The following is a 56,578-nucleotide window of genomic DNA, read 5'->3' on the forward strand; positions in this document are numbered from 1 at the left end:
CTCACGCGTTGCCCACAGGGTCCACGGCCTCAACAACAACAGACCAGAACGAAACCCGAATTGTGTTACCTATGTCGCCGGTCTAAACTGTTACCTATGTCGCCGGTTGCGCAGCGCCGGGCGGGGGTTGCGCACGGCAGTGCGCGAACGAAGCACTTTGCCTCACCCAGCCCGAAGCAGCATCGCCGATCGATTCCATTTCTCGCGCACTGCCGTGCGCGTAACCCCGCCCAGCGCTTCGCGCCACCCGGCCCACAAGGGGGGCGGGATAGAAACAAACATCGCGAATTCATTAACCCCCCGGTAACCATCCTCCTCCACCAATGGGACAGACCTCTGCCCATTGGGGACATCCATGATCTCCCGCGAAGAACGCACGCCGCTGTCTGAATGGTGGTGGACCGTCGACAAGCCGCTCTTGGCCGCGATCATCGCGTTGATGTTGACCGGGGTCATCCTGTCGCTGGCGGCGAGCCCGCCGGTGGCGACTCGCATCGGACTTGATCCCTTCCACTTCTTCAGCCGGCACGTGATGTTCCTGGCCCCGGCGCTGATCGTGCTGATCGGCGTCTCCTTCCTCCCGCCGCGGCAGATCCGCCGCGCGGCGCTCTTGGTGTTTGTGCTCAGTATCATCCTGATCGTGGCGACGCTGCTGTTCGGACCCGAGGTAAAAGGCTCGCGGCGCTGGATCACGATCATTGGCGTCAATATCCAGGCCTCGGAATCGGCAAAGCCTGCCTTCGTCGTGATGGCGGCATGGCTGTTTGCGGAATCCACCAAGCGCCCCGAGATGCCCGCGACCACGATGGCGCTGACCATGCTGCTGATGCTGGTCGCGCTATTGGTGATGGAGCCGGATTTCGGCCAGACCATGCTGATCCTGATGGTGTGGGGCGCGCTGTTCTTCATCGCCGGCATGCGGATGATCTGGGTACTGGGCCTGGCGGGCGCCGCCGCGGCCGGCCTGTTCAGCGCCTATCTGTTCGTGCCGCATGTCGCCGGCCGCATCAAACGCTTCATGAACCCGGCCTCCGGCGACACCTTTCAGGTCGACATGGCGATGGAAGCCTTTTCCAACGGCGGCTGGTTCGGGCTCGGGCCGGGCGAGGGCATCGCCAAGCGCAGCCTGCCGGACAGCCACACCGATTTCGTGTTCGCGGTGGCCGCGGAAGAATTCGGCATTATCCTGTGCCTGATGCTGTTGGCGCTCTATGCCTTCATCGTGATCCGCACGCTGAGCCGCGCTTATGCCAATGAGGACATGTTCGCGCGCTTTGCCGCCTCGGGCCTTGCGATCCTGTTCGGCGTGCAGGGCGCCATCAACATGGCGGTCAATTTGCAGCTCATCCCCGCCAAGGGCATGACGCTGCCGTTCATTTCCTACGGTGGCTCCTCCATCATCTCGCTCGCCTACGGCGTCGGCATGATGCTGGCGCTGACCCGGCTGCGGCCGCGCACCGAGGTGGAGTCGAGCAACGACGCCGTGGCGGCGCGCGGGTATGCGTGAGGCTCGACAGCCTCTCCTCGTCATTGCGAGGAGCGAAGCGACGAAGCAATCCATTCTTTCCCCGTGCGGTTAAATGGATTGCTTCGCTTCGCTCGCAATGACGGGTATAAGCTGGTCGGCATGGCTGAAAAACCCCTCATCCTCCTCGCCGCGGGCGGCACCGGCGGTCATCTGTTTCCCGCCGAAGCGCTTGGTGTCGAATTGATCAAGCGCGGATTTCGCGTGCGGCTGGCGACCGACTCGCGCGCGGTGCGCTACAGCGGATTGTTTTCCCGCGACATGATCGACGTGGTGCCGAGCGAGACCGTGCGCAGCCGCAATCCAATTTCATTGGCGCGCACCGCTGTCATGCTCGGCTATGGCGGCCTGGTCGCGTTCAACCTTGTACGCCGCCTGAAACCCGCGGCCGTGGTCGGTTTTGGCGGCTATCCGACGCTGCCGCCGCTGATGGCCGCAAAACTGCTCGGCGTGCCCGGCATCATCCACGACGCCAACGCGGTGCTCGGCCGCGCCAATCGTTTCCTGTCGACGCGCGTCAATGCGATCGCGACATCGCTGCCCGGCGTGCTCGACCGCGATCCTGCGCTGGCGGGCAAGGCAACGACCGTCGGCACGCCGATGCGGCCAGCGATCCTCGAAGCCGCCGCGGTGAATTACGCCTCGCCCGAGCCGAATGGCGAGTTGCGGCTGCTGGTCGTCGGCGGCAGCCAGGGCGCGCGCGTGATGAGCGACATCGTGCCGCCGGCGGTCGAGAAGCTCGATTCCGCGCTGTGGGGCCGCCTCGCGCTGACGCAGCAGGTACGCGAAGAGGACATGGCGCGCGTGCGCGCGATCTATGACCGGCTCAAGATCAAGGCCGAGCTCGCGCCGTTCTTTTCGGATCTGCCGGCGCGGTTGGCATCGACCCATCTGGTGATCTCGCGCTCCGGCGCGGGCACCGTTGCCGAGCTCGCCGCGATCGGCCGACCCTCGATCCTGGTGCCGCTGCCGGGCGCGATCGATCAGGACCAGTTCGCCAATGCCGGCGTGCTCTCGCAGGCCAATGGCGCGGTGCGGATCCGGCAGGCGGAATTCACCCCGGACTGGCTGGCCGGCGAAATCGCGGCCTTTGCCGCCGAGCCGGCACGGTTGACCGCGATGGCCGCCAATGCGCGAAAAGTCGGCCGGCTCGATGCCGCCGAGCGGCTGGCCGATCTGGTAACGAAAGTCGCCGGAATCTGACGCCTACGTCATTCCGGGGCGATGCGAAGCATCGAACCCGGAATCTCGAGATTCCGGGTTCGCACTTCGTGCGCCCCGGAATGACGAAAAGTCGGCGTTTTTCATCGTTCTGCCGTCATGGCCGGGCTTGTCCCGGCCATCCACGTCTTTCATAAGTCGGTCGGAAGACGTGGATGCCCGGGACAAGCCCGGGCATGACGGAAGGTAAATTCAGCATGCGACTGCCGCGCGAGATCGGACCCATTCATTTCATCGGGATCGGCGGCATCGGCATGAGCGGCATCGCCGAAGTCCTCAACAATCTCGGCTACACCGTGCAGGGCTCGGATGCTGCGGACGGCTACAACCTCGATCGGCTGCGCAAGAATGGCGTGGCGGTCAGCGTCGGCCACAAGGCCGAGAACATCGCGGGCGCCGCCGTCGTCGTCGTCTCGACTGCCATCAAGCGCGACAATCCGGAACTGACGGCAGCGCGTGAGCAGCGCATTCCGGTGGTGCGCCGCGCTGAGATGCTGGCTGAGTTGATGCGGCTGAAAAGCTGCGTCGCCATTGCCGGCACCCATGGCAAGACCACGACCACCACGATGGTCGCAACGCTGCTCGATGCCGGCGGTCTCGACCCCACCGTGGTCAATGGCGGCATCATCAACGCCTATGGTTCCAATGCCCGCATGGGCGCCGGCGACTGGATGGTGGTGGAGGCCGACGAGAGCGACGGCACGTTCCTGAAACTGCCGTCCGATGTCGTCATCGTCACCAATATCGACCCGGAACATCTCGATCACTTCAAGACGTTCGAGGCGATCCAGGACGCCTTCCGCCATTTCGTCGAGAGCGTGCCGTTCTACGGCTTTGCCGTGATGTGCACCGATCATCCGGTGGTCCAAAACCTCGTCGGCAAGGTCGAGGATCGCCGCATCGTCACTTATGGCCAGAATCCGCAGGCTGACGTGCAACTGACGGATCTGGTGCCGATGGGCGGCGGCTCGAAATTCAAGGTTATGATCCGCGACCGCAAGAGCGGTGCTGTCAGCGAGATTTCGGACATCATGCTGCCGATGCCGGGACGGCACAATGCGTCGAATGCGACGGCGGCGATCGCGGTAGCGCACGAACTCGGCGTGTCCGATGATGTGATCCGCAAGGCGCTTGCAGGTTTTGGCGGAGTGAAGCGGCGCTTCACCCGCACCGGCGAATGGAACGGCGTCACCGTGATCGACGATTATGGCCACCATCCGGTGGAGATATCAGCGGTGCTGAGGGCAGGGCGGGAATCCACCGACGGCCGGATCATCGCCGTGGTGCAACCGCATCGTTATACGCGGCTGCAATCGCTGTTCGAGGAATTTTGCACCTGCTTCAACGACGCCGACGCGGTCGTGGTCGCGGACGTCTATCCCGCGGGCGAGACGCCGATCCCGGGCATCGACCGCGATCATTTCGTCGCCGGCCTGCGCGCCCATGGCCATCGCGAGGTTGTTCCGTTGCCCAATGCCGGAGAGCTGGCCAGGATCGTGCGCGATCTCGCGAAGAGCGGCGACCTCGTCGTCTGCCTCGGCGCCGGCAACATCACGCAATGGGCCTACGCGCTGCCCGGCGAACTGAAGGCATTGGGGTGAGCGTGCCGACATTTCCCGATATCACTCCGGACCTCAAGGCCGCCATGCCGCAACTGCGCGGGCGGCTGCTGGCAAACCAGTCGCTGGCGGAACTGACCTGGTTTCGCGTCGGCGGTCCGGCGCAAGTGCTGTTCACGCCGGCGGATGAAGACGATCTCGCCGATTTCTTAAAGCACCTTCCGAAGGAGCTTTCGGTCTACGTCGTCGGCGTCGGCTCCAATCTGATCGTGCGCGATGGCGGCATGCCTGGCGTGGTGATCCGCCTTGCGCCACGTGCGTTCGGCGAGGCGACGGCCGATGGCGACGTCGTCAGCGCCGGTGCTGCCGCGCTCGACAAGCGGGTGGCGGAGACGGCGGCGGCAGCGAACATCGGTGGGCTGGAATTCTTCTTCGGCATTCCCGGCACCATCGGCGGCGCGCTGCGGATGAATGCGGGCGCCAATGGCAGCGAGACCAAGGATGTGCTCATCGAGGCGACCGGCATCGGCCGCGACGGCACGAAGCATGCCTTCACCAATACCGACATGAAATTCGTCTATCGCAATTCCGGCGTCGATCCTTCCATCATCTTCACCTCGGCGCGGTTTCGCGGCGCGATCAAATCGCCTGAAGCCATTCGCGCGCGGATGAACGAGGTGCAGACTCACCGCGAAACCGCTCAACCGATTCGCGAAAAGACCGGCGGCTCGACCTTCAAGAATCCGCCCGGCAACAGCGCCTGGAAACTGATCGATGCCGCCGGCTGCCGGGGCCTGCGCGTCGGCGGCGCGCAGGTGTCGGAAATGCACTGCAACTTTTTGATCAACACCGGCAATGCTACCGGGCATGATATTGAAACGCTGGGTGAAACCGTGCGCGAGCGAGTTAAAGCAAATTCCGGAATCGAGCTACACTGGGAGATCAAGCGGATCGGGATTCCATTGTAGTCATTCCGGGGCGCGCGCAGCGCGAACCCGGAATCTCGAGGTTGTTGAGCGATGGATTCCGGGTCTGGTCCTTCGGACCATCCCGGAATGACGAAAGCGAGCTATTTGATGCGCAATACCATCTTCTTCGGCGGCACCAACAAGGAGCGGCTGGTCTCCGTCGCCTCGGCGCAAGCGCTGTGCGAGGCGCTGCCGGACGCCGACCTCTGGTTCTGGGACATCGCTGACACCGTGCATGAGGTGAAGCAGGCAGCACTGCTCGGACATCAGCGTCCATTCGAAGATGAGTTCAAGCCGGAAAGCCGCGGTGTGCCGCTGGCGCAGGCGCTCGATCGCGCCAAGGCTGAGAGCCGCGTGCTCGTGCTCGGACTGCACGGGGGCAGGGCGGAGAATGGCGAGTTGCAGGTGATGTGCGAGATCCGCGGCATCCCTTTCACCGGATCGGGTGCTGCTTCTTCGCATCTTGCGTTCGACAAGTCCGCGGCCAAACGCTTTGCCGCCATCGGCGGCGTGGCATCGCCATCGGGCATCGATCTCGACAATCTGGATGAAGCGTTTGCGGAATACGGCAAGCTGATCGCAAAGCCGGTCAAGGACGGATCGAGCTACGGCCTGATCTACGTCGTCGCCAAGCAGGACCTCGTCGCCGTCCGCAATGCGGCGAAGACGGAAGAATATCTGATCGAGCCCTTCATCTCAGGCACCGAGGCGACCTGCGGCGTGCTGGAGCAGTCGGACGGCAAGATGTTTTCGCTGCCGCCGATCGAGATCGTCGCGGCCGAAGGGCGGTTTGACTACACCGCAAAATATCTTTTGAAGTCGACGCAGGAGATTTGCCCCGGCCGCTTCACGCCGGAAGTGACGGCGCAATTGCAGGACCTCGCCGTGAAGGCGCATCGCGCGCTGTCATGCTCCGGCTATACGCGGTCGGACTTCATCATTTCAGAGAAGGGGCCGATTTATCTGGAAACCAACACCCTGCCGGGCCTGACCAAAGCCTCGCTCATTCCAAAGATGCTGAAGGCCCAGGGCATCGAATTTACCGATTTCCTGCACGACCAGATCGCGCTGGCCGTCAAGCGCACGCAGAAATAGCGGAAGCCCGCACCGGACCCGCAGCCCTGCGGGTTCCACGGAACGCGACGTTAATGCGGCAAACCCCTCACACAACGCATCAAATCGGCGTCTGCACCTAACCGATTTACCTTTTGTTTACCTCGAAGACCGAAGGTTAACGCTGGCGGCGCATGTGGTGTTTGGGCTGCCGGGGCGTGAGCTGTTGCGGATTTCCGCCTCTAGCGACCGCATCGAGGGGAAGCTTCATCTGCGTGAGGCCATTCTTCAGCCCGGCATGACCGAGACGTCATTTGTGCCAGAACCCGCAAGACGTTGCGGGCAACATTTGACGAGTTCGTGCCATGGATGGTGCCGGACGCCTCGCCCGATCGCTGAGGCCCCAAGCTGACCTGAAGGCGGCCGCCATTGGCGCGGTCGTGCTGCTGCGCGAGTATCTGGGCCTGCGCACCTCGCGCGTGAAGAAAAACACCATCGAGCGTGAGGCGCCGAATCGCATCGTCGCCTGGATCGAGCGCCATCTGCCGCGCCGTTTCGGCCTCACCGCCACCGTCCTGATCCTGCTCGGCAGCGCCGGTCTCGGCGTGGTCAAGGGCGGTCATATCGAGGAATTTTCGGCGTTCCTCAGCGATACCCGCAACGCGTTCGCCAATTCGGCCGGCTTCCGAATCGCCTCGGTCGCCATCAACGGCCGCAAGCAGTTGAGCCAGGACGAGGTGCTCGGCATCGGCGGCATCAGCGGCCGCTCGTCGCTGCTGTTCCTCGATGCCGTCGCGGTGCGCGACAAGCTGAAGGCCAATCCGTGGATTGCGGACGCCACGGTGCTGAAATTCTATCCCGGCCATCTCCAGATCGACATCGTGGAGCGCACGGCATTTGCGCTGTGGCAGCAGGGCGGCCGGCTCGCGGTGATTGCCGACGACGGCGCGGTGCTGGAGCCCTATGTATCGCGCCGCTTCGTCACGCTGCCGCTGGTGGTCGGCAAGGGCGCCGAGACCCGCGCTCGCGATTTCCTCGCGCTGCTGGCGCGCTATCCGCAGGTGCACTCGGTGACGAAAGCCGCGATCTTCGTCGGCGAGCGGCGCTGGAATCTGCGGCTGAAGGACGGCCTCGATATCCGCCTGCCGGAGAACGACGTCGGCAACGCGCTCGCCGCCCTCAGCAAGCTGGACAAGGAAGACAGGCTGTTCTCGCGCGACATCGTCGCGATCGACATGCGCCTGCCGGACCGGTTGACGGTGCAATTGTCCGAGGACGCCGCCAAGGCGCGCGAAGAGCTGTTCAAGGACAAGAAGAAGAAAAAGGCCGGTGACTCAGCATGAGCGGCCTCGATCGCACCCAGACCCCGAAGACGCGGCCGATGCCCAAGCGCACCGCGCTGGTGGCTTCGCTCGACATCGGCACCAGCAAGATCGCCTGCATGATCGCGCGGCTCAAGCCTTGCCCGCCCAACGAGGCACTGCGCGGCCGAACCCATGCCGTCGAGCTGATCGGCTACAGCCAGATCCAGTCGCGCGGCATGAAGGCCGGCGCGGTGGTCGACCTTGCCGAATGCGAGCAGGCGGTTCGCCAGGCCGTCGCGCTGGCCGAGAAGATGGCGAAGGTTCGCGTCGAATCCGTTTTGCTGTCGGTGGCGGGCGGCCGCCTTCAGGGCCAGCTCGTTGAAGCCGCCGCCGACATCAGGGGCGGCTCGGTCACAGCAGCCGACGTCACCCGGGTGACCTCGACCGGCATGCGCCACGCCACCGGCGAGGGCCGCACCGTGCTGCATGCGCTGCCGGTCGGCTATTCCGTCGATGGCGTGAAAGGCGTTCGCGACCCGCGGGGCATGGTGGCCCGGCAGTTCGGTATCGACATGCACGTCGTCACGTCGGATGCCGCGGTGGCGCGCAACCTGATGCTGGTGGTCGAGCGCTGCCATCTCAACGTCGAGGCCATGGCGGCGAGTCCTTATGTCGCAGGGCTTTCGGTTTTGACCGATGACGAGGCCGATCTTGGCGCCGCTGTGGTCGAAATGGGGGCGGGCTCGACCACGATTGCGACTTATTCGGGTGGACGCTTTGTCCATGCCAGTGGTTTTGCGGTAGGCGGGCAACACATCACGATGGATTTGGCCCGTGGAATCTCGGCCTGCATTGCAGATGCCGAGCGAATCAAGACGTTATATGGCACGGTGCTGACCGGCGGGTCTGACGCGCGCGAGTTGATGTCTGTACCGACTGCGGGTGAAGAACGGGACGCTCCGCAGATCGTATCCCGCGCCACGATCGCGAATATCGTCCGGCATCGTGCCGAGGAGATTTTTGAGATGGTGAGGGACCGCTTGGCGGATTCCCCCTTTGCAGCGGAACCGAGGGCGCGAGTCGTCCTGAGCGGTGGGGCTGCGCAACTGACCGGTTTTCCCGAACTCGCCACCCGCATCCTGAACCGGCCGGTGCGCATCGGCCGCCCGCTCGGCTTCGGCCGGTTGCCCAACGAAGCCAAGAGCGCCTCCTTCGCCGTGCCGACGGGACTCTTGGTCTATCCGCAATACGCTCATCTCGAACATGTCGAACCGCGGCATACGCGGCAGATCAAGACAGGGACTGACGGTTACTTCGGAAAGGTCGGACGATGGCTTCGCGAGGGCTTCTGATGACCGATGTTCAATTTATTTCACCAAATCCCGCGGCCGCCGGCCCCGGCGAACCAACGCGCGCGTAGCTACGAGAGGCAACCATGGCACTCAACATCACTCCTCCTGACATCAGCGAGCTGAAACCGCGGATTACCGTCTTCGGCGTCGGCGGAGCGGGCGGCAACGCCGTCAACAACATGATCACCGCCGGGTTGCAGGGCGTCGACTTCGTCGTCGCCAACACCGACGCGCAGGCGCTGACGATGTCGAAGTCGCAGCGGATCATCCAGATGGGCACGCAGGTCACCCAGGGCCTCGGCGCAGGCTCGCAGCCGGATGTCGGTGCGGCCGCCGCGGAAGAGGTGATCGACGAGATCCGCGACCATCTCTCCGGCGCCAACATGGTGTTCGTCACCGCCGGCATGGGCGGCGGCACCGGCACCGGCGCAGCCCCCGTGATCGCCAAGGCCGCGCGCGACATGAACATCCTCACCGTCGGCGTGGTGACCAAGCCCTTCCACTTCGAGGGCCAGCGCCGCATGCGCACTGCGGAATCCGGCATCTCCGAGCTGCACAAGGTGGTCGACACGCTGCTGATCATCCCAAACCAGAACCTGTTCCGGGTCGCCAACGAGAAGACCACCTTCGCCGACGCTTTCGCGATGGCTGACCAGGTGCTCTATTCGGGCGTTGCCTGCATCACCGACCTGATGGTGAAGGAAGGCCTGATCAATCTCGACTTCGCCGACGTCCGCGCCGTGATGCGTGAGATGGGCAAGGCGATGATGGGCACCGGCGAAGCCACCGGCGAGAAGCGCGCGCTGACCGCGGCGGAAGCCGCGATCGCCAACCCGCTGATCGACGATTCCTCGATGAAGGGTGCGCGCGGCCTCTTGATCTCGATCACCGGCGGCAAGGATCTGACGCTGTTCGAGGTCGACGAAGCCGCAACGCGGATTCGCGAAGAGGTCGATCAGGACGCCAATATCATCGTCGGCGCCACTTTCGACGAAAGTCTCGACGGCGTGATTCGCGTCTCCGTCGTCGCCACCGGCATCGAGCAGGCCGCCGTTGCCCGCTCGCTGAGCGGGGCCGCGACCGCAGCGGCGCCTGCACCGGCGCCCGCCGCTCCGTCGCCGGAGAATCGTCTGGCCGACCTGACCGCCCGGCTGCGTGCTGACAACGCCCGTCTCGCCGAGCGCGCCCAGAAGCTCGAAGCCGCCCCGGCGCAATCTGCCGCTGCACCCGCCGCCGCGCCGGCACCTCAGCGCGCGCCGAACACGGTCGAGCGCGCGGCGCTGGCGGCAATTGCTGCCGCCGTTGCCCCTGAAGCGCCGGCGCCCGCCGCTCCCTTGCAGCCGGCCTCCTATGGCGACGTCACCGTCCGCCCGATCGCGCAAAAGCCGTCGCTGTTCCCGGATCCCAAGGAAACCACCCGGGTCGAAACCGCCGAGGCCCCGCCGGCCGAAACCTTCATCCCGCAGGCTGCGGAGCGTCCGCCGTCCCGCGCCCCGCGCATGCCGAAGTTCGAGGACCTGCCGATGCCGGCCCAGGCCGAGATTCGCCAAGCCCGTGGCGAATCGGCGGAGGAGGAACCGCCTCACAAGAAGCTGTCGCTGCTCCAGCGCCTCGCCAATGTCGGCCTCGGCCGCCGCGATGAGGAAACCGAGCCGCCGATCGCGGCGCGGGCTTCCGGTCCGGCGATGGCCCCGCTGCCGCCGCTGCCCGAACGCAAGCCGGCCCGCACGGTGGCCCAGCAAATGGCGGCCAATGAGCCGGTATCGGAATATGCCCGTCGGCCTGCGCCGCAGGGATTGGACGTCCATGGCCGCCCGGCACCTGTTGCGCCGGCGCCACAGGGCGACGACCATCTTGATATCCCCGCCTTCCTGCGCCGTCAGGCCAACTGACTTTTGTTACAATCCGCGGACGGAATAAGGCCCCGGCTGGACCCGCCGGGGCCTTTTTCTTGGGCGTCGGGCTCAGCCGCGGCCGGTGACGCAACCGTCTGATTCTAAATGATTAATTATTCATTCCGTGCTCAAATAAGTACGCCGGAGAGGGCTTCGGCATTGCCGCAATTTGGTTAAGACTTGGCACGAATGCGGCACAGATGGGGTAACAATCGGTAAAAAAGCGTGAGTTGGCGCGCTTTGGGGCAGTGACTATGGTTTGCCTCGACTTGGGGATGCTTGAAGAGCGAATCGGCCGTTTCGGGGTTTGGCCAGTTCCATCTTTGAGTTAAGTCGGGTAGTGGGCAGTTCCGATGAAATTCAACCGTCAATCTACGCTTCGGTCGCAAGCCACCGTGACGGGCGTTGGTGTGCATTCCGGCCAGCCGGTCAGCCTTACGGTGGGACCTGCACCTGTCGATGCAGGTTTTATTTTTGTCCGCACCGGACTTGAGGGCGCTGACCGTGAGGTCCAGGCGACGGTCGAATCGGTGATTGCGACCGAATTTGCAACTGTCCTCGGCGATAGCGACGGACCGCTGGTTTCCACGGCGGAACATGTGCTGGCGGCCCTGCGCGGCATGGGCGTCGACAATGCCACCATCGAAATCGATGGCCCCGAAGTTCCGATCATGGACGGCAGTGCGGCGGCCTTCGTCGCGGCAATCGATCAGGCCGGTATCGTGAGCCAGCCGGCGCTTCGCCGCTTTATCCAGGTTTTGAAGCCTGTGCGCGTTGCAGTCGGCGACTCCTTCGGCGAGTTCCGGCCCTATGCCGGTGGCTTCCGCGCCGAGGTCGAGATCGATTTCGTCAATCCCGTCATCGGCAAGCAGCGCTATGCGCTGGAGCTCAGCCCTGAGCGCTTCCGTCGCGAGGTCAGCCGCGCCCGCACCTTCGGCTTCCTGAACGAGTTTGCGCGCCTCTCCAGCGCCGGCTTCGCGCTCGGCTCCTCCTTCGAGAATACCGTGGTGTTCGATGACGAGCGCCTGCTCAACACCGAGGGCCTGCGCTACGCCGATGAATGCGCCCGCCACAAGGTGTTGGACGTCATCGGCGATCTGGCGCTGGCCGGCCTGCCGCTGCTTGGCAGCTTCCGCTCGGTGCGCGGCGGCCACAAGCTCAACCACTCGGTGCTCACCGCGCTGATCTCCGACCGCAGCGCCTGGCGTGTGGTCGAGGGAGAGGCGGTACGCCGTGGCCGCGTTCCCGTCGAGGCGGGCAGCGGGATGGTCGCCGGCATGATCGCGCCCGCTTACGGTCCGGACGTGTCCTGAAAGCGCGATATCGCGCTGCCTGGAGCCATTTTCCCTAGTAACCACAACCGGTAACGATCGTGACTGGCCGCCTTAATCCGGGCGGATTGGCTTCCTATTCGGTTGGTGAGGTAAGCTTTTTCGGTTAGAACGGGCTCGCGGTCGCGCGGGTTAAGAGCGCTACGGACAGGGCGATCATTGCGACCATGACGGGGTCATGGCGTGGGCACCGCATCACAGGCGTCAGGTCTTAATTTCATGTCGGCACAGCGTATGGCGCTTCGTAAATATCAGGCTCGCCTCTCCGGGTTTCGGCGGCCGCTGCGGCTGGCTGCCGGTCTGATCGTGCTTGCCGTCCCCATGGGCGGATGCAGCTCCGGCTCGTTGTGGGACAAGTTCACCCAGAAGGACGAGACCTTCGTCGAGGAGCCCGCGGACAAGCTCTACAATGAGGGCTTGTACCTGATGAACCAGCGCAAGGACATGAAGGCGGCCTCGAAGAAGTTCGAGGAGGTCGATCGTCAGCATCCCTATTCCGACTGGGCCCGCAAATCGCTGCTGATGTCGGCCTATTCCTTCTATCAGGCCGGCGACTACGACAGCTGCATTGGCGCGGCCACCCGCTACGTCACGCTGCATCCCGGCAGCCCCGATGCGGCCTACGCGCAATACCTGATCGCGGCTTCGCATTACGACCAGATCCCGGATACCACGCGCGACCAGGGTCGCACCGAGAAGGCGATCAACTCGCTGGAAGAGGTGATTCGCAAATATCCGACCTCGGAATACGCCAACGCCGCCAAGGCCAAGCTCGAGGGCGCGCGCGACCAGCTCGCCGGCCGCGAGATGAATGTCGGCCGCTACTACCTGGAAAAGCGCGACTTCACCCCCGCGATCAACCGCTTCAAGACCGTGGTGACGCAGTATCAGACCACGCGCCATGTCGAGGAGGCGCTGTACCGCCTGACCGAGTCCTATATGGCGATCGGCATCGTCGGCGAGGCGCAGACGGCGGCAGCCGTGCTTGGCCACAATTTTCCTGACAGCCGCTGGTACAAGGACGCCTATAATCTTGTAAAGTCCGGCGGTCTCGAGCCGAGCGAGAACAAGGGCTCCTATATTTCCAGGGCCTTTCAGAAGATCGGTCTCGGTTCCCTGGGCTCGAGTCGCGGTTAGGAATCATCTTCGCATGCTGGCGCGTCTGTCGATCCGTGACATCGTCCTGATCGAACGGCTCGATATCGAATTCTCCCGTGGACTTGCGGTGCTGACCGGCGAAACCGGTGCGGGCAAATCCATCCTGCTCGATGCGTTCGCGCTGGCGCTCGGCGGCCGCGGCGATTCCGGCTTGGTGCGCAATGGCGCCGAACAGGGGCAGGTGACCGCGGTATTCGATGTGCCCAAGGGCCATCCGGCTGCGGCGATTCTTTCCGACAACGGCCTCGAAGACACCGGTGAAATGATCCTGCGCCGCGTTCAGCTTGCCGACGGCCGCACCCGCGCTTTCATCAACGATCAGGCAATCAGCGTGCAGACGCTGAAGGCGGTCGGTTCGGCGCTGGTCGAAATCCACGGCCAGCATGACGAGCGTGCTCTGGTGGATGCTTCCACGCACCGGCGGCTGCTCGATGCGTTCGGCGGGCTGGAAAAGGAGGTCGCCGCGCTCGAGCTGCTCTGGGAATCGCGGCGCACCGCCACCGCTGCGCTGGAGGAGCACCGCGCCGGCATGGAACGGGCGGCGCGCGAGGCGGATTATCTGCGCCATGCCTCCGATGAATTGAAAAAGCTAGCGCCAAAGGACGGCGAGGAGACCGCGCTCGCGGAGCGCCGTACCACCATGATGCAGGGTGAAAAGATCGCAACCGATCTGCGCGAGGCGCAGGAGGCGATCGGCGGCGCGCATTCCCCGGTGCCGGCGCTCTCAGCCGCCGTGCGCCGCCTGGAGCGCCGTGCCGCCAACTCACCGGCGTTGGTCGAGCCGGCCGTGAAGGCGATCGACGCCGCGATCAACGCGCTGGAAGAGGCCGACCAGTATCTCAACGCCGCGCTTCGCGCGACCGATTTCGACCCGGCGGAGCTGGAGCAGATCGAGGAGCGGCTGTTCGCACTGCGCGCGGCCTCGCGAAAATATTCGACGCCGGTCGACAGGCTGGCGGCGCTCGCGACGCAATATGCCTCCGATGTCGCGCTGATCGATGCCGGCGCCGAACAATTGAAGAAACTGGAGGCTGCCGCAGCGGAGGCCGACAAGCGCTATGCAGCGGCCGCTGCGAAGCTGTCGGCGGCGCGCTCAAAAGCCGCGACGAAGCTCGATAAGGCTGTGAATGCTGAATTGCCGCCGCTGAAGCTCGAACGCGCCACCTTCACCACGCAACTTGAAGCCGACGAAACCTCACCCGGGCAGCAGGGCATCGACCGCATCGAGTTCTGGGTGCAGACCAATCCGGGCACGCGGCCGGGACCGCTGATGAAGGTCGCTTCCGGCGGCGAGCTGTCGCGCTTCCTGCTGGCCTTGAAAGTTGTCCTCGCCGACCGCGGCTCGGCGCCGACGCTCGTTTTCGACGAAATCGACACCGGCGTCGGTGGCGCGGTGGCGGACGCCATCGGCACGCGCCTTTCGCGCCTTGCCGGCAAGGTGCAGGTGATGGCGGTGACGCACGCGCCGCAGGTCGCCGCCCGCGCCGGCACGCATCTCCTGATTTCCAAGGACGCGCTCGACAAGGGCAAGCGCGTCGCCACCCGCGTCAACGCACTCGCCGCCGACCACCGTCGCGAGGAAATCGCGCGCATGCTGGCCGGCGCCGAGATCACCGCCGAGGCGAGGGCGGCCGCGGAACGCCTGCTAAGGGCGGCGAGTTAGCTTCTCGTATCCCGGACGCGGTGCAGCGCTCTTGGGCGCTCTCCGCAGAGCCGGGACCCACCTCGCAGAAGCGATGGACTCCGGCTCTGCCGCGCATCACTTTGCGCGGCGCCCGGGGAACACCCGGACTGCCCATCTTTTCTCCGGATCGACTTCATCGTATTCAACGTCCATGGCCAGGTCCGCAAAATCAAAAGCGCTTCCCGACGTCGCCAAACTCACCAAGCCTCAGGCCAAGGTCGAGCACATGCGCCTTGCGCTGGAGCTCGAAGGCCACGACAAGCGCTACTACCAGGAAGATGCACCCAGCATTTCCGATGCCGAATACGATGCGCTGCGCCAGCGCTTCAACGCCATTGAAAAGCGCTTTCCCGAATTCGTCACCTCCGAATCGCCGTCGCAAAAAATCGGCGCCGCGCCGTCGGGGCGTTTCAGGAAGGTCCGCCATTCGCTGCCGATGCTCTCGCTCGACAACGCCTTTGCCGAACAGGACGTGCTCGACTTCGTCGGCCGCATCGAGCGGTTCCTGAAACTGCCGGACAACAAGATCGATTTTTCCGCCGAGCCGAAGATCGATGGCCTGTCGATGTCGCTGCGCTATGAGGGCGGCGAACTGGTCACGGCGGCAACCCGCGGCGACGGCGCGGAGGGCGAGGACGTCACCGCCAACATCCGCACGCTGGAAGACGTGCCGCAGACGCTGAAGGGCCGCAACATTCCCGATATCTGCGAGGTGCGCGGCGAAGTCTACATGACCAAGAAGGCCTTTCTTGCGCTGAACGAACGCCAGAAGGCCGCGGGCGACACGATCTTCGCCAATCCCCGTAACTCGGCGGCCGGCTCGCTGCGCCAGAAGGACCCGACCATCACCGCCTCGCGCCCGCTCGGCTTCTTTGCCTATGCCTGGGGCGAGATGAGCGCGATGCCGGAAGCGACGCAAACCGGCATGATTCACTGGTTCGAGCGCTGCGGCTTCAAGACCAATCCGCTGACAAAACTGTGCCACTCCACGGACGAGCTGATCGCCTTCCACCGCAAGATCGAGGAGCAGCGCTCGCACCTCGACTACGACATCGACGGCGTCGTCTACAAGGTCGACCGCATCGACTGGCAGGAGCGGCTGGGCTTCGTCTCGCGCACGCCGCGCTGGGGCATCGCGCACAAGTTTCCGGCCGAACGCGCTATGACCGTGTTGCGCGACATCGAGATCCAGGTCGGGCGCACCGGCTCCTTCACGCCGGTCGGCAAGCTGGAGCCGGTCGGCGTCGGCGGCGTCATCGTGCAGAACGTTACGCTGCACAATGAGGATTACATCAGGGGCGTCGGCAACAAGGGCGAAGAGCTGCGCGAGGGCCGCGATATCAGGATCGGCGACACCGTCGTGATCCAGCGCGCCGGCGACGTGATCCCGCAGGTCGTCGACGTCGTCATCGACAAGCGCCCGAAGGGTGCGAAGGAATATCACTTCCCGAAGAAATGCCCGTGCCCGCTGCACACCGATGTGGTGCGCGAGGAGACCGCGACGGGCGAAGAGGGGTCGCGCGCCCGCTGCACCGGCGAGTTCGCCTGTCCGTTCCAGAAGATCGAGCATCTGAAACTGTTCGTCTCTCGCCGCGCCTTCGACATCGACGGCCTCGGCGAAAAACAGCTTCAGTATTTCGTCGATGAAGGATGGGTGAAAGACCCCGCCGATATCTTCACGCTCCAGAAGCGCAACAACAAACTGAAACTTGAGGAGATCGAGGGCTACGGCGAAACGTCTGTCCGCAACCTGTTTGGCGCGATCGAGAGCCGGCGCAACATCGCACTGGAGCGCTTCATCTATGCGCTCGGCATGCGCCATGTCGGCGAGACCACGGCGCTGGCGCTGGCGCGCGGCTACGGCTCATGGGATGCATTCCATGAGGCGAGCCTCAAGGTCGCCAAGGGCGACGAGGAGGCGATCGCGGAAATGGATGCGCTCGACCAGATCGGCGATACCGTGATCCAGAGCGTCGCCGCCTATTTCGGCGAGAGCCACAACAAGGACATCGTCGAGCGGTTGACCCGTGAAGTCACGATCATCGATGCCGAGAAGCCGAAGAAAAATTCAGCGATCTCAGGAAAGACCGTCGTTTTTTCAGGCTCGCTGGAGAAGATGACGCGGGATGAGGCCAAAGCCAATGCGGAACGTCTTGGAGCCAAGGCGGCGAGTTCGGTGTCGAAGAAGACTGACTATCTCATCGCCGGGCCGGGCGCTGGCTCCAAGCTGGCGGACGCCAAGAAGCACGGCGTCACCGTGCTCACCGAAGATGAGTGGCTGAAGCTGATCGGGGGGTGAGATTCGCCCTGCCGGCATCCCAGGATTTGCCTGCGACCAATGGCAGCAATGCGGTTTCCGGCCCGCCTCGGATTCTCCATTTGGGCGTTGTTGCCCGATCAAACCGCATGTGAGGAGAAACGATGACCGCTCGTCCCACCATTGCACGCATCTGGCGCGGCCGCGTCGAGCGCCGGCGCGCCGATGAATACGAGGTCTATCTGAACGAGGTCGGGATCACGCCGTTGATCGAGAAGGCGATGGGGGTGCAAAGCCTGCGCGAGGATCGTGACAATGAGAGCGAGTTCATCACGATCTCCTACTGGGAAAGCGTCGAGGCGATGTCGCGGTTCACCGGCGGCGATCCGACCCGCATCCATCATCTGCCGCGAGACAAGGAGTTCTTGATTGAGCTGCCGGAGCGGGTGCAAATCCTCAATATCCGGACGGCACACGGGAACACCGCTGGCGACGTGATCTGACATCAGAGTTGAACGCTTCGTGCTATTGAAGCACAGTGTCGGACGACAACGACAACTTAAGTTCAAACCGGGAGGAAGCGATGATCAAGGTAAGCGTGATGTACCCCAACAAGGATGGCGCGCGGTTCGACCATGACTACTACAAGAACAAGCACATGCCGCTGGTGAAGGCCCGCATGGGCGATGCCTGCAAGTACTACACCATCGACAAGGGGCTTGCCGGCGGCGCACCGGGCGCTCCCGCGACCTATGTCGGCATGTGTCATATCTTCGCCGACTCCGTTGACGCGTTCCAGGCCGGGTTCGGGCCGCATGCGAAGGAGATCATGGGCGACATCAAGAACTACACCGACATCGCGCCGGTCATGCAGATCAGCGAAGTCGTGGTGGAGAAGTAGGGGCTCTCCCCTCCGTCATTGCGAGCGAAGCGAAGCAATCCAGCTTCCTTCGCCGCAACAAGAAAGCTGGATTGCTTCGTCGCTGCGCTCCTCGCAATGACTATTGCAAACCTCAAGCTCTCTCACATCATTCCGCTTTCTTCCTCCTCCGCCTTCTCGATCAATTTCTCGCTCACCACTGCGTCCCGCCGCGGCACCAGAAAAAACATCGCCGAAGCGCAGGCGATCGACAGCGCGAAGACCGCGGCTGTCAGCGGCAGCGTGGTGGTGGAATGGCCACCGAGATAGGCGCCGAACTGCGAGACCAGCGCGCCGACGCCCTGCTGCATGAATCCCATCGCGCCGGAGGCCGTGCCGGCGGCTTCCGGGCGGACGCTGACGGCGCCGGCAAAGGCATTGGCCATCACGAAGGCGTTGCCGACCATCACGATCATCTGGGTGCCGAACAGCCAGCCGGGTGCCTGGTTGATGCCGGCAAAGCTCCAGACCAGATTGAGCAGGCTGCCGCCGAGTTGTAGCGCCAGCCCGAACCAGATCAGCCTTGCCAGCGAGTGATGCGGCGCGAAGCGCACGCAGAAGATATTGCCGACCAGGTAAGCAAAGCCGGTTGTCGCGAACCATGCGCCGTATTCGGCCGTCGTGCGTCCCATTTGGGTCACGACGATGTAGGGCCCGCCGCCGGCAAAGGTGAAGATGATCTGCGAGGCCAGGCTCTGGCACAGCACATAGCCGATGAAGGCGCGGCTCCTCAGCAGCGAGCCGACATCGCCGCGAAAGCTGTTGCTTTCGCTGCGTTCGCCGCGCGTCTCCGGCAGCGCGATCGCGATCAGCACTGCGACGCCGAGCGAGGCGGCGGTGATGAAATAGAAGATCGCACGCCAGCCGAAGGTGATTTCGAGCAGGCCGCCGGCCAGCGCGCTCAGCATCTGCGCCACCATCATGACGGCGATGACCAGGCTGAACATGGCCCCGACGCGTTCGCGGGGATAGAGATCGCGGATGATGGCGCGGCTGATCACCATGCCGCTGGCGCCGCCGAGCGCCTGTAGGAATCGCGCGGCGATAAGCTGCGGCAGCGTGTGCGCCAGCGAGCAGCCGATGCTCGCCGCCACCATCAGCGTCAGGCCCGCCAGCAGCACCGGGCGGCGGCCGAACTTGTCCGACAGCGGCCCCATCACGAGCTGCGAGCAGGCGATGCCGACCATGTAGAGCGACACTGTCATCTGCGCGACCGAGATGTCGCTCTGGAAGGTTTCGGCCAGCACCGGCAGCGCCGGCACCAGCATGTACAGCGAGATCGGCGCCACGCCGGTCATCAGGACGAGCATCAGCAGCATGAGGCGCGATTGCGCCAGGCCATGCTTGTCCGTTGCCGCGCCGGGCGGCTTGCCCATCGCACCATGCATTGAGGTCTGATCCAGTTTGGTGAATCGACTCTAGCGGGATGGCGTCGGGCGGATACGGGTGTTTCGGAATGCGGCTATGCTGGTTGTGGGAAGCCAGGCAATGCCATCGCCGTCGTCCCGGCGAAAGCCGGGACCCATAACCACAGGCCGTCGTTGCCGAGGGAAAGCCGGCTACGAGCGGTGCAAGACAAATTCCGCCGCGGCGTATGGGTCCCGGCTTTCGCCGGGACGACAGCGGAGGATTACTTCAACGCCGCCGTCGCCTCATCCAGCCAAAGCTTCGTCGCGTTATCGTCGAGATGCGGACGAACCGTGCGGTTGACGCGGGCGTGATAATCGTTGAGCCATTTCAGCTCCGCCTCGCTCAGCATCGTCACATCGATCAGGCGGCGATCGATCGGCGCCAGCGTCAGCGCCTCGAAGGCGTTGACCGGCTTTTCCGCGCCGGCCACATCGGTGCCAACAACCAGCTCCAGATTCTCGATCCGGATGCCGTAGGCGTCGGTCTTGTAATAGCCCGGCTCGTTGGAAAGGATCATGCCGCGCTTCAGCGGCGTGGTGCCGAGCTTCGAGATCCGCGCCGGGCCCTCATGCACGGAAAGATAGCTGCCGACGCCATGGCCGGTGCCGTGCTCGAAATCGAGTCCGGCCTGCCACAAAAATTGCCGCGCCAGCGAGTCGAGCTGCGCGCCGGTGGTGCCGTCGGGGAAGACCGCGCGCGCGATCGCCATATGCCCGCGCAGCACGCGGGTAAAGCGATCGCGCATCTCTTCGGTGGGCTTGCCGATCGCGATGGTGCGGGTGACGTCGGTGGTGCCGTCCTCATATTGCGCGCCGGAATCGATCAAGAGGAGATCGCCGGGCACGATGCGCCGGTTGCTCTTGCGGGTGACGCGGTAATGCACGATGGCGCCGTTCGGCCCGGTGCCGGCGATGGTCGGGAATGACACATCCTTCAGGGCGCCGGTCTGGCGGCGGAAGGTTTCCAGCGCCTCGACGGTGTCGATCTCGGTCAAGTGGCCCGAGGGCGCCTCGCGGTCGATCCAGGCCAGGAATCTGGTCAGCGCCACCGCGTCGCGCTGATGCGCGGTGCGGGTGCCCTCGATCTCGGTGATGTTCTTCACCGCCTTCAACAGGCTCACCGGATCGCTGCCGCGCACCGGCTTGCCGCCGGCGCCTGTGATCAGCCGGCTGAGCGCATCCGCTGCCGTGGCATTGTCGAGCGCGATCGCGGCGCCGCTGCGCGCCAGTTCAGTCAGTTTCGGCGTCAGCGCGTCCGGCTCCTCGACATCGGCCGATTGTTCGAGATGATCGCGCGAGCTGTTGGAAAGCTTGCGATGGTCGATGAAGACGGTTGGGCGGCCATCCTTCGGCACCAGCGCGTAGGACAGCGGCAGCGGCGTATGCGAGACATCGGCGCCGCGGATATTGAAGGTCCAGGCCACCGCATGCGAGTCCGACAGCACCAGCGCATCGACGCCGAGCTTGTCGATCTCGAGCCGGATGCGCCTCAGCTTTTCGGCCTCGATCTCGCCGGAAAATTGCGGGCCGTGGATGGAAACCGGCCCCAGCGGCGGCAGGGGGCGCTCATGCCAGATCGAATCGACGGGGTTGCTCTCGACCGGCACCAGTTCGGCGCCGGCCTTGGCGCAGGCGGCGGCCAGCCGCTCGGCTGCCGAAGAAGTGTGCAGCCATGGGTCAAAACCTAGGCGGTCACCGGCCGCAAGGTGTTTTGACAGCCAGTGTTCCGGCGGCGGCTCGACCAGCGGCTCGACCTGCCAGGCCTTTCGGTCGACCTGCTTGCCCGCCTGGAGCGTATAGCGGCCGTCGACGAACACCGCGGCTGCCTTGGTCAGCACGATCGCCATCCCGGCCGAGCCGGTGAAGCCGGTCAGCCAGGCCAGCCGCTCCTCGGAAGGGGCGACATATTCATTTTGCTGCTGATCGGCGCGGGGGACCACGAATCCCGTCAGTTTCCGGCGCGCCAGCTCCTCGCGGAACATGGCCAGCCGCGCGGTCAGCGCCACCCCGCCTTCGGGTTCTTCGAATGTCTGGAAATGGGCTTCGAACATTGCGCGTTCATTCTAGGTTTGAAGAGAGGCGTCCGCAATGCGGCCCAAATTTCCCTTCATTTGGCATGACTTGTGCTTGAAATATGAAGCTTGCGCTAGACAAGCCAGAACGGTTCGCGGAGCAAATCGTTCTGAGGATGACCGGGAGACTTCAAGGGGTGTCTCAACTCAACGACGAGGGGATACACAATGCCCGCTTTCACGTTTGAAAAAATTACGCCGCCGGTGCGCCAGGAGCCGATTCCGCCGGTCGCCAACAAGAAGCAGCGCGGCGTGATCATCCAGATGCTGGACCGGTTTGCCGAAGCCCGGGTCAAGCGCGCCCAAAAGGTGAAGAAGGGCGCGATCGTCGTTCGCAAGACCAGCTAGAAGCGGCCCGTCTTACGCAACAGCAGGCTGCTCCAGCCTTCGATCCGCAGATGTTTCAGGGGCACCAGCCCGCGGGCCCGATAGGCCGCGATGACGGCCGGCGCCTGATGGTTCAATAGACCCGACAGGATGACCAGCGCCGACGGCGCCAGATGCCGTGCCATCGGCTCGGCCAATTGCCGCAGCGGATTGGCGAGGATGTTTGCCAAGACAAGGTCGAATGGTCCGCGCCGCGCGAATTGCGGGGCCGAAAAGCCGGTGGCGCGGATCATCTCGATCAGATGCCCGGTCTCATTGAGCCGCGCGTTCTCGCGCGCGACCTGCACCGAAGGCGGATCGATGTCGCTGGCCAACACGCCGTTCTTCAGCGCCTTGGCGGCCGCAATCGCCAGCACCCCCGTGCCGGTGCCGAGATCGAGCACGCGCCGCGGCCGATAAGCCTTCAGCACATGATCGAGCAGTAAAAGGCAGCCGCGCGTCGTGCCGTGATGGCCAGTGCCGAACGCCAGCGCCGCCTCGATCTCGATGGCGAGTTTGTTCGCCGGCACGCGTTCGCGGTCGTGCTGGCCGTGCACGATGAACCGCCCGGCCGGGACGGGCACGAGGTCTTCGAGGCTGGCCTTCACCCAATCCTTGGCCTCGACGGTGTCGAAGGCGACGGCTTTCGCAATCTCCTCGCCGGCAGCATTGCCGACGAGTTCGCGCACCAGCGCCTGATCCGGCGCCTCGGCAAAATGCACGGTAACATCCCAGCGCCCGTCCGGCCGCTCGAACGCCGCGAAGGCGGCCTGATCCTCGAAGAAGATTTCGGTCAGCGTGTCGACCACCCGCTTGGCCGCGGCTTCATCGCCGATGGCAAAGCTGGCGCGGTGGGTGGCGGGGGTGAGGGCGGAAGTCGTCACAGCTTCTCAACGTTCAATGCAAGGATTCCGAACAATGCTCTACACGGGATATACCGGGATTCTCCACAGCCTTGCGGCCATCTCTTCAACAGCTATAGGGACCGTAGTCCCGCAGTCTTCAACAGGTTTTCCACAGGGCTGTCCACCGGCTTATCAACGCCCCGTAAACAGCGCGCGATGGTCGGCAAGGATCACGCGCGCGGCGTTGTGGCCGGGGGCGCCGGTGACACCGCCGCCCGGATGGGCGCCGCTGCCGCAATGGTAAAGGCCCTTCAGCGGCCCGCGATAGTCGGCGTGGCCCAGCATCGGGCGCGCGGAAAAAAGCTGGTTCAGCGTCAATGCGCCGTGAAAGATATCCCCACCCAGCAGGCCGAACTGGCGCTCCAGATCGAGCGGGGAGAGCATCTGCCGGCCGATCACGCTCGCTGCAAAGCCGGGGGCGTATTTGTCCACGGTCGCGATCATGAGATCGGCGACCTCGTCGCGGTGGTCGTCCCAGGATTGGCCGTCCGGCAGTTCGGGCGCGACATGCTGGCAGAACAGGCTGGCGACATGCTGGCCTGCGGGGGCCAGCGTATCGTCGAGCGTGGAGGGGATCAGCACCTCGATCACGGGCTCGCGGCTCCAGCCATGGGTGCGCGCATCCTGCCAGGCGCGATCCATATAGGCGAGGCTCGGGGCGAGGATGATGCCGGCGGTGAGATGGTCGCCGTCGCCCGGCAGCGCGCTGAACGAGGGCAGGGCGCCGAGCGCGACGTTCATCCGGAACGTGCCCGAGCCGTTGCGCCAGCGCGTGATGCGTTCCAGAAATTCCGGCGCCAGCGCCTGCGCCGGCACCAGCCGCGTGTACAGCAGCTTTGGATTGACGCTGGAGGCGACATATTTTGCGCGGACGGTTTGGCCGTTGTCGAGGACGACGCCGACGGCGCGGTCGTTCTCGACGATCACCTCGCGCACGCCGGCATCGAGCTCGATTTCGGCGCCGCGCCCGCGAGCGGCGCGCGCCATCGCCTGCGTGATCGCGCCCATGCCGCCGATGGCATGGCCCCAGACGCCCTTCTTGCCGTTCACCTCGCCGAAGGCGTGGTGCAGCATCACATAGGCAGAACCCGCCGCGTAGGGGCTGGCATAGTTGCCGACGATGGCATCGAAACCGAACAGCGCCTTGACCAGATCGCTTTCAAAACGTTCGTCCAGCATCTCGCCGGCGGAGCGCGTGAACAGGTCGAGCAGGCTGCGCTGCTGCTCCAGCGTGAGCTTTCGCAAAATGTTGCCGGTGCCGAGCGCGTTGAAGGCTTCGCGGATCGCAGTCGCGCCAAAACCCTCGACGAGGTTCGGCGGCGCGCGCAATACGAATTGCCGGAGCACGTCGGCGATGGCTTCCAGTTCGCGCGAGAAGGCATCGATGCGGTTGGCGTCGGCTGCGCTTAGCCTTGCCACGGAGTCGCGCGTACGGCCTTCGCCGGTGAGCAGGTAGCTGCCGTCAGGCGCGGGCAGAAAGTTCTGTGCGCGGCGCTCCACGATGCGCAGGCCGTGATCGGCGAGGCGCAAATCCGCAACGACTTTTGGATTGAGCAGGCTGACCGTATAGGCCGCCACCGAGTTGCGGAATCCCGGGCAAAACTCTTCCGTCACCGCGGCGCCGCCGGCGACCTTGCGGCGCTCGACCACCTTCACCCGCAGCCCGGCCATCGCGAGATAGGCCGCGCAGGTGAGGCCGTTATGCCCCGCACCGATGATGATGACGTCCGTTTCGTTCATGTCCGCTTCAAGAAGGAGTGATCGATCGAATCAATCCGGCTTGTCCGGATGTTGATAGCTGACGATCGTTGCACCCTTGGCCTTGAGCCAATCGTCGGCCGTCGACGCGCGCAACGCATGAATGCCGTCCAGCCATGAGACCTTGCTCCCGATGTCGAACTGCCGGGTTGGCGGCATTGCTTCGGGATCATCCAGACTGTTGATCGCGACGCTGACGTGCCCGGTGCTGACGAACGAGTACGTCAGCGGCGTACCGCAATCGCGGCAGAAGCCGCGCTCGACCATGTTGGAGCTCTTGAAGATCGACAATGTGCCGCGCGTCCAGCGCAAGTTCTCTCGCTCACCGCCGGTCAAGCCCATGAAGGGCTGGCCGGACGCCTTCTGGCACATCCGGCAATAACAGACGCTCGAATGGGTCGGTTTCTCCAGCCACTCGTAACGCAGCGCTCCACACTGGCAGCCGCCGGTCAGTCGATCGCTCGATCCGGTCATCGTCAAACCTCGCAGGAACCAAGGGTCAGAACTCATTAATTTTACTGCCGCGACAGTACAATACCGATGACGCGTCTTATCCGTCATTGCCCCTGATGTTTTCATATGCTCAATTCGCCGCCTCTGGCGTCCCCTGCCGGAACTCCTTGCCGGCTCAAGCCGGGCTCAAGCCGGAGCTTTCATGATTTCTGAGCCGTCCGCTTCGCGAAACCGGCTGGTGCTGGCCGTCTACACGCTGGCGATCTTCGTCAGCGCGCTGCTGCTGTTCTCGGTGCAGCCGCTGTTCACCAAGATGGTGCTGCCGCGGCTCGGCGGCTCGCCGGCGGTGTGGTCGGTGGCGATGGTGTTTTTCCAGTCGCTGCTGCTCGGCGGCTACGCCTATGCGCATTATCTGATGAAGCTGCGCAACCGGATCATCCCGGTCGTGGTGCATCTCGTGCTGCTCGCGGTGGCGATGCTGACGCTGCCGCTGTCGATCGCGATCGGCTGGGGCGAGCCGCCCACTTCAGGCTACGCGTTCTGGCTGCTCGGCCTGTTCGCGGTCTCGATCGGCCTGCCGTTCTTCGCGCTGGCTGCCAACAACCCGCTGCTGCAGGCCTGGTTCGTCCGCACCGGCCATCCTGACGGCCCCGATCCCTATTTCCTCTACGCCTCCTCGAACATCGGCAGTTTTTTGGCGCTGCTGTCCTATCCGTTCCTGCTGGAGCCGATGTTCACGCTGCGCACCCAGAACCTGATCTGGACCGGCGGCTATGGCCTGCTGATCCTCTTGATAGCAGGCTGCGGCACGCTGCTGCTGCGTTCGCCCGCCAATGCGGCGACGATCAACATGCCGGAAAACGAAGTCGACGCTCCCGCGCCGTCATGGCTGGTTCGCGCGCGCTGGATCTTCCTGGCCGCCGTGCCGTCAGGCCTCCTGATCGCGGTCACCGCGCATATCTCGACCGACGTCGCCGCTGCGCCGCTGCTCTGGGTACTGCCGCTGTCGCTGTATCTGCTCACCTGGGTGCTGGTGTTCCAGTCGCGGCCGCTGCTGCCGCATTGGATCATGCTGCTGCTCCAGCCGGTCGCCATCGCCGGCGTGGTGATCCTGTTGGCCGTGGGCGGTGAGCAGAACCTGCTGTTGACGCTCGGCGGACACCAGCTCTGCTTCTTCGTGATTGCGATGGCCTGCCACGGCGAACTCGCGCGCACGCGCCCGCCGGCAAGATATCTCACCGGTTTCTATGTCGCGCTGTCGTTCGGCGGCATGGTCGGTGGTCTCTTTGCCGGCCTGATCGCGCCGTACACCTTCTCCTGGATCGCGGAATATCCGATCCTGCTGGCGCTCGCCGCCCTATGCCGCCCGCCGGCAAACGAGCGCTTGCCGCGCTGGACCCAATGGTACTGGCCGCTGCTTGCCGTCATAGCGGTGGCGCTGATCGCGCCGACCTTCACCACCGGGAAAATCTTTACCTGGATCGAAGCCAATCGCGTCTGGACGATCGGCTCGGTCGGCGTCCTTGCGGCGCTCGTCGCGCTGGCACTCAATGCCAACCGCTGGAAAATCTTTGCCACCGTCGCGGTCGCGCTGGTGCTGCTGCGCGCTTATCCCGCGGACGACGGACGCGTCGAAACCGTGCGCAGCTTCTTCGGCGTTCACAAGATCCAGACGACATCGAACGGGCAGTATCACGTGCTGCTGCACGGCACGACGATCCACGGCGCCGAGAAATTCCGGAACGACGACGGCACACCGGTCACCGGCCGGCCGGAGCCGATCACCTATTATCACAAGGACGGCGGCATCGGTCAGGCGATCACGGCGATGCGCGAGCGCAAGGGCGCGCCGTTGCGGGTGGCGGTGATCGGGCTCGGCGCCGGCACGCTTACCTGCGCCTCCGAGCCCGGCGAAGACTGGAAGTTCTTCGAGATCGACCAGACCATGGTCGATACCGCAAAGGACCCGAAATATTTCACCTACATCCAGAACTGCGAGCCGAACTTGAAGCCTGTCATCGGCGATGCGCGGCTGACCTTTGCGCGCGAGCCGAGCGGCACCTATGACGTCATCATCGTCGATGCCTATTCGTCCGACGCGATCCCGATCCATCTCGCCACCGAAGAGGCGATGGAGATCTACAAGGACAAGCTGGCCCCGCACGGCGCGGTAGTGATGCACGTGTCCAACCGGCACCTGGAACTGGAAAGCGTCGTCGTCGGCATTGCCGATGCCAATGATATGAAGAGCTGGGTCTATAGCGAGGATACCGGACGCGACAACGAATACATCTTCTCGACCACGGTCGTGGTCTCCGCGCGCGAGGAGGCCGATGTCGGCAGCCTGGCGTCATCCGATAAATGGGCGCTGACAGAGCCGGAAGACAACCAGCGGGTCTGGACGGACGATTACTCCAATATCATCGGTGCGCTCTGGCGCCGGCTGCGCCGGGGCGAGGAGTAGGCCTTGACGAAAAAGGGGGGCCGAGGCCCCTCTTGCTTCGTCACTTCTTCGCCGGCGGAACGGATGCCGCCAGCAACGGTACCGTCGGCCCGCCGTCATCTTCGTCGAGGAACTGTTCGACCCTCGCCTGGATGGTCGACTTGACGTGATCGGCCCCGCGATCGCTGAGCTCGTTGTGCTGGAAGTCGGTCTTGACCAGCTTGATGCCGGCCTTCTCGCAGATGTCGTCGTCCGGAATGACGCCCGGATCGGGCTTGAAATGCGGATCCTTCGAGCGGAAGGACAGGATCTTGAACTTGCCGTCGGTGACGAACGGCACCCGCAGATTGTCCAGCGTCACGACCTTCTTCACCAGCTCGGGATGCTGCTTGGCGAAGAACATCGACATGTCGCCGCCGTTGGAATGGCCGATCAGGGTGAGGTGGCGATAGTCGGCATTGGGATAGCGCTTCTTCATCTCCTCGATCGCGAACTTGATGTTGAACGTGCCGCGCGAGTAGTGCAGGCGCCGGCCGACATATTCCTCGCCCTGTTTGGTCACCATCGGTCCGTCGGTGTCGAGGTCGTGCTGGATGCTGGCGACGAGATAGCCGCGGCTGGCAAACAGATTGGTGAGGAAGGAATACTCGGTGTGCTTGACGGTGTTGCCGTGGCTGAGGATCGCCACCGGCAGCTCGATCATTTCGGCCATCGCCTGCATCTCGCGGTCGCGGCGCACGGCGACGTCGAAGGTGACCGGACGTCCATCGCGCAGGATGTCGTCCACGGTCAGTGTCGTGTGCTTGATCGCCCATTTGCTCGCAGTGAAATAGGCCAGAAGCGCCAGCGCGCAGAGCGCGAAAACGGCAAACCCGCGTTTCATCCCAACCCCCTGAAATACCCCGGAGCGCGATGCAATCTGAAAGGGTTTCGGCTCCGATGCGTCGCGGAGAGGGAAACCCTCGCCGGACGCATGGCGGAATAATTGGCGGGGTTTTCTTACAGTTGGATGACAGGCGTGACCGGATGCAATCACGTTTGATCACGCCGGCGGGAGGCGGGTCGATATGCAATAACAATCAGTTGAAGCAGGCGCGTGGCGCCCATCCGGCCCGCAGCGATGGCTGCGCGCCGGCGCGATAAAGCGGAGCCCGCCGGCTAGTCCTGGGAGCTGAACAGCCCGCGCTGCTGGTAGTACGGCTGCGGCTGCTGCTGGTAGTAGCCGCCCTGCGGCGCCGCCTGATAGGTGCCGCCATTACCGTAGTATTGTTGCTGCGGGTAGGCCTGCGCGCCGTAGACGCGGCGTGGCGGCGCCGGATAGCGCTGCTCGGTGGAGCTGCCGTCGGCGGGATAGATGTAGCCGTCATCGGCACGGGCCTGCGGATAGGCGCTCTGTGGATAGGCGCTCTGCGGGTAAGCTCGCTGCCCTTGCGGCGTGATCACGACGGGATCGCCGGCATTGTCATATTGCTGCTCGTACTGCGGCTGTGGGGCGCGGCGGGCGACGGCGGTATTGCCGCGCCGCGGATTGCGCGCCAGCGCCACCTGCGAGGAGCCGGTGAGCGTCACCGTGGTGTTGAGCACGCCCTGCTGCTGGACCAGCGCGTAGAGCGTTGCCGCGTTGGCGCGCGACAGCCGCACGCAGCCATGCGAGGCCGGGCTGCCGAGCCGGCTCGCCGAGTCGGTGCCGTGGATCGCATGGCCTATCTTGGTGAAGAAGATGGAATGCGGCATCGGCGCGTCGTCGAATTCCTTGGAGTAGTGGTCCTCCTCCATGCGGAAGGCGCGGAAACTGCCGTTCGGCGTCTCGTAGGACGGCAGCCCGCTCGAGACCGGCCAGCGATAGCGCTCGACGCCGTCGACCGCGACGGTCATCTGCTGGTTGTCCTTGTCGACGGTGATGGCGACTTTGGCCTGGGCGGCCCCGGTGGCGAGCAGCAGGGCGGTGAACGCAACGAAGAAGGAACGCATCTGACCTTGGCCTCCCGGGCCTTATTTGCAGCGCCGCGGCTCCACGTCCCCGGCACTCAATATGCCCGGATTTCGACCTTGGTTCCAGTAGCCTGCTCAGGGATCGTTAATGAAAGGCGCGGCGCAAGCAAGGCGCTGGCGGGGCGGGCGGCGGTGACTTTTTCGCGAGTAGCTTCATTTTCGCCGTCATTCCGGGACGTGCGTGAAGCGCGAGCCCGGAATGACGCGCCTTCGCGCGTCAATTCCGCAGCCGATACCCGGTTTTGAAGATCCACCACACCAGGACCATGCAGATGACGAGGAAGCCGACCGTCATCCCGACGCTCAGCGCCACGCTGACATCGGCGATCTCGTAAAAGCTCCAGCGGAAGCCGGAGATCAGATAGACCACGGGATTGAGCATGCTGATGGCCTGCCATCCCGGGGGCAGCATGCTCACGGAATAGAAGCTGCCGCCCAGGAAGGTCAGCGGCGTCACGATCAGCATGGGGATCATCTGGAGCTTCTCGAAACCGTCGGCCCAGATGCCGATGATGAAGCCGAACAGGCTGAAGGTGACGGCGGTCAGCACCAGGAAGAGCAACATCCACAGGGGATGATGGATGTGCAGTGGCACGAACAGTGCGGCGGTGGCGAGGATGATCAGGCCGAGGATGATCGATTTGGTGGCGGCGGCGCCGACATAGCCGATCACGATCTCGAAAAAGGAAATCGGCGCGGACAGGATTTCATAGATCGTGCCGACGAATTTTGGGAAATAGATGCCGAACGAGGCGTTGGCGATGCTCTGGGTCAGCACCGACAGCATCACGAGCCCCGGCACGATGAAGGTGCCGTAGCTGACCCCCTCGACCTCGGTGATGCGCGAGCCGATTGCGGCGCCGAACACCACGAAATACAGCGAGGTGGAGACGACTGGCGAGACGATGCTTTGCAGCAGCGTACGCCAGGTGCGCGCCATTTCGAACAGATAGATCGCGCGGATCGCTCGCCAGTTCATGATCGTTTCACCAGGCTGACGAAGATGTCTTCGAGCGAAGACTGTTCGGTATCGAGATCGCTGATGCGGATACCCGCGGTGCGCAGGTCGCTCAGCAGGCTGGTGATGCCGGTCCGGTCGCCCTTGGTGTCGTAGTGATAGGTGATCTGCTGCCCGCCTTCGGCAAGGGCGAGGTTGTAGGGGGCTAGTGCCGCCGGAATTTCATCCAGCTTGGCTTGCAATTCCAGCGTCAGCCGCTTGCTGCCGAGTTTCTGGATCAAGGTGGCCTTGTCCTCGACCAGGATGATCTCGCCCTTGTTGATGACGCCGATGCGGTCGGCCATCTCTTCGGCTTCCTCGATGTAGTGCGTCGTAAGGATGATGGTGACGCCCGAGGCCTGGAGCGCCCGCACCACTTCCCACATGCCCTTGCGCAATTCGACGTCGACGCCCGCGGTCGGCTCGTCCAGGAACAGGATTTTCGGCTCGTGCGACAGCGCCTTTGCGATCATCACGCGCCGCTTCATGCCGCCGGACAGCGTGATGATTTTCGAATCCTTCTTGTCCCAGAGCGAAAGGTCCTTCAGCACCTTTTCGATATGCGCCGGGTTCTTCGGCTTGCCGAACAGGCCGCGGCTGAAGGTGACGGTGTCCCACACCGATTCGAACGCGTCGGTATGTAGTTCCTGCGGCACCAGCCCGATCAGCGAGCGGGCGGCGCGGTAGTCGCCGTTGATGTCATGGCCGCCGACGGTGACGCTGCCGGTGCTCGGATTGGTGATGCCGCAGACGATGCTGATCAGCGTGGTCTTGCCCGCGCCGTTCGGTCCCAGCAGCGCAAAAATCTCGCCTCTGGCGATGTCGAGGTTGATGTTGTTCAGCGCCTTGAAGCCGGAACCGTAGACTTTCGACAGGCCGGAGACGGATATGATGGGTGACATGGCGGCTTGGAGGTCGAGATCGGGATGGCGGGGGATGGCAGCAGGCGCGTCCGCGTGCCGCAGCGGGGGAGGGATCGATTACAAATCAGATAGGAATGCGTGATCCGTTACGCAATCGGCCGGATCGAGGAAAGATTTATTCTGCAGCGTGCGCGCGGGCAGGTAGTTCGATCAAGGCAACCATGTAGGTTTTGAGATCGTCCGCGACCTCGGGATCGGCCTTGAGTTCGGTCAGGGTTCGGGGGCGCGGGAGCCGCTCGCCGTCGCTCTTGAGGCCTTCAACATGGAGCTCCAGGGCTTCGGCCGCGTTACGCAACGCTTCGTCGATATCGTCGCCGGCGGAGATGCAGCCTGGCAGGTCGGGGAACCACACGCCAACGGCGTAGTCCGGTCCCGCGTCCTCGATAATGGCGACGTAGTGGGCCATGTCCGAGCCTCGAACCGTTTGACTACTTTTTCTTCTTCGCCGATTTCGCCGCAGCCGGGGCCGCCGGCTTGGCCGGTTCCGGCTCCGGCATTTTCATCAGGGTGACGACCTGGATCTGGTTGTTCACGGGCGCGGTGGGGCGCGCTTGGTCGATGAACTGCTCCTCGCCGAGGCCCACCGATTGCACGCGTTTGGTGGCGATCTTGAAGGTGTTGACCAGCATGTCGCGGATCGCGTCGGCGCGGCGTTGGCTGAGGATGACGTTGTTCTCGCGCCTTCCGTTCGACTCGGTATGGCCGACGATCAAAACGCCATAGGGCAGCATGCTGGAATGCACCAGCGCGTCGGCGAGGCGGCCGAGCGTCTGATAGGAGGCCGGCTGCACGATCGGCGTATCCACGTCGAACTGGAATTCGAGATTGACCGTCGGCAGCTTGGTCAGGTCGGGCGCGATCAGCGGACGTTTGTTCGGCGGCGGATCGGTTTTCGAGCGCACCTTCGACCGCTCCAGCACCTGCTGGCGCAGCGCCGGGACGTCGATATCAGGCGCGCTCTCGAACTTGTTGAGCTTTTCGATGATCTCGTCCCGCGTGACGGCGCTCTGCGACCGCGCGGGAAGCGCATCGGCCAGCAGCAGCGCGCCGGCCACCATGCCGATCCCGCAAAAATTTCGCGTCGCGGGCAGCATCATTTGTACCCCGCGTCGACCATGGCCTGGGTGCAGTTGCGGCTGACGCCCTGCGCCGTGATCAGGCAGGGGACAGATCGGCTGGTTTCCTTGGTCGAGCCGCCGCAGATCTTGACGATTTCGCGGGTGCAGGCGTTGGCCACCGTGACGCGCGCGGCGATGCGCTTCTGGATCGCTTCAAAGCTTGCGAGGTAGTTCGCCTTGCATTGCGGCGACGCCACGTCCTGGTTGCGGGAGAGGCATTCCTTCATGCGGTCGGTATACAGATTGACGCCGCGGCAATTGGCGGTGATCTCCGCCGCGCAATTCTTCGCCAGCATCGCTGCGGCATCGCCAAAGCTCATCGTCTCCGCCGCCGCCAAAGACGGCACGGCCAGCAATGCGGCAAACAGAACAATCCCTCCCCGGAACATGGGGACATCTCAACCGGGGATTTGGGCGATGGTCAAGGGCCGGAAGGACACAGGGAGGCCCTGTGTCACGCCCGCTCCACAAAACTATCCACCACCTTCTTCTCGCCGGCCTTTTCGAAGGCGATGGTGAGCTTGTTGCCGTCGATCCTGACGACATGGCCGTAGCCGAATTTCTGGTGGAATACGCGGTCGTCCAGCGAGAATTCCGACACGGTGCCGGTGGATTTGGCCACCAGCTCGCCCTCGATCACGACAGGGCCGCGCTTGTTGCGGGAGAAGCCGCCGGATGAATAGGACGACTGTCCCTCGTCAAAGCCGCCTCTAGCCTGGCCCCCGCCGCCCCGGTTTCGGTTGCGATTGGCCTGGGCACGCTGCCAGCCCGGCGTGGAGTAGCTGGAGCCGAAGGATTCGACATTGTCGAAGCGGGAAGGGCCGTAGCCGCCGCTGCCGCCCCAGCCGGAGCCGCCTTTGGATTCCGTGATCTCGACATTGTGCGCCGGCAATTCGTCGAGGAAGCGCGAAGGAATCGTGGTCGACCAGGTGCCGTGGATGCGCCGGTTGGTCGCAAAGTAGATTTTTGCGCGGCGGCGCGCGCGGGTCAGGCCGACATGGGCGAGGCGGCGTTCTTCCTCGAGGCCGGCGCGGCCCTGTTCGTCGAGGGTGCGCTGGCTCGGAAACAGGCCTTCCTCCCAGCCGGGCAGGAACACGTTGTCGAATTCCAGTCCCTTGGCCGAATGCAGCGTCATCAGCGACACCGCCTCTTCCTCGGCGGTGCCCTCGCGATCCATCACCAGCGCGATGTGCTCGAGAAAACCTTGCAGGTTCTCGAACTCCTCCATCGAGCGGATCAGTTCCTTCAGGTTGTCCAGCCGGCCGGCGGCGTCCGCAGAGCGATCCTTCTGCCACATCTCGGTGTAGCCGCTCTCGTCCAGCACGATTTCCGCAAGCTCGGTGTGCGCGGTGACCTCGCGCTGGGCGCGCCAGCGGTCGAATTGCAACACGAGGTCGCGCAAGGCGCCGCGCGCTTTCGGCTTCAGCTCGTCGGTTTCGACCACCGCGCGCGCTGCCTCGAACAGCGGAATGCGGCGCTTGCGGGCGTGGTCATGCAGGAGCTGCACGGTGGCATCGCCCAGCCCGCGCTTGGGCACGTTGATGATGCGCTCGAAGGCGAGATCGTCGGCGGGCGAATTGATGGTGCGCAGGTAAGCCAGCGCGTCGCGGATTTCGGCGCGCTCATAGAAGCGCGGACCGCCGATCACGCGATAGGGCAGGCCGAGCGTGACAAAACGGTCTTCGAATTCACGCATCTGGAACGAGGCGCGCACGAGGATCGCCACCTCGTTGAGGTTTTCCTTGGCGCGCTGTAGCTCCTCGATCTCCTCGCCGATGGCGCGGGCTTCTTCCTCGGAATCCCAGGAGCCGGTGACGGTGACCTTTTCGCCGTCCTCGTCCTCGGTGCGCAGCGTCTTGCCGAGCCGGCCCTCATTGTAGGCGATCAGATGCGAGGCGGCGGCGAGGATGTGGCCGGTCGAGCGGTAGTTGCGCTCGAGGCGGATGACCTTTGCGCCGGGGAAATCGTGCTCGAAGCGCAGGATGTTGTCGACCTCGGCGCCGCGCCAGCCATAGATCGACTGATCGTCGTCGCCGACGCAGCAGATGTTTTTGAGGGGCGAGGAGGGCGCCGCAGCACTCCTCTCCCTCCCCCCGTCCTTTACGGGGTCGAGACGAGCGGAGCTCGCTCTTAGAGGGTCGGGGTGAGGGGCTCTCTCCGCGGGCGCGATTCGTGGAGAGTCCCCCTCACCCGGATTGCTTTGCAATCCGACCTCTCCCCGCAAGCGGGGAGAGGTGGAGTTCGACGGCATCTGCGACAGCAGCCGCAGCCACAGATACTGCGCGACATTGGTGTCCTGATATTCGTCCACCAGGATGAACTTGAAGCGGTTCTGATACTGCCGCAGCACGTCGGCGTGCTCGCGGAAGATGCGGATGTTCTCGAGCAACAGATCGCCGAAATCGGCGGCGTTCAGAATCTTCAGCCGCTCCTGATAGCTCGCATAGAGCTTTCCACCCTTGCCGTTGGCGAAAACAGCAGCTTCGCCCGCCGGCACCTGCGATGGGGTCAGCCCGCGGTTTTTCCAGCCGTCGATCAGCCCGGCCAGCATCCGCGCCGGCCAGCGCTTGTCGTCGATGTTCTCGGCCTGCAAAAGCTGCTTCAGCAGCCGAACCTGGTCGTCGACATCGAGCACGGTGAAATTGGACTTGAGCTGCGCCATCTCGGCATGGAAGCGCAGGATACGGCCGCCGATGGAATGGAAGGTGCCGAGCCACGGCATGCCCTCCACGGCCTGGCCGAGCATCTGGCCGAGCCGCAGCTTCATCTCGCGCGCGGCCTTGTTGGTGAAGGTCACGGACAGGATTTCATGCGGCCGCGCGCGGCCCTGGCTCAGGATATGGGCGATGCGCGTGGTCAGCACGCGCGTCTTGCCGGTGCCGGCGCCAGCCAGCACCAGCACGGGGCCGTCGAGCGTCTCGACCGCTTCACGCTGTTCCGGATTGAGGCCGTTCAGGTACTGCGGCGCGGCCGAGGCGCGGGCACGCGCGGCAATCCCGCCCGGCGAGGGCTGGTGCTCCGGCACACTCTGAAACGGCAATTTGCTCGGCTCTGTCATCTGCGAATCGTCTCGTCCCCACGATGGCACCGCAGGGTGGTGAAGGGGAGCCTTCTTAGCAGGGATTATTGGCCATATAGGGCCTGATCGGCTGATTTGACAGGTTTTATCGCGCTGCTTTTGGCGGCCCGTTTGGCCTTGTCCTCGGCCGGATTCGTTCCCTTCTCAGGACAAATTTTCGCTGATCTCAAGCCAGGAACTTCCATTTCCGGGGCGGATTGTTCCTCCAGTCGCGGCGCTCGGCGCCGAACAGAAGAGACAGAGAGGACTTGCCATGTTGAGCTGGGTCGTAACGTTTCTGGTCATTGCGCTGATCGCCGGCGTATTGGGCTTTGGCGGCATCGCCGGTGCGTCCGTCGAAATCGCCAAGGCGATCTTCTTCATCGCCATCATCCTGTTCCTGATCTCGGCGGTGGTAGGCGTCGTTCGTGGACGGTCAAACGTCTAGCGGGCCTCATATTGGCGCATGATCTCCGCGCAAACGCTTCGCGTTTGTCGCAGGGAAAACCGGTACCCACTTTTCCGGATCATGCGCGACTACTTCGAGGGCATCGCCACCTTGCGGCCGATGCCCTCGGGGCGCGGCAGGCCCGCGTGTGAACTAACCACATCGCGAACACGGGCCTGAATATCCAGCGGAAACGGCGCGACCTTGCGCGCATTCATGTCGATATGCAGCGTCATATTTTCCGAAGTGGCTGAGATCCACCCCTCGGTGGCGTGACGCAATTCCTCAAACGTGTGAATGCGCTTTTCATCCGAGGCGAGCAGATAGACGGTGACCTGCACGGGGTCGCCGAGATGGATTTCTCTGACATAGCGCACATGGCATTCGGCGGTGAAACTCGAGCCGTGACGCGCCTTCATGTAGGCCGGCCCCATCCCGAGCTGTAGCCACATTTCGTCGATCGCGCGGTCCATCATGACGTTGTAATAGGCCATGTTGAGATGGCCGTTATAGTCGATCCAGCCGGGCTCGATCTGCATTACGGACGAGCGGAATGGCACCGGCGGCAGTGGCATATCCCGGAGGCTGACATTGGCGGCGTTCGCGCTCGTCATCGGTCCATCTCGTCTGCGATCTGATCTCTTGACCCCCCATATAACCTTTGCCACGGTCCGCTCAAAGCCGGGAGGAATTTTGCGTGGCGATGACGATAACGAACAATCCGGTGCGGCCGGAACCGCAGGCGGTCAAGGGCGCGATCGACGCGCTGGCAGCGCGATTCGGCAACCGGCTGGTCACCTCGCAGGCGGTGCGCGAGCAGCACGGCCATACCACCACGTGGCTGCCGACGCAGCCGCCGGACGCTGTGGTGATGGCGCAGGAAACCGCCGACATCCAGGACGTGGTGCGGATCTGCGCAAAGCATCGCGTGCCCGTGATCGCCTTCGGCACCGGCACCTCGCTGGAGGGGCAGGTCAACGCGCCGGCCGGCGGCATCTGCATCGACCTGCGCGACATGAACCGCATCCTCGAAGTGCATGCCGAGGATCTGGATTGCGTGATCCAGCCCGGCGTCACCCGCAAGGCGCTCAACGAGCATCTGCGCGACCAGGGATTGTTCTTCCCGATCGATCCCGGCGCTGATGCCTCGCTCGGCGGCATGACCTCGACGCGCGCGTCCGGCACCAATGCGGTGCGCTACGGCACCATGCGCGACAATGTGCTGGCGCTCAAAGTGGTGCGCGGCGATGGCGAGATCATCACGACAGGCACCCGCGCGAAAAAGTCTTCCGCCGGATACGACCTGACGCATCTGTTCGTCGGTGCCGAGGGCACGCTCGGCATCATCTCCGAGCTTACCATCAAGCTGCGCGGCATTCCCGACACGATCGCGGCCGCGGCCTGCTCGTTCGAGACCGTGCGCGGCGCCTGCCAGGCCACTATTCTGGCGATCCAGACCGGCATTCCCGTCGCGCGCATCGAGCTGCTCAACGCGGCGCAAGTCAAATGCTGCAACTCCTATTCAAAACTGTCGCTGCCGGAAACGCCGCTGCTGCTGCTGGAATTCCACGGCAGCCAGGCCGAGGTCGCCGAGCAGTCCAAAAATTTCGGCGAGATCGCCAAGGAATGCGGCGGCGGCGATTTCACCTGGACCACCAAGCCGGAAGACCGCACAAAACTCTGGCAGGCGCGGCACGATGCCTATTGGTCGGTGAAGGCGTTGCGTCCCGGCGCCGGTGTGGTCGCTACCGACGTGTGCGTGCCGATCTCGCGGCTGGCCGATTGCGTCGCCGAGACGGAAGAGGATCTGAAGCGCCTCAATTTGCTCTCGCCGATCGTCGGCCATGTCGGCGACGGCAATTTCCATTGCTCATTGATCTGCGACGTCGACGACGCGGACGAGATGGCGCGCGGCGAGGAATTCATGCATCGCCTGGTCGAGCGCGCGCAGGCGATGGACGGCACCTGCACCGGTGAGCACGGCATCGGCCAGGGCAAGCAGAAATACCTCAAGGCCGAGCTCGGCCCGGAGGCGATCGACGCCATGCGCGCGCTGAAGGCGGCGCTCGACCCGCAGAACATTTTCAATCCCGGCAAGATCGTGCCGGCGGCGTAGCATCCCGCCGTCCTCGCTCCGCCCACATCGCGTGGAACTTTTGCCCTCTTTCTGCGTCATCACTCCCGCTGCAATGTGAGCGGCGTGACCGCAGGGAGGGTGCCATGGTTCGGCGCGCGTTGGGAATTGCGGTTCTTGCTCTCCTGGTGGCGCTGGCTGGTGATGCCATTGCCAAGGGCGGCGGAGGCCGCGGCGGCGGTCACGGCCACGGCGGCGGACATGGCCACGGTTTTCACCGCGGACACGGCGGCGGTCATCACTTTGGCGGACATCGCGGACATCGCGGCGGATTTGCGCGCCACTCGGTCGGACGCGCTCACTTCGGACGCGCGCATTTCGGCGGCCCGCGCTTTGCGGCACGTCACCAGAATTTTGGCCAGATGCGCCACGCCGCGCTCGCGCCGAGGCAGGCTCGCCATGCGATGAATTTGCTGTCCCGTCCCGGCGCTCTGCGCAATGGCAGGATCCTGAGCAATCCGGCGGCGCGCACGCAGATCGCAGCCGCCGCTGCGCTCGCCGGCTGGCATGGCGGCGCGATCGGCAATGGCTGGTGGCGCCACGGCAATGGCGGATATGGCTGGGTCGGCCCGCTGTTCTGGCCGTTCGCCTACAACGACATTTATGACTATGCCATCTGGGACGACGGCATCGGCTTCTGGGGCTATGGCTACGGCGACATCTATGCCGGAATCTTCCCGCCCTACGGTTATGACGATCTCGCGGGCTATTTCCCGCAGCGGAAGTGGGATCGCCGGCGTGGCCGGCCGGTGGCGATCGGCCAGATGTGCGGCAACGACAGCCGTACGGTTGCCGGGATGCCGGTCGATCAGATCGCAGATGCGGTCCAGCCCACCGAGCCGCAGCTCGCCGCGCTTTCCGAACTCGGTCAGGCCTCGCTCACGGCCGCGCAAAACATCCGCATTGCCTGTCCGTCCCAGGCGATGCTGACCGCGCCGGGAAGGCTTGCGCTCATGCAGCAGCGGGTCGAGGCGATGATCTCGGCGACGGCTCTGATCCAGCCGCGTCTCGAGAGATTCTACGGCCTGCTCGATGACGAGCAGAAGGCGCGGCTCAACGGGCTCGCCGAAAGCCAGCGCAAGGCATCGTCGGCGCCCGGCGATGCCGGATCGGTGACGCAAAGCTGTAGCGCGCCCGGACCCGCAGCCCTGCAATGGCCGACCAGCGAGATCGAGGCCAGGATTCATCCGAACGACACCCAGAAGGCCACGTTACAGGTGCTACAGGACACCAGCGCTCGCGCCTCCGAGGCATTGCAGGCGGCGTGCCAGGCGGCCGGCCAGACGCTCACCCCGCCCGCGCGCATGGCCGCCGCCGCAAAACGGCTCGATGCCATGTTGCAGGCGGTCAAGCAGGTGCGCGCCGCGCTCGAGGATTTTTACGCAACGCTGAGCGACGAGCAGCGGGCGGCATTCGAGGCGATCGGGCCGGCACGGCCGGCATAGCGAGGTGGTGCAGGAATCTGCTGTCCTGCCGGTTCACAATTTGGATCGGCGCCGTTTATGCTTGCAGCAATTTTGGGGCAGGGCGTATGTGGCGTTTCAGCAAGGGCAAGCCCAGGGAAGTCTGGGACGAACCGATCGGGGAGGCGATCGGCGATATCGAGGCGGCCAAGAAGATCCGCGTCATCTGCCGTGCGGCCACCGACAGCGCGCACCGGGTCGCAGATGCCGCGGGCCGCGATGGCAAGACGATCAAGCACGACATCGAGCGCTACGAGCGCGCCGCCAGGGCGGCGATGGAAATCGCCATCAAAGTCTCCGACGAGCTGATGCGCGATGCGGCGGTTCGCCAGATCATCGAGCTGTGCATGACCGCGAACGATGAGAAGACGGCGCGGCCGCTGCTGCGCGCGATCCGGACCGGTTCGATCCGGGAAGATGTGCTGAAAAACCATCCCTCGCTGAAGGAATGATGCGACCGGATCATGGTTCGGTTCAGGCCAGCGCGCGGATAGCCTGGTCGACGCTGCGATAGACCCGTTCTCTCGGCAGGACATCGTAAAGCCGAAACCGCTCGAATGCTTCCTGCGCTCGCGTCGATTCGAGCCGGGCCACCGCGACGGTGACGCCGGCGGCGTCGATTTCCCTGAAGAGATCGAGCAGGACTTGCGCGGCCGTAAAGTCGATTTCCAGAATGCCGCTGGCTTCCAGCACCAGCAGCTTTGGCTTTGTCGTTGCATGCTTGAGCAGTTGCTGCACATCGGTGCGAAAATTCTCGGCATTGAGGAAGGTCAGCGGCGCCTGTAGTCCGACCACCGCGATGCGGGGATCCTGCTCGCCGGCCGTCTGCCCGCCGGCGGGCCACCAGATGGTGGTGCCGGACACATGCTCGAACGGCACCAGCCTCGCCCGCGTGTTGCTCCAGATGCCGTGCAGCAGCGACAGCGCGATGCCGACGGCGACGCCCTGTTCGATCGGCAGCACAATGATCCCGGCGGCGGTGGCGACGATCAGCCAGAATTCGAGGATCGATTGCCGGAACACCGTCACGATCTGCCCGAAGCGGATGATCCGGATCGCCACGAACAGCAGCACGCCGCCAAGCGCCGCATCGGGAACATGGCGCAGCAGCGTGGCGCCGAACGCCAGCAGCGCCAGCACGATCGCGGCCGCGATCAGGCTCGATAGCTGCGTGCGTCCACCGGTCTCGGACACGATGCCGGTCCGCGGCGGGCTGGCATCGACTGGAAACGCGCCGAACAGGCCGGCCAGCACGTTACCGGCACCGGCGCCGAGAAAATCGCGGTCGACATCGGCAGGCTTTTCGGGATCGGAGGGAAACGACCGCGTCGTCGCCGCGGTTTGCACCATCACCACGATGGCGATCAGCAGCGCCAGCGGCACCAGCTTGGCCCAGCGCTCCGGCGCGATATCGGGAAATGTCGGCGTCGGCAGCGACGCCGGGACGGCGCCGATCACATGGACGCCCTTGCTTTCGAGATTGACGGAAATCACGGCCAACGTGGCAACCACCAGCCCGATCAGCGCACCTGGAATTTTGGCACTGATCATCTCCGAAGCCGCCACCACCGCCAGTACGCCGAGCCCGATGCCGATGGTGTAGGGATTCGCCTCGCCAAGATGCCGCGCGAGCGTTGCAAGGCGATCGAGCATCGGTCCGCCCGGCGCAGGCAGCCCGAGCACGCCGGGCAGTTGCGACACCAGGATGTGCACGGAAATGCCGGCGAGAAAGCCGACGGTCACCGGCGTCGACAGCAGGTTGGCGATCCAGCCCAGGCGCAACAGGCTGCTCGCAATCAGGATCACGCCGACCATCAGCGACAGCGCCAACGCGAGCGCCTGATAGTCCGCCGAGCCGCTAGCTGCCATCAACAGCAGGCCGCCGGCAAAGATCGGCGTGATGGTAGAGTCGGCGCCGCAGGACAGAAAGCGGTTGGCGCCGAACATCGCAAAGCCGACCGAGCCCGCGATGAAGGCGAAAAATCCGATCTGCGGCGAGAAACCGCCGAGCCGTGCGGTCGCCATCTGCTCGGGAATGGCGATCGCGGCGAGCGTCAGGCCCGCGATCAAATCGCCGGGCAGATAGCTCAGACGAAAGGAACTTAGCGAACCAAAGATTGGCCACTGGCTTTCCGGCCTTGCTTGTGCCATCGGTTCAATCGCTCCCGCTATTGTTTTGTTGAAAATATCCCAGCATCGGCAGAAAAATCCAGCGATGTGCCGGGCAGCCTTATTTCGCCGGCGTGGCCGTGATCGCCTTGCGGATAGCGGCGAGCGGTGCGCTGTCATCGAATTCGAGCGCCTCGCCGCGCAGGCGCAAGCCGAGATCGCGCCACAGATCGTCGAGATTGGGTGTGACGGGCTTGTCACCCATCTCGCGGTGCAGGCGCGTCATCACGTCGAGCCCGACTGCCTTGTCGGCAGTGGTAAGCACGCGCTCAATCGGCCAGTTCTTCTCATGGTTGCCGCCGACTGCGATCACACCGCGCATCGCGTCCTGTAGGCCAAGCCGGTTGCCGGTCAATTTGTGAATTTCAACATCAGCCAACAGGCAGAACATCGCGCCACCCCAATAGCGGCGGCCCCAGGTCGGCGTATTGTCGAGACCCTGATCGCCCGCTTCCGGCAGACCCTTGGGCATATCGCGCGTCATCGCCTGCCAGATATCGCGCGCCGCCATGTCGCCCGCCTGCACCCGCGCGATCGGCTCGATATAGACCGCAAGTCCCTCGGACAGCCAGCTGTAACGGTCCGGCATGTCGGGCAGCGCCAGATGCACCATTTCGTGCACCATCACCCAGTCGCGGCGTAAATCGTCCTCGCTGGCTTCGCGCCCGAGCAGCACGCGGATGGCGGCGCCGCGATAGCCCCAGGTGGTGCCGCCCCGCACGCGCCGGCCGCTCACCGGCACGATCAGCAGCTTTAGCTCGGCGACCGGGAAGCGGCCGTAATAGGTCGAGACGGCTCTCGCCGAAATCCTGATCCAGTCCAAAATTTTTTCCTGCGGCAAGGCGAGGTCGCCGGGCGCAAACCCGGCATGGATCACGCCGCCGGGCACCTCGATGTCGATCTTTTGCAGCCGTTCGAACGCGTCATAGGGCATGCGGTCGCCGCGCATGAAGTCGGATTGCGCGCCGGCAGGGATGGAAAGCGCACTTGCCAGCGCCGATGCGGAGATCGCCGCAAGCGCGGCCCGGCGAGTGATCGCGCTGCTTTTCATGGCAAGGCGCTTCGGGTCGGTTGAGTTGCCGCCGGTTCCGCGAGGATGCCGATCGGCACTTCGTCCCATGTCATGTGCTCGACGAAGCGATCGTGGCTGCGCATGGCCGACTCCTGCACATAGCGTTTTCAAGCGAAGTGGAGACCGGTTCGCGTGAAGAAAACGCGTCAAGGAAAACATAGAACCCGGTTCGGAAGAGCCGGGTTCTATTTGATGGCGGCGCCCGTCAAAAGCCCGGCCGAAATCCAGCCGTGCAGATAGCCGGCGCCGCGTGCCGCCGCGCCATCGGCATCGTCATAGGTCGCGAGCATGGTGCAGAGCACGCCAAAGGGAACGCCGCCAGCGGCCTCGTCCCACATCATCGCTTCTTCCGCGGAGAGCTCGCGGAACATCGGCGTGTTGTCCTGGCGCCAGGCCAAAACACGCGAAGGCTCCTCCAGCGCGACCGCGTCCGGCAGCGTTTCGTCGTTCTTCAGCGCCATCCAGATCGCGGACGCGTTGGTGGAGAGGTCGAGACGCGTGGCGGTCGGATGCGGCGTGAAACGAAGATCGTTCCAAACTTCGGGCGCGAAGGCAGCCATATCGGTCAGCGCCAACACGGCGCCATCCTTGCCATCAAAAGCGTCGTTGAGCGCCTTTTCCAGCGCGGCGAGATCGGACAGTACGGGATGATCGCTGTACGGCGTGGTCGACTTCAGAAATGTCGGCAAGTTTTGCGAGAACCAGCGCAGGTTCGGATGCTCGGACGGATATGCCCTGACATAGGCATGCCCCATCTCGTCGAACATCTCGTCGCCGAGATAGGCATGCAGCAATTCGTGATCGTTGCGAACAGCATCGACCAGCCGCGAGCCGTAGGCGTAGCGGTAGACGCCATACAGCGTCTCGCGCTTCTCCCTGGGACCGTCGAGGATTTCCGCCAGCACCTCATCGTCGCCGCCCAAAATGCCGCGCTGGAAATCGGCCTGCTGGCGCGCAAGGTCGCTCATGCTGCGGGCTGGTCAGCCAGCACTTGTTCCGCTATTTCGCGGGTGCGGTTGACCTCGACGAGCAGTTCATCGAGCGGCGGGATATTGTCGTCGCGCTCGATCATGGTCGAAACCCGGCCAAAACGTCTTAGCGCTGCAACATAGAGATCCCAGACGTCCTCGCAGACGGGATGATCGTGGGTGTCGATGATATGCGTGCCCATGTGGCTGTGGCCGGCCATGTGGAATTGCACGACGCGATCGGCCGGAATGCCATTGAGGAAGGTGTGCGGGTCGTAGCCGTGATTGAAGGCGCTGACATAGACGTTGTTGACGTCGAACAGCAGCCAGCATCCGGAACGGCGCGAGAGCTCCGACAAAAACTCCCATTCCGTCATCTCGGAATTGCTGAACTGCACATAGGTCGAGACGTTTTCCAGCACGATGGCGCGGCCGAGAAAATCCTGCACCAGTTGCACGCGGCTGACGACATGGTCGAGCGCTTCGCCAGTGTAGGGGATCGGCAACAGGTCATGCAGGTTCTTGCCGTGCACGCCGGTCCAGCACAGATGGTCGGACACCCATTGCGGCTCGACGCGGCGGGCCAGATCCTTCAGCGCTTGCAGGTAATCGAAATTCGGCGACGCGGTGGAAGCGATGGAAAGCGATACGCCGTGCATCACCACCGGATAACACTCGCGAATCCGGTCGAGCACGCGCAGCGGCTGGCCGCCCGGCAGCATGTAGTTCTCGCTGATGACCTCGAACCAGTCGATCGGCGGATTGCCGCCGAGGATTTCGTCATAATGCTGATGGCGAAGCCCGAGGCCGAAGCCGAGGAACGGTGGCTTGGCCGTGCGCGCAGTACGGTCTGCAAGCGCCGCTGACATATGTGGCAATCTGCTTGCGACGTTCATGGGCTCGCTCGCGCCGTGCTTGATCCAAAACTATCACGGAAGAGGGGCCCGGAACACCGGGCCCCGGTCCGAACGCAGACGATCAAGACGGCGTGAACTTGCCCTTGGCCGCGTCGCACTTTTCCTTGGTCATGGCCGAAAAGCCCTGGCCCTTGCACGCGTTCAGGCCCTTGCATGCGTTCGCGGTGCCCTTGCAGGCGCTCTGGCCCTTGCATGCGTTGGCGCCCATGCATTTGCCTTCGCCGGCGGCGTAGGCCACGTTGGAAACCGTAGCGCCGGCTAGGAACAACGTGGCGGCAGCGGCGGCGATGGCGGCACCGGACTTGGTCGTCACCTTCATGATCGTCTCCTCCATAAAGAGTACCATAAGGTGCACCGCATGCGGCCATGAGAGCCTGCAAACTGCACCCGGCGAAAGCTACGTATAGGATTGGACTTGGTTACACGGCAAACCGGATTTTTTATTGGCTGCGTTCAGCAGCAGCCGGTCGAGGGAGGCCGCGCCGGGGCCGGCGATGGCGAGCCACAGGAAGCTGGCGAAATAGGTCGCCTCCTCGAAGCCGAGCAGGGTCTCCAGCGAATCCACGACCTCCCACTTTGCCGATTTGATCGCGACCAGCATGGTGAAAGCTAGCATTGCGGCGGGGATGCGGGTGAACAGGCCGAGGATCAGCATGATCCCGCCAAAGAACTCAACGCCCGAAACAAAAGGCGTCATGATCTTCGGGAAGAGGATGCCCCACTCGACAAAATTCTGGGTGATCTGGGGCAGGTTGTTGAGCTTGCCCCAGCCGCTGAGCATGAAGACGTAACCGACGATCAGGCGCATGGTCAGCGGGCCTGCCCAGGAAAAATAGGAGGCGATCCGGGCGGGCAGCAGGATCAGCAGATTGACGATGAAAGTCATGGATAACCCCCTCCAAATATTGTCAGCGGTGCGCAGCCGCCGCCGGTCAGGCGAACAAGATGCGGACCGGGGTCAAGCCGGTTCCGGGAGGAGTTTCGGAGGAACTGACCCGCTTGTTACGGGGATCTTGGCGGATTTCTCGCGCTAACCGAAATTTTGCAGCGCGGGAAAAGTCTCCAGCAGCCAGATGCTGACGCCGGTGACGGCACCGGTCAGAAATCCGATGCCGGTGATCACCATCAATACGCCCATCGCCCGCTCGACATTGTGGAGATGGTGCTTCATGCGTGCAAACAGCGAGGAGAACTGTTTGACCGCAACGGCGGCCAGCAGGAAGGGAATGCCGAGCCCTGCGGAATAGATCGCCAGCAGCATCGCGCCCTTGGTGACGGTGGCCTCGGCCGCGGCCACGGAAAGGATTGCCGCCAGGATCGGGCCGATACAGGGCGTCCAGCCGAACGCAAAGGCTAGCCCCATCACATAGGCGCCCCACAGCCCGACCGGTTTCGGTGCCGTCAGCCGTCCCTCGCGCATCAACAGGCCGATCCGCGTCAGCCCCAGGAAATGCAGGCCCATGACGATGATGACGATGCCGGCAACGATCGATAGCTGCGCCGACCAGGCGCGGATCAGGCCGCCGATAATGGACGCGCTGGCCCCGAGCGCCACGAACACGGTGGAAAAGCCGAGCACGAACATCAGCGCCGCGCCCATCACCGCCCGCTTGGAGGCCTTCACATCCTGGTCGTTGGCGACATGCTCGACGGTGGCGCCGGTCAGGTAGACCAGATAGGGCGGCACCAGCGGCAGCACGCAGGGCGACAAGAAGCTTATGAGCCCTGCGAGGGCGGCTGCCGGAATCGAAACGTCGTGCATCAGAAAACCCTGGAGGATATCAGTCGTATCCTATTGGCTTGTACGAAGGAAACATTCCAGAAGTTTTGCCGCGGTACAGGTCACAGAACTGTGTGGACCGGCGGGTCCGGCGTAACGCAGCGCAACGTGAGCCGTATTGCGCGGTAGCGAATTCGCAGCCACAAGGGTGAAATGCGTATCGGAATCCGCAGCGCTATCTCGGGCCTCGTGCTGATGTCGATCATCGTCAGCGCGGTCGGCGTGAATTTGCTGTGGTGGCGCACCGCCACGCAGGTCAGCCAGACCCTGGCCGACACCATCAACGACCAGATCGTTTCCGCGGTCGGCGATCAATTGCAATCGATCACGACGGAGGCGCGCTCCGCCTCGATCGCGGTACGCGCGCTGCTCACCGAAAAGGTGCTCGACGTCGACGATGCGAAGCGGCGCAAGTTCGTATTCCTGTCGCAACTACAGGCCCAGCCCACCATTTCCTGGGTCGCGTTCGGAAAGCCGGACGGCACCTTCTATGGCGCGCACAAGCTCGGCGATGCCGGCGTCGAAACGCTCGAGATCGGCGCGGACCGCAAGCTCAAGGTCGAGCAATACGACTATGTCGACGGCGACATCAAGCTCAGGGGGAGCCGCGTCGAGGACACGAAATATCTGGTCACCGAACAGGAGTGGTACAGCGGTTCGGATCTCTGGTCGACGCTGACGCTGCATCCGACCGGCGAACGGCCCGCGGCGGCGTTTGCCGTGCCGATCGATATCGACGGCGAGCGGGCAGGCGTGCTCGCGGTCATCATCGAGCTCACGCGGGTATCGAACTTCCTGTCGCAGCTCACGGTCGGAAAATCGGCCGGCGCCTTCATCCTCGACCGCGATGGTTCTGCGATCGCGGCGCCCGACGCCAACGCCGACGAGCTCACGCCGTTGAAAACCGACCAGCCGTTGTTTCCGGTCGCGGTCGACGCGATCCGCCAGGCAGGCAGCGCGTATGACGCGAACGGCGCCCAGCCGTTCAGCACAGGGGTTATCCGGGACGGCAAGGCCTACAAGACGGTGTTGACGCCGATCTCGTTCCCGGGCTGGTCGCTGGTGACGGTCGTGCCGGAATCGGAATTTTTAGGGCCGGTGCAGGAGACGATCCGGAAACTGCTGATGGGCCTTGCGGTGCTGATCGTGTTCGCCGGCCTGCTATCGGCATGGCTAGCGCAACGGCTGATCGCGGCGCCGCTGATCAAGGTGGTGGGCGAGATAAGGCATGTCGAGCGCTTCGATCTCGACAAGGTGCAGCGTCATCCATCGCGGCTGACCGAGATTGAAAACCTGTCCGGCGCGATCGGCGACATGGCCCAGGGGCTCGCCGCGTTCCGAAAATACATTCCGGCGGATCTGGTGCGGCGGCTGGTCAGCGACGGCAACGGCGCGCGGCTCGGCGGCGCGGTGCGGCCGATGAGCGTGATGTTCATCGATCTCGCCGGCTTCACCGGCATGTCGGAGCGGCTGGGTGAGGGGATCATTCCGCTGCTGTCGCGCTATTTCGATTCGGTCTCCGCGCAGATCCAGCAGCATAACGGCACCATCGACAAATTTATCGGCGATGCCGTGATGGCCTTTTGGGGCGCGCCCGCGCCCAATCCCGATCATGCCGTCGATTGCTGCCGCGCCGCGCTCGCCTGCCAGCGCGCGGTCGAGGCGGCCGACCTGCTCGGCGACGATGGTCAGCCGGTGAAAATCCGCATCGGCATCAATTCCGGCGACATGCTGGTCGGCAATATCGGGTCGGAAGTGCGGCTGAACTACACCGTGATCGGCGATGCCGTGAATATCGCGAGCCGGCTCGAAGGCAGCAACAAGGTCTACGGGTCCACCATCATCATCGGCCCGGAGACGCGTCGCCTTGCGGGGGATCTCATCATCGTGCGCGAACTCGATCGGCTCGCGGTCTATGGCCGCGCCGGCGGCTTGCAGATTTACGAGTTGCTCTGCATGGCAGGTGAGGCAAGTGACTGCGAGGCCTGGGTCGCGGTTTATGAAGCCGGCCTCGCCTCGTGGCGGGCGCGGGAGTTCGCGCGCGCGATCGGCGATTTCGAGAAGGCGGCGGCGATGCGACCGTCCGATGCCGCTTCCGCCCTCATGATCGAGCGTTGCAAGCAGCAGCTTGAAAATCCGGCCGGTGAAGACTGGGACGGGACGACCATCGCGCGCACGAAGTAGCGACAGGTAAGCGGGCTTCAGGTCCTGCCCACGCGCAGGTCGCTGCCGACCGGCATCAATTCATACGGCGGCACAAAACCCTTCATCGCCGCGAGGCGGCTGCGCCAGGCATGGATCGCCGGATATTCGCTGGCGATATCGAATCCGGTCTCTTCCGGCGGATAGAACACGTAGCCCGCCAGCGAGAAGTCGGCGATGGTCGGGCGCTCGCCAAGCATGAAGGGACGGCTGGCGAGATGCTTGTCCACGATCGCGAACGAGCTTTCCGCGCGGCTGCGCATGAAGGCCAGCACCGCCGGATGCGGTGGCGGCGTCGTGAACGACTTCTGGAAACGGTGGATGGCGTGATTGTTGGTGAATTTGTGGTTGTCGAACAGGATCCAGCGCAGCGCCTCCTGCCGTTCGTCGGCGTCGCGCGGCGCGAAATGACCGGTGGTCTCCGCCAGCCACATCAGGATCGCGCCTGATTGCGACATCCGCTTGCCGTCGACTTCCAGCACGGGCACTTCACCCATCGCATTGACGTCGGCGCGCCAGTCAGCGTCGCGCTGCACGCCGCCGGCAAAGTCGATGCCGACAGGCATCCAGTCGAGGCCTGCACAATTCAGATAAAGCGCGACCTTGAAGGAATTTCCGGAAGCGCCGATGCAGTAGAGTTTGTAACGAGCCATGCTGATATCCCTCCGCACCTGTAGCCTGCCCGATGCCGTCGCGGCGTCAACAGGCTCATCGCGCTGGCGGCAACTGGCAGCAGGCAAAAGTCTGCTGCCCTTGCATGGGTATTCCGTTTCGCCTTACTGTCATCGGCGTGGCTGCGTTGCGCAGGCGGCCCAAGAAAAATGTCTGCCGGGGAGCGAAATGAAAACCGATCTGTTGGTTGCCGCCCTTTCGGCAAATCGCTCCCCGTGAAAGTTCTCCTCGCCCATACGCCGCAGATGCGCCGCGATTATTATGGCGAGCGCAGCTTGAACGGGCTGCGTGCGGTGGCCGACGTCACGCTGCACGAAGGGGAGGTTGCGCTCGATGCCGCCGCTTTGATCGAAGCTGCGCGCGACGTCGAGATCATCGTGGCCGATCGCATGACGCAGGGACCGAACGAGATCTTTGCAAAATTGCCGGCCCTACGCGCTTTCGTGCGCTGTGCGGTCGATATCCGCAACATCGACGTCGCGGCGGCGTCTGCCGCGGGCGTGCTGGTGACGCAGGCAAGCCCCGGATTTGTCCAGTCGGTCGCCGAACTCGCGCTCGGCTATATGATCGACCTGTCGCGCGGCGTGTCCCGCGCCACCGCCGACTATCACGCCGGCCGCATGCCCGAAGTCGTGATGGGACGGCAGCTCGCCGGCAGCCGCGTCGGCATCATCGGCTATGGCAGCATCGGCCGCTATCTCGCCGACCTGGCGAAAGCACTGGGCATGGACGTGCTGGTCGCCGATCCCTTCGTGACCATCGACGATGCCGCGATCCGGCATGTGCCGCTCGACGATCTCCTGACGCACTCCGACTACGTCGTCTGTCTCGCCATCGCCAACGAGCAGACGGAAAATCTGGTTGGGCAGACGGCGCTGGCGAGGATGCAGCGGCACGCCTCCTTCATCAACCTGTCGCGCGGCAATCTGGTCGATGAAGCCGCACTGGCGGCGGCTCTGCGCGAAAAACGCATCGCCGGAGCGGCGATGGACGTCGGCCGCGCGCTCGACCAGATGCCGTCACCGGAACTCGCAAGACTTCCCAATGTGATCGCGACGCCGCATGTCGGCGGGCTGACGCCGCAGGCGATCGAGCATCAATCCTCCGAAACCGTGCGTCAGGTCGCTGATATCATCAAGGGCGAAGCGCCCGTCGGCGCCGTCAACGCCGAGCACTGGACGCGGCGTCCGCGGGTAAAGGAAACATCGTGAAGCGGCTTCCGTTCTTTTATGGCTGGCTGATCGTTATCGTGGTGTTCGTCACGATGGCGATCGGCGTCAATGCGCGCACGGCGTTCTCGCTGTTCTTTCCGCCGATCATTGCCGAGTTCGGCTGGGATCGCGGCGTCACCGCCGGCGCGTTCTCGTTCGGCTTCGTGGTGTCCGGCTTCATGAGCCCGCTGATCGGCAGGATCATGGACCGTCACGGCCCGCGCGCGGTGATGGGGCTTGGCGTGTTGTTGATGGGCAGCGGATTGCTGCTGGCGCCGCTGACCACGCAGCCCTGGCACCTGTACCTGACCATCGGCGTGCTGGTCGGCGCCGGCAGCGTCTGCCTCGGCTATTCCGGCCAATCGCTGTTTTTGCCGAACTGGTTCATCCGTCGCCGCGGGCTGGCGATCGGCATTGCCTTTGCCGGCGTCGGCATCGGCTCGGTGACCTTGCTGCCCTGGGTGCAGCACATGATCGAACAGACCAACTGGCGCACCGCCTGCACGACCATGGGCATCATCGTCTTCGTCGTGCTGGCGCCGATCAATCTCTTGCTGCACAAGCGCCCCGAGGACATCGGCCTCTTGCCGGACGGCGACGCCGCGCCGACGGCGACGTCGGCCAAACCGGTTTCGAATATCGTCGATCCCGTGTGGGCGAATACCGAATGGACATTGGGCCTTGCGGTGCGCACCGCGCGGTTCTGGTGGATCTGCATCGGTTATTTCGCCGGCCTGTACATCTGGTACGCGGTGCAGGTGCACCAGACAAAGTTCCTGCTCGACATCGGCTTCTCTTCCAGCGTCGGCGTCTGGGCACTCGGCGTCGTCAGCCTGCTCGGCATTCCCGGCCAGATCTATCTCGGCCATCTCTCCGACCGCATCGGACGGGAGGCGGTGTGGGCCATCAGTTGCGCCGGCTTTGCCATCTGCTTTGCGGCACTGATCGCGTTGAAGTTCGTGCCCAGCCTCTGGCTGGTTTACCTGATGGTGGTGACGCAGGGCGTGCTGGGCTACGGCCTCACCTCGGTGATGGGACCGGTGGTGCTGGAAATCTTCCAGGGCAAGCATTACGGCAGCATCTTTGGCACCATCATGCTGGCGGCATTGGCAGGCGGTGCGGCCGGACCCTGGGCGACCGGCATTCTCTACGACATATCAGGAAATTACACCGTCGCCTTTGCCGCCGGCATCGCCATGAGCGTGCTGTCGGCGATCGCGATCTGGCAGGCATCGCCCGGAAAGGTGCGCGCGGTTGCCGGCAAGATGGCGCAGGGATAAGGCGAGCGGCATCGCGCAGCAGGCGAGAGAGCCGAGCGGGATCCCGCGATCCCGCAATGCGGTGACGAGTGAGCGGGAGCTTCAGCCGAAGGTTGCCACGCCAAGTCGGCACTCCACAAAAAGAACAACAATCCGGTCAACTAATGACGTGCGCGTCGAGGCACATGTCATGGTCCACCGTACCGACATCGCCGGGAGCAGTAAGGGGCAGGCAAGCCCGGCAATGACGGCATGTGCCGCAATGCACCAACCAGCGCTTTTCTCGAAACATCCTTCGGCCGAACCTCTGTCCGCTTCGCACTCGGGCGGCAGGGAATGCTGTCGTTTCACCACGGCAGTTCCGCCGGTTCATGCAATCCAACTCGAACTCTTATGAGGCGTTGACCCCAAACATGCCTGCAAGGGTCGCGACGAAAATTCGACCCAATAAACAGACGACAAAGGGAGGATACGATGACTTGCCATGAACGATATCTCGCCGGCTGCGCCGCGCTGGCCGTTGCCGCCCTGTTCGCGGCTTCGCCGACGCACGCTCAAGCGCCAACGCAGCCGCAAGACGCAGCCCTGAATGCCGAGGCGGCCCAGAACGACTGGCCGACCTATCACGGCACCTACAAATCCTACCACTACAGCGGCCTCGACCAGATCAACACCGGCAACGTCAAGAATCTCGAAGTCGCGTGGCTGCATTTTCCGGAGCGCGCCACCCGCGGCTTACAGTCGACGCCGCTGGCGCTTGACGGCGTGCTGTACTATTCGGGCTCCTACAGCCGCGTCTATGCGCTGGACGGAGCCACCGGCAAGACGATCTGGGCCTATGCGCCGGAGCTCGACGAGGAGCTCGTCGCCAAGCAGACGCACTCGCCCTACAACCGCGGCATCGCAATCGGACACGGCAATCTCTACGTCGGCACGGTCGACGGGCGCCTGATTGCGCTCGATCTGAAGACCGGCAAGCCGGTATGGGACACCAAGCTGCTCGATTCCAAGAGGATGACCGTCGGCTTCACCGGCGCGCCGCTGGTGGTCAAGGACAAGGTGATCATCGGCGCCCAGGGCGGCGAATGGCCCCATCGCGGACCGATCTTCGGCGTGGACGGCAAGACCGGACAGAAGAAATGGGAATTCTTCACGGTCGCCGGTACCGAAGAGGCCATGAAGACCTGGGGCGGCGATTCCTGGCGGACCGGCGGCGGCGGCGGCTGGATGCCCGGAACCTATGACCCGGAAACCAATACGGTGTGGTGGGGGACCGCCAACCCCGCGCCGCTGTACGACTGGGCGGGCGCGGACTGGAAGAAGAGCGGACCGCGGCCGGGCGAGAATCTCTACACGACATCGGTCATTGCGCTCGATCCCGATACCGGCAAGCTCAAATTCCACCATCAGGAGCTGCCGCATGACGCCTGGGACTTCGACTCGTCCGTGGGCGAATTCGTCATGCTCGACCGCGGCGGCAAGAAGCTCGTCGTGCACGCCAACAAGAGCGGATACGTCTTCGTCTATGATCGTTCCAACGCCAAGATCGAGAACGTCTGGCCGCTGGTGAAGAACATCAACTTCGTCAAGAGCATCGATCCGAAGACCGGCGAACTGATCGGTCGCCGCGATCTCTCGGAAGGCAAGGTGGACCCGCCACTGTGCCCGGCGATTGCCGGCGGCATTAGCTGGAACTCCGGTGCCTACAATCCCAAGAACGGGCTGTTCTACCGGATCGGGCAGGAATGGTGCATGGAATTGACCGTCGAGAAGACGACGCCAATCCTGGAGCCGATGGCCCAGCTCAACATCGGCGCCACGTTCAAATTCGTGCCGCCGCCGGATGGACCGGCCCGCGGTCATCTGAGCGCCCGCGACCCCGTCACCGGCGCCAAGAAGTGGGAGGTCACCTACAAGCAGCCGCCGCTCGCCAGCGTGCTCGCCACCGCGGGCAATCTGGTGTTCGTGCCGGATTCCGAAGGCGTCGTGCACGCCTATAATGCCGACACCGGCGAAGAGCTCTGGTCGCGCAATAACGGCATGGGGCACAATGCCGGCATCATCAGCTACATGGCCGGCGGCAAGCAGTACATCGCCGTGCCGGCCGGCTGGGGCAGCCTGGTGGCCGACGAATTTGTCGCGCTCTACGGCGAGCCCTTCAAGAGCATGCCGAAGAACACCGGTGCGCTGGTCGTCTTCGCGCTCAGACAATGATGATGGCACTGGCGGCAGGGGTCGATCTTTCCCTGCCGCCCTGCCGCTGGATACGGATGCCGGAATGCGAATAACGTCTGTAATCGTCGCTGCCCTGGCCATCGCCTGGTCAGGGCTGCCGACCGCCGCCTTTGCCCAACAGTCCAGTTCAGCCGGCTCCGGCAATCCGCTGCCGCAAGCCGAAGCCTCGCCCAACGACATCGAGGGCGGGAAAATGTTCGCGACCACCTGCGGCTATTGTCACCAGGATGGCGGCCGCCACGCCGGCCGGGGGCCAAAACTGTCGAAGTCCGAGCGCAGCGACGAATACATCGTCGAGCGCATCAAGAAGGGCAAGACCGGCGCCATGCCCGCCTATGGCTCGGTGTTCAGTGACGGCCAGATCATCGCGATCCTGGCTTACATTCGAGGCCTCGATGACTAGCGCGTTCGCCGCGGCCCGGAAGCCGGGATATCGCTCCGCCCGGTACGCGGCACCTCTCGCGCTGCTGATGCTCTGGAGCGCGGCGGCGGATGCCCGCTCGCTGGAAACCGTCATCGAACGCGGCGCGCTGACGCTCTGCGCCAGCCCCAACGCGCTGCCGTTTGCGAGCAAGTCGGGACCGGTGCCGGGATTTCAGATCGAGCTCGGCGAGCAAATCGCCCGGCAACTCGGCGTCAAGCTGACGCGCGAGTGGGTGGTCAGCGCGATCCAGCACCGCCGCGCCGACTGCGACCTCGTGCTCGACGTCATCGCGCGCAAGGATGTGCCGTCCGCGGGCGCCATGCGAACGTCGCGCCCGTATCATCGCAGCGGTGTCGTGCTCGCTGTGCGCGGCGATTCGCCGGCCTCGTCGCTGGCCAATCTCGGTTCCGATCAGCGGGTCGGCGTGCCGGTCGGCTCGCTGGTGTCCATGACGCTCGCCAAGGGCGGCATCGTCACGTCTCCGTTCGTGTTCGAGGACGATATTGTCGCCGCACTGGCCAATCGCGAGATCGAGGCCGCCGCGGTCACGCCGATGACGGTCGGCTGGTTCAACCTCCAGCATTCAGACAAGCCGCTGCGCCTGATTCCGGCGTTCGACAACGACCAGGATTTGAACTGGAATATTGCGGCCGGGCTGTTTCGCCCCGACGACAAATTGCGCCAGCGCGTCGATGCGGCGATCGAGGCGCTGCTGGCCGACGGCACGATCGCGAAGATCTATGCGCGCTACGGCATCGAGCTGCGGCCTCCGCAATGAGGTCCGGCCGGTTGCGCACCGGCCGGATGATTAAGAGATGCTACCGCTCGGCGATGAGCTGGTAGGTGCCGCGCTCGAAGATGTCGTAGACGGCCAGGGCCTTGGCATCGGCAAACGGCAGGTACTGCATCATGATCACGCCCGCGATGCCGCGCGTGGGATCGATCCAGAAAAACGTGTTGTTGATGCCGCCCCAGCTCAGGCTGCCGGGCGAGCGCTTGCCCGGCAGCTGGTCGGCCGTGATGAGGAAGCCGAGCCCCCATTTGTCGCGGCCGTCGGCGATGAAGGTGAAGTCGGCGCTGCGCGGCAGCGCGGATTTCAGCGCGGGGACGGAGACCGCGCCGATGTGGTTCTGGCCCATCAGCGCCACCGTCTCGGCCTTCAGCACGCGCGCACCGTCAAGCTCGCCGCCATTGAGCAGCATGCGCATGAAGCGCCCATAGTCGCTGGCCGTGGAAGCGAGGCCGCCGCCGCCGATCGGGGACGCGATGGTGAGCCCGAGCTGCGGATTTTGCAGTTCGATGGCGCCGTCCATCTTTGCGCCCGCGCGCTGCTGCTGCGCCACCAGCCGCGCGGCTTTGGCTTCCGGCACGTTGTAGGAGGTATCGTCCATCTTCAGCGGCGCGAAGATGTGCTGGCGGAAATACTCCTCCAGCTTCTGCCCCGACACTGCCTCGACCAGCTTGCCGCAAACATCGGTAGAAGTGCTGTAGTGCCAGCGCTCGCCGGGATCGAACAGCAGCGGCCCGCCGAACGGATAGGTCTCGCCCGCCTTCGGCTTGAAATCGCGCCAGGTCTCGCTGGTGAAGGGATAGGCGAGGCCAGACGTATGCGTGAGGAAATGCCGCACCGTCGGCGGCTTCGATGCCGGACGCAGCTGATACTCTCCGGTCTTCGCATCGAACGATACGAACACCTTCAGTCCGGCCAGCTCGGGCAGATATTTCTCGGCGGGGTCATCGAGACCGATGCGACCCTGTTCGACCAGTTGCATCAACGCCACCGACGTGACCGGCTTGGTCATCGAGGCAATACGAAACAGCGAGTCGGCAGCGACGGGACGCCCGGTTGCGACATCGGCCACGCCGAAGGCGCTCTGATAGAGCACGCGGTCGCGATCGGTGAC

Annotated in this window: 50 protein-coding genes (1 of these 50 cut by a window edge); 26 read left to right on the forward strand and 24 right to left on the reverse strand. The window is 64.1% G+C overall.

All coding sequences use genetic code 11. The features are described from left to right. Window positions 1-355 precede the first annotated feature (355 nt). The 14 genes from ftsW to JQ628_RS27525 all read left to right on the forward strand — a co-directional run bounded on the left by ftsW (window position 356) and on the right by JQ628_RS27525 (window position 18,208). Window positions 356-1,507: a putative lipid II flippase FtsW gene (gene ftsW / locus JQ628_RS27460; RefSeq protein ID WP_212227526.1), complete on the forward strand. Its 1,152-nt coding sequence runs from the start codon at window positions 356-358 to the stop codon at window positions 1,505-1,507. A 120-nt stretch (window positions 1,508-1,627) separates the two neighbouring features. Then, entirely contained in the window at window positions 1,628-2,728 is a 1,101-nt protein-coding gene (murG, locus tag JQ628_RS27465) for an undecaprenyldiphospho-muramoylpentapeptide beta-N-acetylglucosaminyltransferase (RefSeq protein ID WP_212227529.1), read from the forward strand. A gap of 215 nt (window positions 2,729-2,943) precedes the next feature. Next, window positions 2,944-4,347: a UDP-N-acetylmuramate--L-alanine ligase gene (gene murC, locus JQ628_RS27470; RefSeq protein WP_212227816.1), complete on the forward strand. Its 1,404-nt coding sequence runs from the start codon at window positions 2,944-2,946 to the stop codon at window positions 4,345-4,347. Next, a complete protein-coding gene (murB, locus tag JQ628_RS27475; RefSeq protein ID WP_212227531.1) occupies window positions 4,305-5,273 on the forward strand; it encodes a UDP-N-acetylmuramate dehydrogenase in 969 nt (322 codons plus the stop codon). Before murC ends, murB begins: the two co-directional genes overlap by 43 nt. A gap of 108 nt (window positions 5,274-5,381) precedes the next feature. Beyond that, on the forward strand, window positions 5,382-6,368 hold the full coding sequence (locus tag JQ628_RS27480; protein WP_212227533.1) for a D-alanine--D-alanine ligase family protein: 987 nt from the start codon (window positions 5,382-5,384) through the stop codon (window positions 6,366-6,368). A gap of 323 nt (window positions 6,369-6,691) precedes the next feature. Next, the gene (locus JQ628_RS27485) at window positions 6,692-7,669 is read left to right on the forward strand and encodes a cell division protein FtsQ/DivIB (protein ID WP_212227535.1); all 978 of its coding nucleotides are present in this window, start codon (window positions 6,692-6,694) and stop codon (window positions 7,667-7,669) included. Continuing rightward, window positions 7,666-8,982 (forward strand): cell division protein FtsA, encoded by a 1,317-nt coding sequence (ftsA, locus tag JQ628_RS27490; RefSeq protein WP_212227537.1) that lies wholly within the window; start codon window positions 7,666-7,668, stop codon window positions 8,980-8,982. Before JQ628_RS27485 ends, ftsA begins: the two co-directional genes overlap by 4 nt. 83 nt (window positions 8,983-9,065) lie before the next feature. Then, window positions 9,066-10,874, forward strand: coding sequence for a cell division protein FtsZ (ftsZ, locus tag JQ628_RS27495; protein ID WP_212227539.1), 1,809 nt, complete (start codon window positions 9,066-9,068; stop codon window positions 10,872-10,874). A 356-nt stretch (window positions 10,875-11,230) separates the two neighbouring features. Continuing rightward, entirely contained in the window at window positions 11,231-12,190 is a 960-nt protein-coding gene (gene lpxC / locus JQ628_RS27500; RefSeq protein WP_212227541.1) for a UDP-3-O-acyl-N-acetylglucosamine deacetylase, read from the forward strand. A gap of 237 nt (window positions 12,191-12,427) precedes the next feature. After that, window positions 12,428-13,345 carry an outer membrane protein assembly factor BamD gene (locus tag JQ628_RS27505; protein WP_212227543.1) on the forward strand — a complete coding sequence of 306 codons (918 nt, stop codon included), beginning with the start codon at window positions 12,428-12,430 and terminating at the stop codon, window positions 13,343-13,345. Between the two features lie 13 nt (window positions 13,346-13,358). Then, window positions 13,359-15,029, forward strand: a complete 1,671-nt coding sequence (recN, locus tag JQ628_RS27510; protein ID WP_212227545.1) for a DNA repair protein RecN — start codon at window positions 13,359-13,361, stop codon at window positions 15,027-15,029. A gap of 172 nt (window positions 15,030-15,201) precedes the next feature. Beyond that, complete coding sequence (ligA, locus tag JQ628_RS27515; protein ID WP_212227554.1) at window positions 15,202-17,349, forward strand: NAD-dependent DNA ligase LigA; 2,148 nt, start codon at window positions 15,202-15,204, stop codon at window positions 17,347-17,349. Between the two features lie 122 nt (window positions 17,350-17,471). Then, window positions 17,472-17,810 carry an antibiotic biosynthesis monooxygenase family protein gene (locus JQ628_RS27520; protein WP_212227556.1) on the forward strand — a complete coding sequence of 113 codons (339 nt, stop codon included), beginning with the start codon at window positions 17,472-17,474 and terminating at the stop codon, window positions 17,808-17,810. A gap of 80 nt (window positions 17,811-17,890) precedes the next feature. After that, window positions 17,891-18,208, forward strand: coding sequence for an EthD family reductase (locus JQ628_RS27525; RefSeq protein ID WP_212227564.1), 318 nt, complete (start codon window positions 17,891-17,893; stop codon window positions 18,206-18,208). Between the two features lie 122 nt (window positions 18,209-18,330). Here the strand turns inward: JQ628_RS27525 and JQ628_RS27530 are convergent, their stop codons facing one another. Next, the gene (locus tag JQ628_RS27530) at window positions 18,331-19,614 is read right to left on the reverse strand and encodes a multidrug effflux MFS transporter (RefSeq protein WP_212227566.1); all 1,284 of its coding nucleotides are present in this window, start codon (window positions 19,612-19,614) and stop codon (window positions 18,331-18,333) included. A gap of 242 nt (window positions 19,615-19,856) precedes the next feature. Then, window positions 19,857-21,686 (reverse strand): aminopeptidase P family protein, encoded by a 1,830-nt coding sequence (locus JQ628_RS27535; RefSeq protein WP_212227568.1) that lies wholly within the window; start codon window positions 21,684-21,686, stop codon window positions 19,857-19,859. A 189-nt stretch (window positions 21,687-21,875) separates the two neighbouring features. Here JQ628_RS27535 and JQ628_RS27540 point away from each other — a divergent pair, with 189 nt between their 5' ends. After that, window positions 21,876-22,055 (forward strand): hypothetical protein, encoded by a 180-nt coding sequence (locus tag JQ628_RS27540; RefSeq protein WP_212227570.1) that lies wholly within the window; start codon window positions 21,876-21,878, stop codon window positions 22,053-22,055. Here JQ628_RS27540 and JQ628_RS27545 read toward each other — a convergent pair. From JQ628_RS27545 to JQ628_RS27555, 3 genes are all read right to left on the reverse strand, one after another. After that, the gene (locus JQ628_RS27545; RefSeq protein WP_212227572.1) at window positions 22,052-22,957 is read right to left on the reverse strand and encodes a 50S ribosomal protein L11 methyltransferase; all 906 of its coding nucleotides are present in this window, start codon (window positions 22,955-22,957) and stop codon (window positions 22,052-22,054) included. The two genes, JQ628_RS27540 and JQ628_RS27545, sit on opposite strands and share 4 nt — an antisense overlap. A 153-nt stretch (window positions 22,958-23,110) precedes the next feature. Continuing rightward, the gene (locus JQ628_RS27550) at window positions 23,111-24,718 is read right to left on the reverse strand and encodes a phytoene desaturase family protein (RefSeq protein ID WP_212227574.1); all 1,608 of its coding nucleotides are present in this window, start codon (window positions 24,716-24,718) and stop codon (window positions 23,111-23,113) included. 30 nt (window positions 24,719-24,748) lie between these two features. After that, on the reverse strand, window positions 24,749-25,210 hold the full coding sequence (locus JQ628_RS27555; protein ID WP_212227576.1) for a GFA family protein: 462 nt from the start codon (window positions 25,208-25,210) through the stop codon (window positions 24,749-24,751). 181 nt (window positions 25,211-25,391) lie between these two features. Between JQ628_RS27555 and JQ628_RS27560 the strand changes: the two genes are divergently transcribed. Then, a complete protein-coding gene (locus tag JQ628_RS27560; protein WP_212227578.1) occupies window positions 25,392-27,653 on the forward strand; it encodes a spermidine synthase in 2,262 nt (753 codons plus the stop codon). A 40-nt stretch (window positions 27,654-27,693) separates the two neighbouring features. On the opposite strand, the gene JQ628_RS27565 is transcribed toward JQ628_RS27560, so the two are convergent. The 8 genes from JQ628_RS27565 to JQ628_RS27600 form a co-directional block, all read right to left on the reverse strand. Continuing rightward, window positions 27,694-28,515: an alpha/beta hydrolase gene (locus JQ628_RS27565; protein WP_212227580.1), complete on the reverse strand. Its 822-nt coding sequence runs from the start codon at window positions 28,513-28,515 to the stop codon at window positions 27,694-27,696. Window positions 28,516-28,790: 275 nt separating this feature from the next. Continuing rightward, window positions 28,791-29,603 carry a L,D-transpeptidase gene (locus tag JQ628_RS27570; protein WP_212227582.1) on the reverse strand — a complete coding sequence of 271 codons (813 nt, stop codon included), beginning with the start codon at window positions 29,601-29,603 and terminating at the stop codon, window positions 28,791-28,793. A 238-nt stretch (window positions 29,604-29,841) separates the two neighbouring features. Then, entirely contained in the window at window positions 29,842-30,603 is a 762-nt protein-coding gene (locus JQ628_RS27575; protein WP_212227584.1) for an ABC transporter permease, read from the reverse strand. Further along, window positions 30,600-31,523 (reverse strand): ABC transporter ATP-binding protein, encoded by a 924-nt coding sequence (locus JQ628_RS27580; protein WP_212227586.1) that lies wholly within the window; start codon window positions 31,521-31,523, stop codon window positions 30,600-30,602. Before JQ628_RS27580 ends, JQ628_RS27575 begins: the two co-directional genes overlap by 4 nt. Before the next feature lie 136 nt (window positions 31,524-31,659). Then, a complete protein-coding gene (locus tag JQ628_RS27585; protein ID WP_212227588.1) occupies window positions 31,660-31,950 on the reverse strand; it encodes a type II toxin-antitoxin system HicB family antitoxin in 291 nt (96 codons plus the stop codon). 22 nt (window positions 31,951-31,972) lie between these two features. Continuing rightward, the gene (locus JQ628_RS27590) at window positions 31,973-32,641 is read right to left on the reverse strand and encodes an OmpA family protein (protein WP_249128510.1); all 669 of its coding nucleotides are present in this window, start codon (window positions 32,639-32,641) and stop codon (window positions 31,973-31,975) included. Continuing rightward, window positions 32,638-33,051 (reverse strand): hypothetical protein, encoded by a 414-nt coding sequence (locus JQ628_RS27595; RefSeq protein ID WP_212227590.1) that lies wholly within the window; start codon window positions 33,049-33,051, stop codon window positions 32,638-32,640. The genes JQ628_RS27590 and JQ628_RS27595 overlap by 4 nt, the downstream gene beginning before the upstream one ends. 65 nt (window positions 33,052-33,116) lie before the next feature. Beyond that, on the reverse strand, window positions 33,117-35,720 hold the full coding sequence (locus tag JQ628_RS27600) for an ATP-dependent helicase (protein WP_212227599.1): 2,604 nt from the start codon (window positions 35,718-35,720) through the stop codon (window positions 33,117-33,119). A 274-nt stretch (window positions 35,721-35,994) separates the two neighbouring features. On the opposite strand from JQ628_RS27600, the gene JQ628_RS27605 reads away from it, so the two are divergent. Beyond that, window positions 35,995-36,168, forward strand: a complete 174-nt coding sequence (locus tag JQ628_RS27605; RefSeq protein WP_212227601.1) for a DUF1328 domain-containing protein — start codon at window positions 35,995-35,997, stop codon at window positions 36,166-36,168. Window positions 36,169-36,257: 89 nt separating this feature from the next. On the opposite strand, the gene JQ628_RS27610 is transcribed toward JQ628_RS27605, so the two are convergent. Beyond that, window positions 36,258-36,743: a thioesterase family protein gene (locus tag JQ628_RS27610; RefSeq protein ID WP_212227820.1), complete on the reverse strand. Its 486-nt coding sequence runs from the start codon at window positions 36,741-36,743 to the stop codon at window positions 36,258-36,260. Window positions 36,744-36,865: 122 nt separating this feature from the next. On the opposite strand from JQ628_RS27610, the gene JQ628_RS27615 reads away from it, so the two are divergent. Next, a complete protein-coding gene (locus tag JQ628_RS27615; RefSeq protein ID WP_212227603.1) occupies window positions 36,866-38,284 on the forward strand; it encodes an FAD-binding oxidoreductase in 1,419 nt (472 codons plus the stop codon). Between the two features lie 59 nt (window positions 38,285-38,343). On the opposite strand, the gene JQ628_RS34630 is transcribed toward JQ628_RS27615, so the two are convergent. Then, the gene (locus JQ628_RS34630; RefSeq protein WP_249128514.1) at window positions 38,344-38,703 is read right to left on the reverse strand and encodes a hypothetical protein; all 360 of its coding nucleotides are present in this window, start codon (window positions 38,701-38,703) and stop codon (window positions 38,344-38,346) included. A 3-nt stretch (window positions 38,704-38,706) separates the two neighbouring features. Here JQ628_RS34630 and JQ628_RS27620 point away from each other — a divergent pair, with 3 nt between their 5' ends. Both JQ628_RS27620 and JQ628_RS27625 read left to right on the forward strand, forming a co-directional pair. Continuing rightward, complete coding sequence (locus tag JQ628_RS27620) at window positions 38,707-39,747, forward strand: Spy/CpxP family protein refolding chaperone (RefSeq protein ID WP_249128516.1); 1,041 nt, start codon at window positions 38,707-38,709, stop codon at window positions 39,745-39,747. An 86-nt stretch (window positions 39,748-39,833) separates the two neighbouring features. After that, window positions 39,834-40,217 (forward strand): hypothetical protein, encoded by a 384-nt coding sequence (locus tag JQ628_RS27625; RefSeq protein ID WP_212227607.1) that lies wholly within the window; start codon window positions 39,834-39,836, stop codon window positions 40,215-40,217. A 22-nt stretch (window positions 40,218-40,239) separates the two neighbouring features. Here JQ628_RS27625 and JQ628_RS27630 read toward each other — a convergent pair whose 3' ends face one another. The 7 genes from JQ628_RS27630 to JQ628_RS27660 form a co-directional block, all read right to left on the reverse strand. Beyond that, window positions 40,240-41,916, reverse strand: a complete 1,677-nt coding sequence (locus JQ628_RS27630) for a SulP family inorganic anion transporter (RefSeq protein WP_212227609.1) — start codon at window positions 41,914-41,916, stop codon at window positions 40,240-40,242. A gap of 79 nt (window positions 41,917-41,995) precedes the next feature. Continuing rightward, complete coding sequence (locus JQ628_RS27635; RefSeq protein WP_249128518.1) at window positions 41,996-42,985, reverse strand: hypothetical protein; 990 nt, start codon at window positions 42,983-42,985, stop codon at window positions 41,996-41,998. Between the two features lie 206 nt (window positions 42,986-43,191). After that, window positions 43,192-43,974, reverse strand: coding sequence for an HvfC/BufC N-terminal domain-containing protein (locus JQ628_RS27640; protein ID WP_212227611.1), 783 nt, complete (start codon window positions 43,972-43,974; stop codon window positions 43,192-43,194). After that, on the reverse strand, window positions 43,971-44,843 hold the full coding sequence (bufB, locus tag JQ628_RS27645) for an MNIO family bufferin maturase (RefSeq protein WP_212227823.1): 873 nt from the start codon (window positions 44,841-44,843) through the stop codon (window positions 43,971-43,973). The genes JQ628_RS27640 and bufB overlap by 4 nt, the downstream gene beginning before the upstream one ends. 109 nt (window positions 44,844-44,952) lie before the next feature. Beyond that, window positions 44,953-45,210 (reverse strand): BufA2 family periplasmic bufferin-type metallophore, encoded by a 258-nt coding sequence (bufA2, locus tag JQ628_RS27650; protein ID WP_212227613.1) that lies wholly within the window; start codon window positions 45,208-45,210, stop codon window positions 44,953-44,955. 78 nt (window positions 45,211-45,288) lie between these two features. Continuing rightward, on the reverse strand, window positions 45,289-45,777 hold the full coding sequence (locus JQ628_RS27655) for a DoxX family protein (protein ID WP_212227615.1): 489 nt from the start codon (window positions 45,775-45,777) through the stop codon (window positions 45,289-45,291). 144 nt (window positions 45,778-45,921) lie between these two features. Further along, on the reverse strand, window positions 45,922-46,653 hold the full coding sequence (locus tag JQ628_RS27660; RefSeq protein ID WP_212227617.1) for a cytochrome c biogenesis CcdA family protein: 732 nt from the start codon (window positions 46,651-46,653) through the stop codon (window positions 45,922-45,924). 171 nt (window positions 46,654-46,824) lie between these two features. On the opposite strand from JQ628_RS27660, the gene JQ628_RS27665 reads away from it, so the two are divergent. After that, window positions 46,825-48,855: an adenylate/guanylate cyclase domain-containing protein gene (locus JQ628_RS27665; RefSeq protein WP_212227619.1), complete on the forward strand. Its 2,031-nt coding sequence runs from the start codon at window positions 46,825-46,827 to the stop codon at window positions 48,853-48,855. 17 nt (window positions 48,856-48,872) lie between these two features. Here JQ628_RS27665 and JQ628_RS27670 read toward each other — a convergent pair whose 3' ends face one another. Next, a complete protein-coding gene (locus tag JQ628_RS27670; RefSeq protein ID WP_212227621.1) occupies window positions 48,873-49,526 on the reverse strand; it encodes a glutathione S-transferase family protein in 654 nt (217 codons plus the stop codon). Between the two features lie 234 nt (window positions 49,527-49,760). Between JQ628_RS27670 and JQ628_RS27675 the strand changes: the two genes are divergently transcribed. The 5 genes from JQ628_RS27675 to JQ628_RS27695 all read left to right on the forward strand — a co-directional run bounded on the left by JQ628_RS27675 (window position 49,761) and on the right by JQ628_RS27695 (window position 55,452). Continuing rightward, entirely contained in the window at window positions 49,761-50,756 is a 996-nt protein-coding gene (locus JQ628_RS27675) for a hydroxyacid dehydrogenase (protein ID WP_212227623.1), read from the forward strand. A gap of 53 nt (window positions 50,757-50,809) precedes the next feature. Next, window positions 50,810-52,036 (forward strand): MFS transporter, encoded by a 1,227-nt coding sequence (locus JQ628_RS27680; RefSeq protein ID WP_212227825.1) that lies wholly within the window; start codon window positions 50,810-50,812, stop codon window positions 52,034-52,036. A 453-nt stretch (window positions 52,037-52,489) separates the two neighbouring features. Then, the gene (locus tag JQ628_RS27685) at window positions 52,490-54,229 is read left to right on the forward strand and encodes a pyrroloquinoline quinone-dependent dehydrogenase (protein WP_212227625.1); all 1,740 of its coding nucleotides are present in this window, start codon (window positions 52,490-52,492) and stop codon (window positions 54,227-54,229) included. A 64-nt stretch (window positions 54,230-54,293) separates the two neighbouring features. After that, window positions 54,294-54,653, forward strand: coding sequence for a c-type cytochrome (locus JQ628_RS27690; RefSeq protein WP_212227627.1), 360 nt, complete (start codon window positions 54,294-54,296; stop codon window positions 54,651-54,653). Next, on the forward strand, window positions 54,646-55,452 hold the full coding sequence (locus JQ628_RS27695) for a substrate-binding periplasmic protein (RefSeq protein ID WP_212227629.1): 807 nt from the start codon (window positions 54,646-54,648) through the stop codon (window positions 55,450-55,452). The genes JQ628_RS27690 and JQ628_RS27695 overlap by 8 nt, the downstream gene beginning before the upstream one ends. 40 nt (window positions 55,453-55,492) lie before the next feature. On the opposite strand, the gene JQ628_RS27700 is transcribed toward JQ628_RS27695, so the two are convergent. Beyond that, window positions 55,493-56,578, reverse strand: partial view of a serine hydrolase domain-containing protein gene (locus JQ628_RS27700; protein ID WP_212227631.1) — the 3' portion only. 165 nt of this gene lie beyond the right edge of the window; only the last 1,086 of its 1,251 coding nucleotides appear in the window; its start codon lies off the right edge, out of view; it ends in the stop codon at window positions 55,493-55,495.

Origin of the sequence: Bradyrhizobium lablabi (assembly GCF_018129385.1) — a bacterium.
GTDB classification, from domain to species: Bacteria; Pseudomonadota; Alphaproteobacteria; order Rhizobiales; family Xanthobacteraceae; genus Bradyrhizobium; species Bradyrhizobium lablabi_C.

Bases quoted from the DNA above. Each gene is read 5' to 3' on its own strand.
- ftsW (WP_212227526.1), top strand. From the start codon at position 356: ATGATCTCCCGCGAAGAACGCACGCCGCTGTCTGAATGGTGGTGGACC.
- murG (WP_212227529.1), top strand. From the start codon at position 1,628: ATGGCTGAAAAACCCCTCATCCTCCTCGCCGCGGGCGGCACCGGCGGT.
- murC (WP_212227816.1), top strand. From the start codon at position 2,944: ATGCGACTGCCGCGCGAGATCGGACCCATTCATTTCATCGGGATCGGC.
- murB (WP_212227531.1), top strand. From the start codon at position 4,305: ATGGGCCTACGCGCTGCCCGGCGAACTGAAGGCATTGGGGTGAGCGTG.
- JQ628_RS27480 (WP_212227533.1), top strand. From the start codon at position 5,382: ATGCGCAATACCATCTTCTTCGGCGGCACCAACAAGGAGCGGCTGGTC.
- JQ628_RS27485 (WP_212227535.1), top strand. From the start codon at position 6,692: ATGGATGGTGCCGGACGCCTCGCCCGATCGCTGAGGCCCCAAGCTGAC.
- ftsA (WP_212227537.1), top strand. From the start codon at position 7,666: ATGAGCGGCCTCGATCGCACCCAGACCCCGAAGACGCGGCCGATGCCC.
- ftsZ (WP_212227539.1), top strand. From the start codon at position 9,066: ATGGCACTCAACATCACTCCTCCTGACATCAGCGAGCTGAAACCGCGG.
- lpxC (WP_212227541.1), top strand. From the start codon at position 11,231: ATGAAATTCAACCGTCAATCTACGCTTCGGTCGCAAGCCACCGTGACG.
- JQ628_RS27505 (WP_212227543.1), top strand. From the start codon at position 12,428: ATGTCGGCACAGCGTATGGCGCTTCGTAAATATCAGGCTCGCCTCTCC.
- recN (WP_212227545.1), top strand. From the start codon at position 13,359: ATGCTGGCGCGTCTGTCGATCCGTGACATCGTCCTGATCGAACGGCTC.
- ligA (WP_212227554.1), top strand. From the start codon at position 15,202: ATGGCCAGGTCCGCAAAATCAAAAGCGCTTCCCGACGTCGCCAAACTC.
- JQ628_RS27520 (WP_212227556.1), top strand. From the start codon at position 17,472: ATGACCGCTCGTCCCACCATTGCACGCATCTGGCGCGGCCGCGTCGAG.
- JQ628_RS27525 (WP_212227564.1), top strand. From the start codon at position 17,891: ATGATCAAGGTAAGCGTGATGTACCCCAACAAGGATGGCGCGCGGTTC.
- JQ628_RS27530 (WP_212227566.1), bottom strand. From the start codon at position 19,614: ATGCATGGTGCGATGGGCAAGCCGCCCGGCGCGGCAACGGACAAGCAT.
- JQ628_RS27535 (WP_212227568.1), bottom strand. From the start codon at position 21,686: ATGTTCGAAGCCCATTTCCAGACATTCGAAGAACCCGAAGGCGGGGTG.
- JQ628_RS27540 (WP_212227570.1), top strand. From the start codon at position 21,876: ATGCCCGCTTTCACGTTTGAAAAAATTACGCCGCCGGTGCGCCAGGAG.
- JQ628_RS27550 (WP_212227574.1), bottom strand. From the start codon at position 24,718: ATGAACGAAACGGACGTCATCATCATCGGTGCGGGGCATAACGGCCTC.
- JQ628_RS27555 (WP_212227576.1), bottom strand. From the start codon at position 25,210: ATGACCGGATCGAGCGATCGACTGACCGGCGGCTGCCAGTGTGGAGCG.
- JQ628_RS27560 (WP_212227578.1), top strand. From the start codon at position 25,392: ATGATTTCTGAGCCGTCCGCTTCGCGAAACCGGCTGGTGCTGGCCGTC.
- JQ628_RS27565 (WP_212227580.1), bottom strand. From the start codon at position 28,515: ATGAAACGCGGGTTTGCCGTTTTCGCGCTCTGCGCGCTGGCGCTTCTG.
- JQ628_RS27570 (WP_212227582.1), bottom strand. From the start codon at position 29,603: ATGCGTTCCTTCTTCGTTGCGTTCACCGCCCTGCTGCTCGCCACCGGG.
- JQ628_RS27575 (WP_212227584.1), bottom strand. From the start codon at position 30,603: ATGAACTGGCGAGCGATCCGCGCGATCTATCTGTTCGAAATGGCGCGC.
- JQ628_RS27580 (WP_212227586.1), bottom strand. From the start codon at position 31,523: ATGTCACCCATCATATCCGTCTCCGGCCTGTCGAAAGTCTACGGTTCC.
- JQ628_RS27585 (WP_212227588.1), bottom strand. From the start codon at position 31,950: ATGGCCCACTACGTCGCCATTATCGAGGACGCGGGACCGGACTACGCC.
- JQ628_RS27590 (WP_249128510.1), bottom strand. From the start codon at position 32,641: ATGATGCTGCCCGCGACGCGAAATTTTTGCGGGATCGGCATGGTGGCC.
- JQ628_RS27595 (WP_212227590.1), bottom strand. From the start codon at position 33,051: ATGTTCCGGGGAGGGATTGTTCTGTTTGCCGCATTGCTGGCCGTGCCG.
- JQ628_RS27600 (WP_212227599.1), bottom strand. From the start codon at position 35,720: ATGACAGAGCCGAGCAAATTGCCGTTTCAGAGTGTGCCGGAGCACCAG.
- JQ628_RS27605 (WP_212227601.1), top strand. From the start codon at position 35,995: ATGTTGAGCTGGGTCGTAACGTTTCTGGTCATTGCGCTGATCGCCGGC.
- JQ628_RS27610 (WP_212227820.1), bottom strand. From the start codon at position 36,743: ATGCCACTGCCGCCGGTGCCATTCCGCTCGTCCGTAATGCAGATCGAG.
- JQ628_RS34630 (WP_249128514.1), bottom strand. From the start codon at position 38,703: ATGGCGAGCCTGCCTCGGCGCGAGCGCGGCGTGGCGCATCTGGCCAAA.
- JQ628_RS27620 (WP_249128516.1), top strand. From the start codon at position 38,707: ATGAATTTGCTGTCCCGTCCCGGCGCTCTGCGCAATGGCAGGATCCTG.
- JQ628_RS27625 (WP_212227607.1), top strand. From the start codon at position 39,834: ATGTGGCGTTTCAGCAAGGGCAAGCCCAGGGAAGTCTGGGACGAACCG.
- JQ628_RS27630 (WP_212227609.1), bottom strand. From the start codon at position 41,916: ATGGCACAAGCAAGGCCGGAAAGCCAGTGGCCAATCTTTGGTTCGCTA.
- JQ628_RS27635 (WP_249128518.1), bottom strand. From the start codon at position 42,985: ATGAAAAGCAGCGCGATCACTCGCCGGGCCGCGCTTGCGGCGATCTCC.
- JQ628_RS27640 (WP_212227611.1), bottom strand. From the start codon at position 43,974: ATGAGCGACCTTGCGCGCCAGCAGGCCGATTTCCAGCGCGGCATTTTG.
- bufB (WP_212227823.1), bottom strand. From the start codon at position 44,843: ATGTCAGCGGCGCTTGCAGACCGTACTGCGCGCACGGCCAAGCCACCG.
- bufA2 (WP_212227613.1), bottom strand. From the start codon at position 45,210: ATGAAGGTGACGACCAAGTCCGGTGCCGCCATCGCCGCCGCTGCCGCC.
- JQ628_RS27655 (WP_212227615.1), bottom strand. From the start codon at position 45,777: ATGACTTTCATCGTCAATCTGCTGATCCTGCTGCCCGCCCGGATCGCC.
- JQ628_RS27660 (WP_212227617.1), bottom strand. From the start codon at position 46,653: ATGCACGACGTTTCGATTCCGGCAGCCGCCCTCGCAGGGCTCATAAGC.
- JQ628_RS27665 (WP_212227619.1), top strand. From the start codon at position 46,825: ATGCGTATCGGAATCCGCAGCGCTATCTCGGGCCTCGTGCTGATGTCG.
- JQ628_RS27670 (WP_212227621.1), bottom strand. From the start codon at position 49,526: ATGGCTCGTTACAAACTCTACTGCATCGGCGCTTCCGGAAATTCCTTC.
- JQ628_RS27680 (WP_212227825.1), top strand. From the start codon at position 50,810: ATGGCGATCGGCGTCAATGCGCGCACGGCGTTCTCGCTGTTCTTTCCG.
- JQ628_RS27685 (WP_212227625.1), top strand. From the start codon at position 52,490: ATGACTTGCCATGAACGATATCTCGCCGGCTGCGCCGCGCTGGCCGTT.
- JQ628_RS27690 (WP_212227627.1), top strand. From the start codon at position 54,294: ATGCGAATAACGTCTGTAATCGTCGCTGCCCTGGCCATCGCCTGGTCA.
- JQ628_RS27695 (WP_212227629.1), top strand. From the start codon at position 54,646: ATGACTAGCGCGTTCGCCGCGGCCCGGAAGCCGGGATATCGCTCCGCC.